Annotated in this window: 52 protein-coding genes and 1 pseudogene (1 of these 53 only partly in view); 10 read left to right on the forward strand and 43 right to left on the reverse strand. The window is 48.4% G+C overall.

Features of this window, described 5'->3' with window-relative positions; all coding sequences use genetic code 11:
• From G5B47_RS25775 to G5B47_RS22845, 14 genes are all read right to left on the reverse strand, one after another.
• Positions 1–1,327, reverse strand: partial view of a DNA/RNA non-specific endonuclease gene (locus G5B47_RS25775; RefSeq protein WP_235957310.1) — the 5' portion only. It extends 1,067 nt beyond the left edge of the window; 1,327 of the gene's 2,394 nt are visible here — the first part of the coding sequence; it begins with the start codon at positions 1,325–1,327; its stop codon lies beyond the left edge, outside the window.
• Positions 1,328–1,474: 147 nt separating this feature from the next.
• The gene (locus tag G5B47_RS22785; protein WP_165103271.1) at positions 1,475–1,627 is read right to left on the reverse strand and encodes a hypothetical protein; all 153 of its coding nucleotides are present in this window, start codon (positions 1,625–1,627) and stop codon (positions 1,475–1,477) included.
• A 157-nt stretch (positions 1,628–1,784) separates the two neighbouring features.
• Entirely contained in the window at positions 1,785–2,126 is a 342-nt protein-coding gene (locus G5B47_RS22790) for a hypothetical protein (protein ID WP_165103274.1), read from the reverse strand.
• Positions 2,078–2,251, reverse strand: coding sequence for a hypothetical protein (locus G5B47_RS22795; protein ID WP_165103277.1), 174 nt, complete (start codon positions 2,249–2,251; stop codon positions 2,078–2,080). The genes G5B47_RS22790 and G5B47_RS22795 overlap by 49 nt, the downstream gene beginning before the upstream one ends.
• Before the next feature lie 467 nt (positions 2,252–2,718).
• Positions 2,719–3,618, reverse strand: a complete 900-nt coding sequence (locus G5B47_RS22800) for a dihydrodipicolinate synthase family protein (protein WP_206107498.1) — start codon at positions 3,616–3,618, stop codon at positions 2,719–2,721.
• 17 nt (positions 3,619–3,635) lie between these two features.
• Entirely contained in the window at positions 3,636–4,838 is a 1,203-nt protein-coding gene (locus tag G5B47_RS22805; protein WP_165103280.1) for a pyridoxal phosphate-dependent aminotransferase, read from the reverse strand.
• A 26-nt stretch (positions 4,839–4,864) separates the two neighbouring features.
• Positions 4,865–6,040, reverse strand: coding sequence for a M20 family metallopeptidase (locus G5B47_RS22810; protein ID WP_165103283.1), 1,176 nt, complete (start codon positions 6,038–6,040; stop codon positions 4,865–4,867).
• Positions 6,037–6,822, reverse strand: coding sequence for an SDR family oxidoreductase (locus tag G5B47_RS22815; protein ID WP_165103286.1), 786 nt, complete (start codon positions 6,820–6,822; stop codon positions 6,037–6,039). The genes G5B47_RS22810 and G5B47_RS22815 overlap by 4 nt, the downstream gene beginning before the upstream one ends.
• On the reverse strand, positions 6,819–7,994 hold the full coding sequence (locus tag G5B47_RS22820; RefSeq protein WP_206107499.1) for a M24 family metallopeptidase: 1,176 nt from the start codon (positions 7,992–7,994) through the stop codon (positions 6,819–6,821). Before G5B47_RS22820 ends, G5B47_RS22815 begins: the two co-directional genes overlap by 4 nt.
• 33 nt (positions 7,995–8,027) lie before the next feature.
• Positions 8,028–8,831 (reverse strand): nitrilase-related carbon-nitrogen hydrolase, encoded by an 804-nt coding sequence (locus tag G5B47_RS22825; RefSeq protein ID WP_165103289.1) that lies wholly within the window; start codon positions 8,829–8,831, stop codon positions 8,028–8,030.
• 29 nt (positions 8,832–8,860) lie between these two features.
• On the reverse strand, positions 8,861–9,580 hold the full coding sequence (locus G5B47_RS22830) for an amino acid ABC transporter ATP-binding protein (protein ID WP_407945241.1): 720 nt from the start codon (positions 9,578–9,580) through the stop codon (positions 8,861–8,863).
• A gap of 26 nt (positions 9,581–9,606) precedes the next feature.
• Positions 9,607–10,323, reverse strand: a complete 717-nt coding sequence (locus G5B47_RS22835; protein WP_165103295.1) for an amino acid ABC transporter permease — start codon at positions 10,321–10,323, stop codon at positions 9,607–9,609.
• A 94-nt stretch (positions 10,324–10,417) separates the two neighbouring features.
• The gene (locus tag G5B47_RS22840; protein ID WP_235950241.1) at positions 10,418–11,293 is read right to left on the reverse strand and encodes an ABC transporter substrate-binding protein; all 876 of its coding nucleotides are present in this window, start codon (positions 11,291–11,293) and stop codon (positions 10,418–10,420) included.
• A 5-nt stretch (positions 11,294–11,298) separates the two neighbouring features.
• Positions 11,299–11,979 carry a GntR family transcriptional regulator gene (locus tag G5B47_RS22845; protein WP_165103301.1) on the reverse strand — a complete coding sequence of 227 codons (681 nt, stop codon included), beginning with the start codon at positions 11,977–11,979 and terminating at the stop codon, positions 11,299–11,301.
• Between the two features lie 355 nt (positions 11,980–12,334).
• On the opposite strand from G5B47_RS22845, the gene G5B47_RS22850 reads away from it, so the two are divergent.
• From G5B47_RS22850 to G5B47_RS22865, 4 genes are all read left to right on the forward strand, one after another.
• The gene (locus G5B47_RS22850; protein ID WP_165103304.1) at positions 12,335–13,468 is read left to right on the forward strand and encodes a mandelate racemase/muconate lactonizing enzyme family protein; all 1,134 of its coding nucleotides are present in this window, start codon (positions 12,335–12,337) and stop codon (positions 13,466–13,468) included.
• A 126-nt stretch (positions 13,469–13,594) separates the two neighbouring features.
• Positions 13,595–14,443 carry a hypothetical protein gene (locus G5B47_RS22855; protein WP_328804634.1) on the forward strand — a complete coding sequence of 283 codons (849 nt, stop codon included), beginning with the start codon at positions 13,595–13,597 and terminating at the stop codon, positions 14,441–14,443.
• A 13-nt stretch (positions 14,444–14,456) separates the two neighbouring features.
• Entirely contained in the window at positions 14,457–16,145 is a 1,689-nt protein-coding gene (locus tag G5B47_RS22860; RefSeq protein ID WP_165103307.1) for a vWA domain-containing protein, read from the forward strand.
• A gap of 23 nt (positions 16,146–16,168) precedes the next feature.
• The gene (locus tag G5B47_RS22865) at positions 16,169–17,308 is read left to right on the forward strand and encodes a toxic anion resistance protein (RefSeq protein ID WP_165103310.1); all 1,140 of its coding nucleotides are present in this window, start codon (positions 16,169–16,171) and stop codon (positions 17,306–17,308) included.
• A gap of 183 nt (positions 17,309–17,491) precedes the next feature.
• Here the strand turns inward: G5B47_RS22865 and G5B47_RS22870 are convergent, their stop codons facing one another.
• From G5B47_RS22870 to G5B47_RS22935, 14 genes are all read right to left on the reverse strand, one after another.
• Positions 17,492–17,968: a VOC family protein gene (locus G5B47_RS22870; protein ID WP_165103313.1), complete on the reverse strand. Its 477-nt coding sequence runs from the start codon at positions 17,966–17,968 to the stop codon at positions 17,492–17,494.
• Positions 17,969–18,108: 140 nt separating this feature from the next.
• Complete coding sequence (locus tag G5B47_RS22875; protein ID WP_165103316.1) at positions 18,109–18,834, reverse strand: ABC transporter permease; 726 nt, start codon at positions 18,832–18,834, stop codon at positions 18,109–18,111.
• Positions 18,831–19,544, reverse strand: a complete 714-nt coding sequence (locus tag G5B47_RS22880; protein WP_165103319.1) for a fluoroquinolone export ABC transporter permease subunit — start codon at positions 19,542–19,544, stop codon at positions 18,831–18,833. The genes G5B47_RS22875 and G5B47_RS22880 overlap by 4 nt, the downstream gene beginning before the upstream one ends.
• Complete coding sequence (locus G5B47_RS22885) at positions 19,541–20,395, reverse strand: ABC transporter ATP-binding protein (protein WP_165103322.1); 855 nt, start codon at positions 20,393–20,395, stop codon at positions 19,541–19,543. Before G5B47_RS22885 ends, G5B47_RS22880 begins: the two co-directional genes overlap by 4 nt.
• Before the next feature lie 27 nt (positions 20,396–20,422).
• Positions 20,423–21,781, reverse strand: a complete 1,359-nt coding sequence (locus G5B47_RS22890; protein WP_235957312.1) for a TrkH family potassium uptake protein — start codon at positions 21,779–21,781, stop codon at positions 20,423–20,425.
• Between the two features lie 20 nt (positions 21,782–21,801).
• Positions 21,802–22,170: a monovalent cation/H(+) antiporter subunit G gene (gene mnhG, locus G5B47_RS22895; RefSeq protein ID WP_165103479.1), complete on the reverse strand. Its 369-nt coding sequence runs from the start codon at positions 22,168–22,170 to the stop codon at positions 21,802–21,804.
• Complete coding sequence (locus G5B47_RS22900; protein WP_165103324.1) at positions 22,154–22,447, reverse strand: Na(+)/H(+) antiporter subunit F1; 294 nt, start codon at positions 22,445–22,447, stop codon at positions 22,154–22,156. The genes mnhG and G5B47_RS22900 overlap by 17 nt, the downstream gene beginning before the upstream one ends.
• Positions 22,447–22,923 carry a Na+/H+ antiporter subunit E gene (locus G5B47_RS22905; protein ID WP_165103327.1) on the reverse strand — a complete coding sequence of 159 codons (477 nt, stop codon included), beginning with the start codon at positions 22,921–22,923 and terminating at the stop codon, positions 22,447–22,449. The genes G5B47_RS22900 and G5B47_RS22905 overlap by 1 nt, the downstream gene beginning before the upstream one ends.
• 7 nt (positions 22,924–22,930) lie before the next feature.
• Positions 22,931–24,406: a Na+/H+ antiporter subunit D gene (locus tag G5B47_RS22910; RefSeq protein ID WP_165103330.1), complete on the reverse strand. Its 1,476-nt coding sequence runs from the start codon at positions 24,404–24,406 to the stop codon at positions 22,931–22,933.
• Positions 24,403–24,738 (reverse strand): Na(+)/H(+) antiporter subunit C, encoded by a 336-nt coding sequence (locus G5B47_RS22915; protein ID WP_165103333.1) that lies wholly within the window; start codon positions 24,736–24,738, stop codon positions 24,403–24,405. The genes G5B47_RS22910 and G5B47_RS22915 overlap by 4 nt, the downstream gene beginning before the upstream one ends.
• Before the next feature lies 1 nt (position 24,739).
• Entirely contained in the window at positions 24,740–27,592 is a 2,853-nt protein-coding gene (locus G5B47_RS22920; RefSeq protein ID WP_165103336.1) for a Na+/H+ antiporter subunit A, read from the reverse strand.
• Between the two features lie 47 nt (positions 27,593–27,639).
• Positions 27,640–28,278, reverse strand: coding sequence for a universal stress protein (locus G5B47_RS22925; protein ID WP_165103339.1), 639 nt, complete (start codon positions 28,276–28,278; stop codon positions 27,640–27,642).
• A 495-nt stretch (positions 28,279–28,773) separates the two neighbouring features.
• Positions 28,774–29,931 (reverse strand): acyltransferase, encoded by a 1,158-nt coding sequence (locus G5B47_RS22930; protein ID WP_165103341.1) that lies wholly within the window; start codon positions 29,929–29,931, stop codon positions 28,774–28,776.
• Positions 29,932–30,094: 163 nt separating this feature from the next.
• A complete protein-coding gene (locus tag G5B47_RS22935) occupies positions 30,095–31,972 on the reverse strand; it encodes a hypothetical protein (RefSeq protein ID WP_165103344.1) in 1,878 nt (625 codons plus the stop codon).
• A 144-nt stretch (positions 31,973–32,116) separates the two neighbouring features.
• Here G5B47_RS22935 and G5B47_RS22940 point away from each other — a divergent pair, with 144 nt between their 5' ends.
• The 3 genes from G5B47_RS22940 to G5B47_RS22950 all read left to right on the forward strand — a co-directional run bounded on the left by G5B47_RS22940 (position 32,117) and on the right by G5B47_RS22950 (position 36,134).
• Entirely contained in the window at positions 32,117–33,934 is a 1,818-nt protein-coding gene (locus G5B47_RS22940; RefSeq protein WP_165103347.1) for a LysM peptidoglycan-binding domain-containing protein, read from the forward strand.
• Between the two features lie 89 nt (positions 33,935–34,023).
• Entirely contained in the window at positions 34,024–34,923 is a 900-nt protein-coding gene (locus tag G5B47_RS22945; RefSeq protein ID WP_165103350.1) for a radical SAM protein, read from the forward strand.
• 23 nt (positions 34,924–34,946) lie between these two features.
• Entirely contained in the window at positions 34,947–36,134 is a 1,188-nt protein-coding gene (locus G5B47_RS22950; RefSeq protein WP_165103353.1) for a pyridoxal phosphate-dependent aminotransferase, read from the forward strand.
• A 65-nt stretch (positions 36,135–36,199) separates the two neighbouring features.
• Here the strand turns inward: G5B47_RS22950 and G5B47_RS22955 are convergent, their stop codons facing one another.
• A complete protein-coding gene (locus G5B47_RS22955) occupies positions 36,200–36,697 on the reverse strand; it encodes a hypothetical protein (protein ID WP_165103355.1) in 498 nt (165 codons plus the stop codon).
• Between the two features lie 109 nt (positions 36,698–36,806).
• On the opposite strand from G5B47_RS22955, the gene G5B47_RS22960 reads away from it, so the two are divergent.
• Positions 36,807–37,262, forward strand: coding sequence for an AraC family transcriptional regulator (locus G5B47_RS22960; protein ID WP_165103358.1), 456 nt, complete (start codon positions 36,807–36,809; stop codon positions 37,260–37,262).
• A 25-nt stretch (positions 37,263–37,287) separates the two neighbouring features.
• Here G5B47_RS22960 and G5B47_RS22965 read toward each other — a convergent pair whose 3' ends face one another.
• Both G5B47_RS22965 and G5B47_RS22970 read right to left on the reverse strand, forming a co-directional pair.
• The gene (locus tag G5B47_RS22965) at positions 37,288–38,127 is read right to left on the reverse strand and encodes a class I SAM-dependent methyltransferase (protein ID WP_165103361.1); all 840 of its coding nucleotides are present in this window, start codon (positions 38,125–38,127) and stop codon (positions 37,288–37,290) included.
• A gap of 524 nt (positions 38,128–38,651) precedes the next feature.
• On the reverse strand, positions 38,652–39,620 hold the full coding sequence (locus tag G5B47_RS22970; protein WP_165103364.1) for an AraC family transcriptional regulator: 969 nt from the start codon (positions 39,618–39,620) through the stop codon (positions 38,652–38,654).
• A 140-nt stretch (positions 39,621–39,760) separates the two neighbouring features.
• On the opposite strand from G5B47_RS22970, the gene G5B47_RS22975 reads away from it, so the two are divergent.
• Positions 39,761–41,194 (forward strand): MFS transporter, encoded by a 1,434-nt coding sequence (locus tag G5B47_RS22975; RefSeq protein ID WP_235957314.1) that lies wholly within the window; start codon positions 39,761–39,763, stop codon positions 41,192–41,194.
• A 64-nt stretch (positions 41,195–41,258) separates the two neighbouring features.
• On the opposite strand, the pseudogene G5B47_RS22980 reads toward G5B47_RS22975, so the two are convergent.
• From G5B47_RS22980 to G5B47_RS23020, 9 genes and pseudogenes are all read right to left on the reverse strand, one after another.
• A pseudogene (locus tag G5B47_RS22980) lies at positions 41,259–41,510 on the reverse strand (IS4 family transposase); the annotation flags it as partial.
• 107 nt (positions 41,511–41,617) lie between these two features.
• Positions 41,618–42,100, reverse strand: coding sequence for a hypothetical protein (locus G5B47_RS22985; RefSeq protein ID WP_165103367.1), 483 nt, complete (start codon positions 42,098–42,100; stop codon positions 41,618–41,620).
• Positions 42,101–42,123: 23 nt separating this feature from the next.
• A complete protein-coding gene (alr, locus tag G5B47_RS22990) occupies positions 42,124–43,278 on the reverse strand; it encodes an alanine racemase (RefSeq protein WP_165103370.1) in 1,155 nt (384 codons plus the stop codon).
• A 198-nt stretch (positions 43,279–43,476) separates the two neighbouring features.
• Positions 43,477–44,625 carry a sugar ABC transporter substrate-binding protein gene (locus G5B47_RS22995; RefSeq protein WP_165103373.1) on the reverse strand — a complete coding sequence of 383 codons (1,149 nt, stop codon included), beginning with the start codon at positions 44,623–44,625 and terminating at the stop codon, positions 43,477–43,479.
• Position 44,626: 1 nt separating this feature from the next.
• Entirely contained in the window at positions 44,627–45,634 is a 1,008-nt protein-coding gene (locus G5B47_RS23000; RefSeq protein ID WP_165103375.1) for an ABC transporter permease, read from the reverse strand.
• A gap of 17 nt (positions 45,635–45,651) precedes the next feature.
• Positions 45,652–47,163: a sugar ABC transporter ATP-binding protein gene (locus tag G5B47_RS23005; protein WP_165103378.1), complete on the reverse strand. Its 1,512-nt coding sequence runs from the start codon at positions 47,161–47,163 to the stop codon at positions 45,652–45,654.
• Between the two features lie 17 nt (positions 47,164–47,180).
• Complete coding sequence (locus G5B47_RS23010; protein WP_165103381.1) at positions 47,181–48,029, reverse strand: serine hydrolase; 849 nt, start codon at positions 48,027–48,029, stop codon at positions 47,181–47,183.
• A gap of 11 nt (positions 48,030–48,040) precedes the next feature.
• Entirely contained in the window at positions 48,041–49,534 is a 1,494-nt protein-coding gene (locus tag G5B47_RS23015) for a M81 family metallopeptidase (RefSeq protein ID WP_165103384.1), read from the reverse strand.
• 1 nt (position 49,535) lies between these two features.
• Positions 49,536–50,876: a helix-turn-helix domain-containing protein gene (locus G5B47_RS23020; protein ID WP_165103387.1), complete on the reverse strand. Its 1,341-nt coding sequence runs from the start codon at positions 50,874–50,876 to the stop codon at positions 49,536–49,538.
• 628 nt (positions 50,877–51,504) lie between these two features.
• Between G5B47_RS23020 and G5B47_RS23025 the strand changes: the two genes are divergently transcribed.
• Positions 51,505–51,984: a helix-turn-helix domain-containing protein gene (locus G5B47_RS23025; protein WP_165103390.1), complete on the forward strand. Its 480-nt coding sequence runs from the start codon at positions 51,505–51,507 to the stop codon at positions 51,982–51,984.
• A gap of 1,188 nt (positions 51,985–53,172) precedes the next feature.
• On the opposite strand, the gene G5B47_RS23030 is transcribed toward G5B47_RS23025, so the two are convergent.
• The 3 genes from G5B47_RS23030 to G5B47_RS23040 all read right to left on the reverse strand — a co-directional run bounded on the left by G5B47_RS23030 (position 53,173) and on the right by G5B47_RS23040 (position 55,285).
• Positions 53,173–53,373 (reverse strand): hypothetical protein, encoded by a 201-nt coding sequence (locus G5B47_RS23030; protein ID WP_165103393.1) that lies wholly within the window; start codon positions 53,371–53,373, stop codon positions 53,173–53,175.
• Positions 53,374–53,551: 178 nt separating this feature from the next.
• Positions 53,552–53,719 (reverse strand): hypothetical protein, encoded by a 168-nt coding sequence (locus G5B47_RS25410; RefSeq protein ID WP_206107500.1) that lies wholly within the window; start codon positions 53,717–53,719, stop codon positions 53,552–53,554.
• A 477-nt stretch (positions 53,720–54,196) separates the two neighbouring features.
• The gene (locus G5B47_RS23040) at positions 54,197–55,285 is read right to left on the reverse strand and encodes a hypothetical protein (protein WP_165103396.1); all 1,089 of its coding nucleotides are present in this window, start codon (positions 55,283–55,285) and stop codon (positions 54,197–54,199) included.
• Between the last annotated feature and the right edge of the window lie 250 nt (positions 55,286–55,535).

Below are 55,535 nucleotides of genomic sequence, written 5' to 3' on the forward strand. Positions count from 1 at the left end.
CTTCCCGCAGAGATGGCGGCACCAGGTCGAATGTTTCCGGATCGTAGCCCTGACTCCACACATAACGCAGGAAATCACTCTCCGATTGGCCGTCCGCATTCAGCGTAAGGCTTTTCTGTTTCCTGGCATACTGCATCACCAGCATTTGCAGCAGATCACTGTTGATCCGCTCCGCCGGCAGATCTCCGCTCAGCAGCGCCAGCGCCCGAGACACCGCCGTGCGGCGATCCACGGCCGCCTCCGGCTCGCGCGCGGCTCCGTATTGCAGCAGCGCAGACACCAGGTCCGGCGTGAACGTATCTTCGTCCATCTCTAGCGCATAGCCCTGTGCCTTTAGCGCTTTCCGCAGCCGCTTCACTTCCGTTTCCGGCAGCTTCCCGTACAGCGCAGCGATAGCTTCCAGCTCCTGCCGCTCCGCCACTGCCTGCCGCACCGATAACGCAATCGCTTCATAATGGGAATGCGCCCACTGGCGGTACGCGGCATTGGCCATCGCGGCCGTGAGCACCAACTGCAGTTCCTTCTCCTCCGGCAGCGGCGACCTATCCGCGGCCAGCGGATTGTACCGGCAGGCCGTAAGCGGAGGAGACGGGACATCGCCGGGGATCACCGCCGTCGCTTCAAGCACCGCTGCCGAAATCCCCTTCATCTCGAGCGAAGTCCGCAGCGTATCCGCATACCGCAGCGCTTCCTTCTCGTAAGCCGCGTTGCCGAAGGCCCGGTAGACCTCCGCTGCCGTCCGGCTGCGCGCCAGCTCTTTCAACTGCTCCCGAATCTCCCGCAGCTGCTTCCGGGCGGAAACACGTTCCATTTCCGTACCCTCCTGCAGTTTGCGGATCAGCGCGGCGATGATTTCGTCGGTCCATATCGGCTCCAATCCATAGACCAGCTCGGCATCGGCGCCGGCGGACAGCCCCTCTTTAAGCCGCTCCCCCGGGAAAAGAAACACCGGAAAGCGGGCAACCGGCCCGCCGAGACCGCTAAACGTCTTCCATTCCGGCGACCTCGGTAATAGCGACGCATCCACAAGCGCCTTAGCCCGGCGTTCCGACTCCCGGTAACGGCAAACTATCCACTCCAGATTTTGGGCATGCCGGCGCAAAATCCGGTCCCCTTGTTCCCCGGCGGCCATTACCTCACGCAAGTGGTCTTCCGCTTCCCGCACACTCTGGCGGACATACGGCTCCGTGTACTCGCTTCCGGTTTGCGCAAGCAGCCTGCCGGTGCTCCGGTTCATTTCGGACAACTTGCCCTCCAGGCTGCGGCGAATGCGCTGGATGCCAGCGGATAACGCCAGCAGGCGCTCAAGATCCACTTTTTGTATCATGCTTGTTCCCCTCTTTTTTTGTACAAGTCACCTCTCCTGTTGTCAACTCGTGATTGCGGCTCTTCCTTAATCTACTTGCTGCTTTTGAATATGAACGCCTAATCTCAGTTATTCAAATCGTCGTACATGGAACCTTTCACGGTCACTTCAATCTCGTCCAACAAGCAGTTCTTTGGCAAGTGGGGAAACGGACTCCATACCTACGGTGATATTGTAAATCTTATCCGGAATCCATGCCCGGGTCTGGGATTCGGAGCGCTGAAACTGCTCCTGATTGTCTGCTGCTTTCAATGAAAACATGGAATGATGGGAAAATCCCGTGTACTCCTTGGAAATGGTATCTATATAGATACCGTCTGACGGATTCATGAATAGGGCATGGACAAGGCCATGCTTGTTCCTAAATTCTTTTATCTGTCCGTTCTCGTTCAGTTCCTCGATAGTGTTGGCTCACTGCCTAAGGCAGCAATTTGGGTACCGTTCCTGGTGTCAACAGTACATGTTCGCGCTCCGGTAACGAGCTCTTTTTTTCCTTGCCGCCATTCATCTTGCTATAACTGTTGTCCTCCGCAGGTTTGCCCTTCTTCGGGAGCCTCCCCGACAGTTCCGGTAATATCTCCAGAGCCTTGACAAAAACCTCGGACGGCACTCTTATGTAGTCGCAAATCATGATTTTGAGATTGGGATATTTGGTGGTCAGATTCTCCCATTCTTTCATTTTAAAAAAATCTCTCGTTACGAGAATCACTCTTACCGTTGAACGCTGATTAGCGGCCAGTTGGGCCGCCAATCGATCCATATCCGTTTATCCTTCTCTCCGACCCCCGACAAGACCTCATCCGTTACCAGGATCGCGTCAACCGCCGGAGCAGTCTGATGAAGATAGCCCGGAGCGTCTTCGAACGCAAGCCCGGTGTCATTCAAGATGTCGGCCTGCTTCCCTAGATGCTGGCTTGTTATTGCGCCGAACCCATTCATTACCAATAAAAAAACATAAAGGAGAATAAATGGTATAATTTTCTCAAAATTCCAACGGTAGAATTATACAAAAGAACCACTGGATAGACAATGACTTCCACCATTCGTTCACTTTTACTGAATATTGAAAGAAGTCCTCGAAGTAACATATAAACGCTTTCAGATTATTGAAATTAAAGAGACTGCTTAAAACAATCAATTCAGGACAAAAAAGACAACAGCCGGACAGGTACAGGAATGAATTCCTGCCGCTCGCCCGGCTGTATTGCAAAACCTTTATTGGGTTTGATCGAAACACCAATTCCCATATTTCATGTGAAATCCCTTCAAGTGGCCAAATGTCCTCTACCGGTAAAATTCCTTAGACTCACATAAAGCTTGAGCGGCTTTCGGCGAGGTTCGCTTGCTGATGCTTATGCTATGATGCCGGTCTGCTGCAGGGTGCGTGCGATATCCGCTCTGGCCTCTTCCCCCAGCGTGCGGAAAGGCGCCCGGACTGGTCCCGAAGACAGCCCGATAAGTTCCATCGCGGCCTTGACCATCGCGGGCTGCCCGTATTTGCGGGCCAGATCGCGGATCGGCTGCCAGCGGTAATACCGCTCCAGGGCGCGGGCATTGTCTCCCTGCTGAAATTCGTTGTACAGCGCGACGAACTCGGAAGTCATGAAGTTGGCGTTCGTGGATGTACAGCCGGGCAAGCCGGAGGCAAGTCCGCCGAGGATGAGGCCGTCCGAGCCGCACATGACCGAGATGTCCTTGCCGGCGTAAGCGACGGTCCGCACCAGCGCATGCAGATCGGTAGCGCCCTGCTTGACTCCGGCGACGTTGTCCAGCTTGGCCAGCTTGGCGATCTCTTCCGGCGACAGATGGACGCCGATGCTCGCACTGTTGTAGATAAGAATCGGCAGTTCAGTCGATTCGTTCAGCAGCTCGAAGTGATACAGAATATCCTGCGGCCGGACCTCCGATACGTACGGAGGTGTCACCATTACGCCGTCGGCGCCGGCCTGCTTGGCCGCATCCGCCAGCTCGATGGCTTCGCCGGTGCCGCTGGCCGCCGTGCAGCACAGCAGCGGAACCCGGCCGGCCACCGCGTCGGCGGCGGCGGTGAACAGCTGCTTCCGCTCATCACTTGTCAGACTCGGGTACTCCGCGTATGTACCGCCGACGATAATGCCGTGAGCGCCCGAAGCGATGAAGTGATCGATATTCCGCCGCAGCGCGGCCGGATCGAAAGCCAGCGTATCCGTCATCGGAGTGATAGCGAGCACGTAAATCCCTTTAAGCTTATCTTTCAAGTCAGTTGTGGACATGTTGTGGACTTCCTCCTTTATTTGCTCCCAAGAATCGATTCCATCGCCGCGATTCCGTTATCCATCTCCTGACGGGAAACGGCGTAAGACAGGCGGATATGGTATGGACTGCCGAACCCGGTTCCCGGCATCACGGCTACCCCGGCCTTCGTCAACAGAATATCCGCCAGATCGTCGGCGGTTGAAATGGTCCGTCCCTTCAGGGTCTGGCCGCGCCAGGCGGATGCGTCAACCCATACATAGAAGGCGCCGTCCGGCACGCTGCACTCCAGTCCCTTGATCCGGCGAACCCCTTCGACCAGAATGCCGCGGCGCGCCGCGTATTCCTCGCGGATGTCCGCAAGATCGTCCTGCGGGCCGTCAATGGCGGCCAGCGCCGCCTGCTGGGCGATGGATGACGGGTTGCTTGTCGTATGGGACTGCAGGCGAAGCATCGCCTCGGTGACCGCGGCCGGAGCGGCGGAGTAACCGATGCGCCAGCCGGTCATCCCGTACGATTTGGACACCGCGTTGATCACGACGGTCCGCTCCCGCATGCCGGGAAACGACGCGATGCTCGTATATCCTTCCGGCTTGAACACAAACGCTGAATACACCTCGTCGCTGATGACCCAAAGATCCCTCTGCCTGCAGAACTCGGCCAGCCTGGACAGCTCCTCCGCGCTGTAAACCGCGCCGGAAGGGTTGTTCGGCTGGTTGAGAATCAGCAGACGGGTCGACTCGTTCACCAGAGGCGCAAGCGTCTCCGGCGTCACTTTATAGCCGGAGGAAGCACTGGTCTGAACGAAGACCGGCTTCGCGCCGGCGAATTTCACCTGCTCGGGGAACGACACCCAATACGGAACCGGAATCAGAACTTCATCTCCCGGCCGGCACAGCGTGCAAATCGCGTTGAACAGGGCATGCTTGCCGCCGACGGTGACTACAATGTCCCCGGGATCGTAGCTAAGCCCCATATCCCGTTTAAGCGCCCGGCAGATCGCTTCGCGCAGAGGCAGGATGCCGCTCGTGTCGGTATATCCTGTGAAATTGTCTTGTATCGCCTGAATCGCGGACGCCTTGGCCCGGTCAGGCGTTGGAAAATCCGGTTGCCCGAGTCCCAAGCGGTACACGGTTCGGCCTTCCCGCTGGTACCTTGCCACTGTGGACTCCAGCAACGCAGTCGGGGAAGGCTGAACACGCTCCACCCAATCCGCCAACTGAACATGTTGGTTCAACAACGTCCATCACCTCTTCTGTTTATCGGTTACGAGCCTGCGACTTCCATCGCAATGGAAGCGTAGACCCGTGCTGCATTTTCCAGTTCGGACACGGTTACCCACTCGTCGATTTTGTGAGCCACGCTGAAATCGCCCGGCCCGTAGATGACCGACGGAATTCCCCGTTTGACGAAGTGGGTCATGTCGCAATTGGCCGTAAGGCCCGTTAACTCGGGCTTACGTCCGTATACGCGTTCGATCGCCGCTGAAGCGAGCTTGACCATCGGATGATCGGGACGGGTCTCCGACGCCACCCCCGTTGTCGGAACAAGCCGGTCGATGCGAACCCGGCCGTCCAGCGCGGGAAGACCGGCGATGATCTGCTCGATCTCCCGCAGTGCGTCTTCTTCCGCCTCGCCGGGAATAAGCCGGCGGTCGATCAGCGCCTCACAGCGGTCCGGAATCATCGATTCCTTGATTCCGCCCTTAATGACCGTGACGGACAGGGTCGACTGTCCCGTCAACGGATGAAGCCGCTTCGTCAGCTCCTCCTCGGCGAAGTCTTCAAGCGCCACAAGCGTCCGCGCCATCAGGGACACGGCGTTGACGCCGAGGTGAGGCGTTGACGAATGGGCCGAGACCCCTTCGGCGACGAGCACGGGACGTATGCTGCCCCGATGCGCGATCGCCAGGCTGCCGTTCGTCGCTTCGCCGATTACGGCTAGGTCGCCGTGAAGATCGTCCGGCAGCCTGCGGGCTCCAAGGCTCGCGGCCTCTTCATCCACGACCGCTGCCAGCACGATGTCCCCCGGCAGCTTCGCGCCGGATGCGGCAATCGCTTCAACGGCGGCCATCATTGCGGCCAGAGGCCCCTTCGCATCCATAACGCCCCGGCCGTATACCCGGTCTCCCTTGCGAAGCATGGCGAACGGATCGGAGCTCCATCCGTCGCCGGCCGGAACGACATCCATATGCGTATTCAGAATAACCGTCTTCCCGCCGCCTGTGCCTTTCAGGCGGGCGATCACATTCGGCCGGCCCGGCTCGATCTCCTGAAGCTCAACCTCGCATCCCGCTTCCCGCATGACCTTGGCGACATATTCGGCCGCTTCTCCCTCCGTGCCGCTCGGGTTCACGCTCTGGAAGCGGATCAGATCGGCCAGAAGCTCCAGGGTCCGTTCGGGGCGGATGACCGGCTCCACTGTACGCAGGCCTTCGCTCATAGCGATTTCACCATCCCGCCGTCCACGAGCAGCGTCTGGCCCGTGACATAGCTTGCGCCGTCCGAGCACAGGAACGCCACCACGCGGGCAAATTCATCCGGCTGCCCGTAGCGCCCAAGCGGAATCTGCTTCTCGCTCTGCGCCTTGATCGCCTCCGGGTCAACCCCCGCCTTATCCGCCCGGATGCGGTCCAGGGAACGGACCCGGTCCGTGTCAATCCGGCCGGGAGCCACCGTATTGACCCGAATGCCATACGGGGCAAGCTCCTCCGCCAGCGTCTTGCCGAGGCCAGCCACGCCGGTCCGCATCACATTGGAAAGCGTCAGACCGGGGATCGGCTGCTTGACCGAGGATGAAGCCAAGTTGACGATCGCGCCGCCCTGCGCCTTCAGATGCGGAAGCGCGTAGGAGACGAGGCGGACTACACTCATCACGTTAAGCTCGTACGCGTACAGCCAGTCTTCCTCTTTCAGCGACTCGAAGTTCCCGGCTGGAGGACCGCCGGCGTTGGTAACCAGAACGTCCAGCCCGCCAAAAGCGGAGACCGTCTCTTCCACGCAGCGGGACAGGTTGGAAGCGGAGCAGACATCCGCCGCAAGCCCAAGCGCGGGCATTCCCGTTTCAGCGGTGATTTCCGCAGCCACGGATTTAGCCTCTTCGCCATTTCGGCTGAACAGCGCCACCTTCGCCCCGCCGCGTGCCAGCTCGAACGCCACGGCCCGGCCAAGGCCCTTGCTTGCCGCCGCTACGAGCGCGGTCTTTCCTGTGAATGATCCGCTCATGCTTGTCCCCCCTTCGCAATCGTCAGCTCCCGCGGTAGCTTGGTGAGCACTTCACAGCCGGTCTCCGTCACCAGGATCGTCTCGCTGAATCCGACGCCATAGCGGTTCGGAACGCGAAGGGCCGGCGGAATGTGGAAGACCATGCCCGGCAGCAGCACGCGATCATCGTCCCGCTGAAGGCTCATAATATGGCCTTCTCCCCAGTCCGGCGCAAAAGCAACGCCGATCGAGTAGCCGGTCCGTTTGCGGAACTGCTCGTACAGTCCGGCACGCTCAATCGTTCCCCGGCAGGCTTCGTCCACCTCTCCGGCGGTAACGCCCGGACGGATGACTTCGAGCGCGGCGTTCAAGGAAGCGATGCACACCTCGGTCACCCGCTTGATCTCATCGGTTGGCGTGCCGGTATAGGCTGCCCGCATCAGCGCGCCGTGGTACCGGTTGCGGGCCCCTGCCACTTCCAGCAGAAGGGTCTCCCCGTCGCCGATCACCTTGTGCCCCCATGCGGCATGCATGTTGCCCGAACGGTAGCCGGAGGAAATAAACGGCTCCATCCCCAAATATTCGCCCCCGGCCCTAATCATGGCGGAGAACATCGCCGCGGCGGCTTCGTCCTCATTCACTCCCGCCCGGATCGCGTCAATCCCTGCCTGCATCGAGCTGTCGGCCACGGCGCAGGCTTCGCGGATGTACGCAATTTCCGCCGGAGATTTGATGACCCGGAACGCTTCAACCGTCCCTTGGGCATCCATGAGACGGAAATCGCCAAGCATTTTCTCAAACTTCTGGTAGTTGCGGACAGGCAGGAACCAGGAGCCCGTCTCCAGGCCGATTGTACCGGGAGCGATGCCGATCTCTCTGACCGTATCTGCGGTCAAGGCAACCGGGTCGTTCGTGTCGTCATAGGTTCTGACCTGGCTTTCAGGCAGCCAGCTGTAGGTTTGAACGTTGGACAGCTCACCCCGCCGGAGCACAAGCACCGGATCGCCGAAAGCCGGCACGACCAGGCATTGGTACATATAATAGCCCGGGCTCTGATAGCCGGTCAGATAAAAAATATTTTCAGGGGTGTGAATCAGCATGCCGCTGAGCCCCTTGAGTTCAAGCTCGCGTTGTACATTTTGCAGGCGGGAATCAAATTCATCCCTGGAAAATACCAATGATGTGGCGCTCAATATCGTCTGCCCCTTTCCCTGAACTCATCGTTGTCAAGCCTGATAGCCGTAAGTGTCCATTCTTAAATCCTTTAAATACGGGTAAGAATAATTTCCGAATTCGTCGAGATCGATCTCAAGCACCTGCATGTCTTCGCGCTTGAGGTCCCCTTCGAGCACAATCTCGCCAAGAGGGTTTGCTATTTTATTGTTGCCGAACATATGCTGCTTGCCTATTGGGCCCGAGCCATTGACAGCAGCTACAAAACAAGTGTTCTCCAGCGCTCTCGACTGAAAATAAATATCCCATCTATACTTCAGTTCTACGGAAAAGGCTGAAGGAATTACGATCAACTCCGCCCCTTGCAGCGCAAGCGTCCGGGCCGCCTCGGGGAACCCGGCATCATAACAAATCAGAACGCCGAGTTTGCCGAAATCCATGTCAAAGACGGAATATTGATTGCCGGGTTTGAAATACTCCCTCTCATCTTCCCAAAGGTGAACCTTACTGTATGTTCCGGCGATGGCCCCGCTTCGGTCTATGATCACAGCGCTGTTGCGGGGAAAGTCCCCCTCACTTTGCTTCAAAGCCGTCGGGATCACCATGTTGATATTGTGAGTGCGGGCCGATTCCGCAAATGCCTGTACGGCAGACCCGTCCATACGCTGTGCCAGATCATAGTATCGGTCACCGATGATATCGGTATCGCAACCCGTGAGAAACAATTCCGGAAATACGATAAGATCCGCCCCTTGCCGGGCAGCTTCCCGAGCAAAATGCAATCCTTTATTCACGTTGGCGGGAACGTCCATCACGATGCTCTCAAACTGCACCAATGCAAGTTTAACTTTCCGCAAGATATCGCCTCCTATGGTTTTCCGAGGGATTAGTACTGCGTAATCTGGTTAAGGAACTGCGCCAGGCGGGGATGCTTGCCAGCTTCTTCCATCTTCGATGAAGGCAGGTCTTCGACAACCTTTCCATGGTCCATGAAGATGATGCGGTCGCCTACCCTGCGCGCGAATTCCATTTCATGCGTAACGATGACGACGGTCATGCCGTCTCTGGCGAGATCCGAGATCACATCCAGAACCTCAGCCGTCATCTCGGGATCAAGCGCCGAGGTAGGCTCGTCGAACAGCATCAGCTTCGGATTCATGGCAAGCGCCCGCGCAATGGCGATGCGCTGCTGCTGCCCCCCGGAAAGCTGTTCGGGATAATGCTCTGCCCGGTCTTTCAGACGTACCCGTTCCAGCAGTTGAACCGCACGCTTCCGAACCTCATGCTCCTTTTCCCCGCGCACCACTTTCGGGGCCAGCATAATATTCTGGATTGCGTTCAGGTGCTGGAACAGATCGAACGATTGAAAAACCATGCCGATCTCTGCCCGCGCGTGCCTCGATCCGCCCACATCCTGTCCGTTGTACAGGATCTGTCCGCCGTCGATGGGCTCAAGTCCCGCCATGCATCTCAGCAGCGTTGACTTGCCGGAACCGGAAGGTCCGATAATAACCACCCGCTCGCCCTCGCGGATATCGAGGGAGACCCCTTTCAGGATCGGATCACCATGGTATTGCTTGGACACCTGCTCGATTTGCAGCACAATGTTCGACCTCCTTTCCGTTTTTCAAGCTATAGGATTGACTTCCCGCGCTTCATCAGTGAGAACAGCCGGGGTTTGCGGGTTCGCGAACGGGTAATATCCATCCGCCGCTCCAGGTAAGATTGCACGAGCGTAAATATCGCCGTAAAGGCAAGGTAATAAATGACGGCCGCGATCAGCGTGTCCACATAATCAAAGTTGGCGCTGGCCGTCTGCTGAGCGGTCAGCAGCAGATCGGTATAGCCCACGACCGAGGCCATCGCCGAAGTCTTCAGCATGCCGATAAACTGGTTGGCCGTCGGCGGAACAATGACCCGAAAAGCCTGGGGAAGAACGACGTATCTCATCCGCTGCCAGCTGTTCATTCCGAGAGCGTTGGCCGCGCGATGCTGCCCTTTGCCCACCGATGCGAGGCCGGAACGCACGATTTCCGCCATGTAAGCCGCCTCGTTAAGCGCGAGTGCGACGAATGCCGACTGGAACCCGGTCAGCCTGATCCCGAACTGAGGCAGCGCGGTATACACAAAGATCAGCTGCACCAACACAGGAATCCCGCGAAAAATCCATATATACGAAGTTGCCAAGCCTTGCAGAAGCTTCCACTTTGACATTTTGGCAAGCGCAATGATGAATCCAAGAAGGACGGCGACAATCTGCGACACCAGCGTTAGCTTCATCGTATTCACGGCTCCATCCAGAAAAGCACGGGAACCGAGATACGCCCAAACGCCTTCCAAAAATTCCATTCTCAAACCTCCTTTTACAGCTTCCGTCAGATTCGGCAAGGTCAAAATTCCGTTTACGCGAATCTGACGGCTATGTTATCTGGGATGTCGGTTATTACTTGAAATAACTCATTTCAGCCGGCAGATGGTACTTTTCCATCAATTGTTTATAGGTACCGTTCTCAACGACTTTCTTCAGCGCTGCTTCGATTGCAGTCTTCGTTTCAGTGTCGCCCTTGCGAATGGCGATTCCGATCTTCGTATCCGCACCGAAGGAGCCGGCGATTTCGAATACGCCCGGTTTCTCTTCTTGCAAATAAGCGGCTCCCGGAGAAGAGTGAAGGAATGCGTCGGCACGGCCCTGCTCGGTTGCAAGAACGGCGTCGTTACCAGTCGGAAGCGCCAAAATTTTAATTTCTTTCTTTCCGGCTTGCTTCAGTTTTTCGTTATGCTCGCGAACGTTGATTTCCTCGACAGCTCCGCGTGTGACGGCGACCGTGAGATCGGACAGATCATCCAGGCTCTTGATGCCCTTCGGATTGCCGCTCTTCACGACGATCGAATCGGCAAGACCCATATAAGGGATGAAATCAACTTGTTCTTCCCGCTCAGGCTTGATATACATTGCGGAGTTGATGATATCAATCCGTTTGCCCTGCAAAGCCGGAATCAGGCCGTCGAAGTTCATGGACTGGATCTTCACCTCTACGCCCATTTCCTTTGCAATCGCTTGTCCCAGCTCAACATCGAAGCCGGTGAATTCATTGTTCACCATGTACTCGAATGGAGGAAACGTAGCGGCCGTGCCATAGGTCAGGAACCCTTTTTCAACCAAAAAAGATGGAGCTGCGGCTGCGGTTTCCTGCGGCTTGCTGCTTCCGGCCGGGGACGAAGCCTGCCCTCCGTTTGCGCTGTTTGTTCCGCATGCGCTCAATACAGCAGCTACCAATACCAACATTGCACAAACCAGCATCTTGGTGTTCTTCATCATCACGTTTACCTCTCCTCGCTGTTCTCGTTATTTTGCATGACACTTAGTACGACTTTCTGGGTCTTCCGATTGTGTTCAACCAGGAAACGGCTTGCTTCCTCCGCTTGCTTGCGGGTCATCAGCTCAACCAGATGGCGGTGCTCGTTAAGAGAACCGTCAACCATTCCGGGCTGAATTAAAAGAATACGGCGGTAACGCTCGCTCTGCTCCCATAGCCGTTCAATGATCGACATCAGTACCGGACGCTGTGCGAGACCGTAAATGAACATATGAAACTCTCGGTTGGCAGCCAGGATCGCTTCGGTATCGAGATTCTCGTGACCAGCGAGCTCCTCCTGTTTCTGAATCATGCCGTTAAGAAGAGTGACATCCTCCGGCGTAAGCTGCTCAGTCGCAAGCTGCACAGCCAATCCTTCCAGATTGCAGCGCACCAGATAAATATCTTCGAGATGCTGCGCCGACAACGGGGTAACCGTTACGCCCCTGTGCGAATGCAGCAGCACCAGATCCTGGGCCGCCAGCTTGTCCAAAGCGCTGCGAACCGGCATTTTGCTCACCCCGAGGCGGGCGGCGACGGCGTCTTGGTCGATTTTCTCACCAGGAGCCAATTCGCCGGATAACACCCACTGCTTGAGAACGGAGTATACATGCTCCGACGCGGTGACAAAGGTTGGAATTCTACTCAATCATTCAGCATCTCCTCTCCTAAAATCTCAAGATCAAAGATTTGATCAAATATCAACGATCAATGATGACCTGTGACATAGGTCACATTGTAAGGGGTGTTTCGACAAACTGTCAATAAAAATATCTCAAATTGTTAATATATCTATCATGACGTCGAAATATCTTCCATGGAGTCGAAAAAATAAAAGTTTTGTCGATTTTTTTGTTGCTAATCGCACTTTTGTGTGACTATAATTACTGTGATATTTGATCAAATATCAATTCTCTATCTAATCCCGCATCAAAATCTTCAAGTTGCGTTAGATTTAGTAACATCACTTTCTTCGCTACCGAATGAAAAACGAGGTGTCCGCTATGCTTATTTCCCAAATCGATGTGTTCAGATGCGACCTTCCGCTCTCTCCGCCGTTCACCCATTCCTCTTCCGGAACCGTTACTCACCTGAAAGAAATCTATCTGCGAATTACGGCTGATACGGGTGTCAGCGGCTGGAGTGAAGTTCGCGGCAACTGCGAATATGTTACCGGCGATACGCCCGAACGGGTGGCCGCCGTTCTCACGCATACACTGTGCCCTGCACTGCTCGGAAAGCCCGTGATGAACAGAAACAAGATTAACGCCCAGCTCGACAGGCTGATTAATGGCAACAGTGCGGCCCGCGCCGCCGTGGACATTGCCCTGCTTGATCTCATGGGTAAGGAGTTGAAAGTGTCTGTCGCCGAGCTTTTGGGAGGACGGATGCGTGACTCCATCCCGAGCGACGCCACCATCGCCTTCGGCACGCCGGACGAAGCTGAGGAGGAAGCAGCCCGGTATTTGCAGGCCGGCTTCCGGACTATTAAGGTGAGAGTCGGCCCGGACCGGGCCGGGGATCTGGAACGGGTTCGCCGTGCGAGAGCCGTTATTGACGCGTCCGGGTTTGACGGAGAAGTTCTACTGTGCGTTGATGCCAATCAGGGATGGACGCCCAAGCAAGCGTCCATTCGCTTGGGGGAATTAGAAGCGCTCGGAGTGGAATGGGTGGAGCAGCCCGTACCCGCTGACGATTTCTCCGGTCTGAATCAGGTCCGGCAGCAGACACGGGCCGCCGTTGTGGCCGATGAGAGCTGCCGGACCTGCGCGGATGTCGCCCGGATTGCCGCCGAAGGCGCGGCAGACATTGTCCACCTGAAGCTCGTCAAAGCGGGCTCTGTCGCCAATCTGCTGCGGATGATGGCGGTCGCCGAATCTTTCGGTCTCCCATACATGCTGGGGCAGATGGACGAGGGCCGGCTGGCTACCGCCGCTTTGCTGCAAATCGCCGCGGCTTCGCGAGCCAGCCACTTTGAAGTGTGGGGATTCCAGCGGGTCCGCCCCGAAGACGATCCTGCCAGCGCGCTTACGGTGTCGAACGGGGCTGTATCCGTTCCCGAAGGCTTCGGACTTGGGGTCACCGTCAATGAATCCCGCTTGACCAAGATCGCCAGCCTGTCCGCAAACGCAATATAAACGGCCTCTTGAATCGCGAATATACTATAGAAGCAAAACAGCAAGCCTCCGATCTTCCGGAAGCTTGCTGTTTTTTTATAACCATTTCCCCAATAAGCCAATACACTCTTAGGCAACAGGAAAATTATGCATCTATCCGAAGCTACGGGCGTATTCAATGATATACCTTTAACTGAAATCATAGCCCTAAATATTGGAAGTAAGGTATCCTATATAAAGGAGGTGCGTCTTTTGAACAGCTCAAGACTTATGAAGCTGCTGGGGCTTATTGCCGGAGTTGCAGTCCTGGATATTATAATTCTTTCTCCGGGTTTAGCAGGGGTGGAAATCGGAGGTGAAAGTACACTTGAGACAGCTTCGGGAGTAACCCTACTGGTTATTAGTCTCCTTGTGCTGCTGTACGGGAGTTATGCTTTACTGTTTAAACCTCCTGTTCTGACACCTGTGAAAAACATGAAAACGCATGAGGACTATATAACAGCGCTTAACCATTACAGAAATGCAAATGTGTTAAAGAAGGATATCGCTCTCGCCCTGGATCAGTTGGATCGGATAGAAAAGAAGAAAACCACCTTATTGGACGTCCTTGGCCAAAGATTTGATCCGGCGGAGCTAAGCTACAAGAAGTTCCACTCTGTCATTGATGAGGTCGGGCAGCTTTTTTACCTGAATATCAAGGGAATCCTGAATAAGCTTAGTGTATTCGATGCTTCAGAGCTCTCCGCTTTCACCAGCGAGCAGAAGCTCGCGCAGTTTTCCAATAAACTGGTTCAGGAAAAAACCGCTCTGCACAACGAGTACTTGACCTCCGTAACGGGATACCTTGGCGCAAATGAAGAAATTCTGCTGAAGCTAGACAAGCTGCTGCTGGAGATCTCCCAATTGGACAGCACGGATTATCAAAATATTGAGGATATGCCGTGCATGCAGGAAATGGATGCATTGATCAAACAGACGAAGTTCTATAAGCAATGAGAGGGAGATGAGCATGGCTAGAAAAGGTAAAGCGTTTGTGGTGTTGGGAGTTATCGCAGTGGCCGTTTTTGCACTTGTATATTTCGGGATCAGTTTAACCTCCAATTTAGGTAAAAGCCAGACACAGGTAACCTCGGAAGGCGCGGCCAAGCAGCTGGATAAACTGTACAAAAGCATTTCTGTAACTTCCGCGGAACCGATAAAAGGTCAGATCGATCTTGATCCTGCGTCTGTCGGCGACTCCTTGCCCGATATCTCCAAGTTCCCTATTTCGGTAACCAACACAACGGACAGTTTCGTAGAAATTTTCTCTTCCACAGAGAAGTCTGGAACCGGCGTAGACGGGTGGTTGAATGAAGTAGCGGCAGATTTTAATAAGTCCAACATCGTCGTAAATGGGAAGCCCGTTTCTGTCAAGATCCGCAATATTGCCTCGGGAACAGCCGCAGATTATATAAAGTCGGGCAAGTATGTGCCGGATGCCTTCACACCTTCCAATGAGCTGTGGGGAGAAATGGTCAAAGCGCAAGGCATCCCCATTCAGCTTGTATCAAAGCGTCTTACCGGGAATGTAGCCGGTATTGTAACAACCAAGAAAAAGTATGATGAGCTGGTGGATAAATACGGTTCCTTGAATATCAAGACGGTTACAGACGCTATTGCCAATAACGAGCTGGCTATGGGGTATACCGATCCTTTCGCCAGTTCCACCGGCCTCAACTTTCTGGTGACCGCCCTTCAGACTTTTGACAGCTCGGATTTACTAGGGGATAAAGCGGTTCAAGGGTTTGAGAAATTCCAGGCCAATGTCCCTTTCACCGCGTCTACAACTTTGCAAATGCGTGACGCGGCCAAGTCGGGAATGCTTGACGCTTTTGTCCTGGAGTACCAAACGTATGTCAATGCGCCGGATCTGAAGAGCGGCTACGTGTTCACTCCTTTTGGCGTAAGGCATGACAGTCCGCTGTATGCCTTGGGCAATTTACCTCAAGATAAGCTGGACATTATCAAGAAGTTTGCGGAGTTCGCCGAGCAGGATAAGTATCAGAGATTAGCTGCGGACAAAGGGTTCAATGGTCTGCCGGATTACCACTCCGAGCTTAACGCGGTTGACGGTACCCTCCTCTCCTCCGCCCAGAAGCTGTGGAAGGAAAAGAAGAACGGGAATAAGCCGATCGCAGCGGTATTTGTGGCCGATGTATCCGGAAGTATGGATGGCGAGCCTCTCAACCGATTAAGAGAGTCGTTATTAAAAGGTCAAAAGTACCTCGGCAGGGACAATAGCATTGGTTTAGTTTCTTACTCCAGTGAAGTTTCCATCAATCTTCCGATTGGGAAATACGACGCGAATCAGCAGTCTATGTTTGTGGGAGCCGTTAACAGCCTGCAGGCCGGCGGCGGTACAGCTACTTTTGACGGAATTGTGGTGGCCATGAAAATGCTTCAAGATGAGCTAACGGCTCACCCTGATGTTAAACCTGTAATCTTTGTCTTAAGCGATGGGGAAACGAATGAAGGGCATTCGCTCGATGAAATCAGAGGGTTAATTGAAACCTATAAAATTCCGGTATACACGATTGGCTATAATGCGAACATTCAGGCGCTGCAAAGCATTTCAAGTATCAACGAGGCGGCCAGCATCAACGCGGATACGGACGATGTTGTGTATAAAATCGGTAATTTGCTCAACGTGCAAATGTGATTTTTATTTTAGGAGGGGTTGCCATGTCATTTACAATGGAAGTCGTCAATCCGGAGAAGATCAAGTCAGCTATTGAAGAGCAGGTTAAACCGGTGCCCGAGGAAGTAGCCCAGCTAAAGAAGTTGGCGGTAAACAATGTCTCCACGATCCTGGAGCTGGATGTCGATTCATTGGAGAAGCGGAAAGAGATCCTGCAATCGATCGATCAATTCGGAATGAATACGATGCGGTCCTCGTCGGAGAAAAATGCTCTGTTGCAGGTGTCTGTGGGGAACCTGTCCAGAACGGGCGATGAAGGCGGCCAAGTCGCCAAGGGGCTGACCGAGCTTCAGCTTCAGTTGAAGGATTTGGACCCGAGTGTGGTGGATTTTGCCAAGAGCGGTTTTCTGGGTAAGTTCTTTAACCCGCTGCGCAGCTACTTTGCCAAGTATCAGAAGGCGGATGCCGTTATTTCGGACATTATTACCTCTTTGGATAAAGGCAAATCTGTATTAAAAAACGATAATACGACTTTGGAGTTCGAACAGCAGGCGCTGCGGGAGCTCACCAAGAAGCTGCAAAAGGAAATCCAGCTTGGCATGCTGATGGATGAAGAAATCGAATCTCAGATTGGGGCGGCAAAATCACGCAATGAGTCGGAAGATAAAATCCGGTTCATTACCGAAGAGGTGCTGTTTCCGCTGCGTCAGCGCGTGATGGATTTGCAGCAGATGCAGGTAGTTAATCAACAGGGGATCATGGCGATCGAAGTCGTCATCCGAAATAACAAAGAGCTGATCCGCGGGGTGGACAGAGCCCGAAATGTAACGATCTCCGCCCTCAAAATCTCGGTTACCGTAGCAAGTGCGCTCTACAATCAACGGATCGTCTTGAAAAAGATTGAGCTGCTAAATCAAACCACCAATGATCTGATAAGCGGCACCTCCAAAATGTTGAAAGATCAGGGCGCGGCGATCCATAAGCAGTCTCTGGAAACGAGTATTTCGGTAGACACGTTAAAACAGGCTTTCACTGACGTGCTGTCTGCTCTAGACTCGATCAGCACTTACAAGCAGGAGGCCCTCCCCAAAATGCGTGAAACCATTAATCAGTTCAGAGAGCTGGCGGATACCGGAGAGCAGCAAATACAGCGTCTGGAGAAAGGACAGAAGCTCGGCCTATAGCAGAAGTCCGAGTTGAAGACCCCGGCGCCGCTCGTCTAACGGGAGGTCTCCGCCTACTCAACGGGCTGAAGCCCCGAATAAAACAGCAAGCCTCCGAAAACCGGAAGCTTGCTTGTTTGTATTTTCTAGTCCCTGACAGCTTGCCAAACCGTCCATTATAGCGAAAATAGAGCGGTTACATTTTTAACGCAAACTTTCGCGCATCGCACCCAGCACCAGGGTATATCCATCAGGGTCTTTAATATATGCGTTCTTGAATTCCAAACCGCCGTGTGTGCCCGAAAAAGGCTCGACAGCAATATTGCCGCCATTTAGGCGCACCTCTTCGACCAAAGGCTCCAGCTCATCCCATTTCACATGGATAAAGGTGTCCCATCCGTAGTCGGGTCCTTCCCATTCGGTGGGATAATCCGGACGTTTCCGTGAGGCGGCGTTTGGCCGGACATCATCGGGAGAAACCGCCTGCTGCAGGATAACGATCATTCCGCCTCGTTCAGCATGCCCCCAGTCATCAACCTTGCATCCGAGAACATCACGGTAATATGCCTGTGACTTCGCCAGATCTGAAACCAAACGAACTTGAATCGTAAGTCCAAAACCCTCTTTCCGCCGAGCACTCTCGCTTCCCATTGGATTTGCCTCTGCCGTTTGTTCGTTCAAGATCCTTTTCTCCTTTCACATGACGCCTAAGATTGAGAACCCATTCTCATTATAGCCGGAATAACTGCTACACGACAGGAATCTTTTTCAGCAGCAGCACAATCCATAGGGAAACAATCAGCACGGCGGCTCCATTCTATTCAATCCGCCCTTTTAATAAATATTTTGACCATAACATACAGAAGCGCCAAATGAAATATAAGCCCCACGCCAAAATCCGCAATAGCAATAAGAGGGTTGCCTTCTTCTATAGCATAAAACGCTTCAGCCGGCCAATACGTAGGAATCCAAGCCCCCAGAAGCTGCCATGCGCCTGGTACAAAATAAGCTGCCGCAGGCCCTGCTATAAGTAATCCGCCTATCTTGGCTAAAGCCAACCCTTCTACCTTATTGGCAGCAAAAGCTGCAAGGAACAAGGTGAAGCAAGGCGCTTCAATGGCTAAGAGCACGATTACGAAGATCATTCCGAAATGAATTTCAGATCGTCCCGAGAATAGCAGATAGATGGATGAAAGTAATACACAGAGCAGGGATGGAAGAATTAACCGATATAGCATGTATCCTCTGCGCATTAAGGGCGTAACTGCGTAATAGGAAATGACATTTTCATCGCGTTCATCAAGCATTAGCAGCCCGGTCATCATGCCTGTCAGCATTGGAATGGTCGACGCTAAGAAAATTGCGGCAAAGCTGCTGTACTTATAGATATCAAACGAAAAGCTGCTCATTAGCCAAACTGCGACAATCGGGAATATATATCGCGAAACAACAAGAAGAGCCAGGGGAGCAAAGAATCCTGCCATTAGCACCGGGTCCAGACCGGCATGGCGAATATCATGGATAAGAAGCGACCGGTATTTATTCATTCCCCCGCCCCTCCCCTATCCAGGCTCATCAAAACATGGTGTTCACAGGACCGCTTTGCCCATACAAAGACTACAACATTCCAAATTAGCAGTATCCCTATGGAATACAAATAATCGGTAATCGATATAGCTGAAAATGCCCCATTCAGTAATCTTAACGTCCCTTCGGTCGGCAGCGCCAGAAAGAGCCCCGAGTTCCATATATTCAAATAACCAAGCAGCGGAAGCACAAACGGCAGCGCATAAGCCTGAGAAAGCAGAATGAAGCTGTTAATGGTTTGACAGCGAGCCACAACTCCAATGGACAGAAGCGTCATCAAGGATGATGTCAAGACGATCCCAACAGAGAATGCCAACGGAGATACCGGAATTCCGCTTGCTGCCACGTGTATACCCCAAGCTGCCGATAGAGACAACACAGATAACGAACCCGCTTTTGAAAGCAAATATTCCCTGACACGAATTGGAGTGACAAATAAAGGATCATGGATACCCTGATCCTTTTCCAGCAGCACAATCCCTCCTGCTAAAATAAGACCGAGTGCACTGGGGTCGCTAAATGTTAACAATACGATTACTTTCTCCCGATATCCATCAGGAATAAAATGCAGCAGCACCAAATAGAACGCGCAGACAACAATATAGACCCAATAGAAACCATGGCGCCATTGAAAGCGGATATCAAAGGCAAATACAGCCCTGAATCTCATGTCAGCTTCCTCCCGGTAACCTCAATAAATATTTGTTCCAGCGAGGCTTCCATGGAATGAATCGTTTCTATGGGATACTCCCGGATAAGCCGCAAAAATTGTTCATTCTCTCCAATCCTGTCCAGAGGATATTCCACATGACTTCTCCCGTTCAGATGGCGATACTCTAACCGGACTCGCTTGTTTCCTTTTAGAAGCTTAAGTTCACGAGGAGAATCAATCAGCTTGATCTGACCGTCTACAATAAAAGCCACCCGGTCGCAGAGCTCCTCCGCGGCTTGCATGTTATGCGTGGTTATGATTACCGTCTTCCCATTCGCTTTCTTTTCCAGGATGAGGTCCTTCATCCTCTTGGCATTAACGGGATCAAGCCCGGAAGTCGGTTCATCCAGAAAGAGGATACCGGGATCATTCAGGAGTGCCCGGCAGAAATTCAACCTCATCTTCATTCCCTTCGACAGTTGGGAAACCTTCATATTGGCGGCATCCGCCAGATCAACCTGCTTCAAAAGATACATCGGTTCCTCTGTTCGTCCCGCATAGAGTGACCGAAAAAGCTTCAGGTTTTCCATTACGGTAAACTTCGAATAGAAATTCGGAAATTCGAAGGCTACTCCAATTTGCTCAAAATAGTCCGGACCCGTATTCTTTATTTCTGTGCCCATTACCTTAACGCTGCCCAGATATTTTTTTAAGATTCCGATTAATATCTTTTGCGTTGTGCTCTTGCCCGCTCCTGAAGGACCTAGAAATCCAAACACCTCTCCTTGCGGTATCTTGAAGTTAAGTCCGGAAAGAGCAGGCTCCTGCTGGCCGGGATAGGTATAATAAAGGTCCTCCACCTGAATCATGATATCTCCCCCTTGGGATGAAAATCCTTAACCAATTAGCAGTTTCTCTTCCGGATAACGATATTTTTGCTTCTTATTCCGCTGTGCGAGCGCAAAGGCCAAGGTTAATGGGCCGAGTCTGCCAATAAACATAGTGATAATAATGACCAATTTACCCAAGGGTGAAAGTTCAGGGGTTAATCCCATGGACATCCCTACCGTTCCAAATGCAGATGTTGCTTCAAATAGCAGCACTAAAAAGTCTTTATGCAGTCGATATTCTGTAATCGTTAAGAGAAATGCAGCTGCAATTACTACTCCCACAGAAATAGTCATAACTGCCAGTGCTCTGAATATCATTTTTTGAGATATGCGTTTTTTTAAAAGCTGCACATCTTCGTTCCCCTTCACTGTTGCCATAATGCTTAGTACCAGTACAGCGAAAGTACTTGTTTTGATGCCTCCGCCTGTCGACCCGGAGGATGCCCCGATAAACATTAAAAAAATCATGAAAAACTGGGAAGCAGGCATCATACTGGCAACATCAATCGAATTGAATCCAGCCGTCCGAGTAACTACACCCTGAAAATAGCCGGCCCAGAGTCGTTCGGTCCACGATAGCCCGCCAAACGTTCTTGTATTAAAGAGTTCAATTACGAATATTACAAGAAAGCCAACTAAACAAAGGAGTCCGGATGTAATTACAACTACTTTTGAATGAAAGGCAAGGTCTCTCCACCGTCTCTTTCGGTAAAGATCCAGAATCACAGTAAACCCGATGCCCCCGATGATAAAAAGAGAAGAGATTACCAGGTTAATTGATGGATCTCCAACATAGCGGCTCAAACTATCGGGCCACAACGCGAATCCCGCATTATTAAATGCTGAAACAGCATGAAATATCCCGTAGTAGATCGCCCTTGTCGGCCCTAGTTCATCTGCCCATCGAATGGTTAACAATACGGCTCCAAGAGTCTCAACAATAAAAGCAATGAGGAAGATGCTAAGTGATAAACGGACAACCCCTTGCGTTGTAACTGAGTTCGCAGATTCTTGGATGAGCAGGCGCTCTTTTAATCCAATCCTCCTCCCCATCACAACGGCGATTAGCACACCAAATGTCATAAATCCCAATCCGCCAATTTGAATTAAACATAGAATCACGATTTGTCCGAAGGGAGAGAAGGCCGTACCCGTATCGAGAACAACCAGTCCAGTTACGCATACGGCTGAAGTCGAGGTAAACCATGCATTCAACCAACCCACACTATTCCCCGTTGAAGATGATATCGGCAAAGCAAGTAATAAAGCACCTAATAATATTGGAATAGCAAAACCCAGCAGTATAATCCTTGAGGAAGTCAAGCTGAGTTTACCTGTTACCATCGACAAACCTTTTAAAAACATATTCAGGGCTCCTGTGGCATTTATTTTTGATTTCCAGAATCCATTTCTCGTTCCAATACCGGCTTCATATCATCCTGAATACTGTTCTCCCATAGCTTAACACCCGAACGGTAGGCGGCTCTCCCGTTTAAATGTCCTGCTACCGGTGATGTGATGAAGACAAACACAATGGCGGTAAGCAGCTTGAAGCTGACAACCTCCACATAGAACATCATGTAAAGAAAGGCCCCTGCCAGAACACAAAGCACGCCGAGGGTCGCACTCTTGGTTGCCGCGTGCGAGCGTAAATATACATCCGGCAGACGGACCAATCCAAACGCGCTGATCCCGCAGAACAGAGCGCCAAACAGTACCAGAACGGCAAAAAGCCATTCACCGGCCATGTTCATCATCTCCGCGTTCAATCACAACACCTCTTTCGATATATCTGGCCAAAGCCGTTGTTCCTATAAATGTCAGAATGCCTATGACAAGAATAATCTCGATAAAATCCTGTGTTCTCAGCAGCATGCCGATTACCGCAATCATAGCCAGAAGGTTAATGCCAATCGTGTCTAATGCGGCAATCCGGTCGGGACGGGTAGGACCTTTGATCAAGCGGTATGTGCAGGCTAATACGGCTAATGAGAGAATGACCAGCGCAGCCGTCAGAATGGCTGAAACCATTACCGCGTCACCTCCCTGATCGCTTGTTCAAATGTGCCTCTAATTTGCTCGGAGAGCAGGTCCGCGTCCTCTATATCCATTGCATGAATATAGAGAGTCTGCCCGCTCCCGGATACTTCGAGGGTTAGCGTTCCCGGTGTCAGACAAATCAGGCATGAGAGAAGGGTAATCTCCCAATCCGATGTAAGGCTGGTCTGATAGGCAAAGATTCCCGGACGAATGGCCAGCTTCGGACGAAGAATATGCCTCATGACCGTAAAGCCGGATACGGTTAACTCCCGCATGAACAGCAGAAGCAATTTCAGAATGGCCCACACCCGCTTGAGGTAGAAGGGTTCGAACCAAAACCTCCGCAGCAGCAGCAGTACGGCAGCGCCCAGCAGCAATCCCATCGTGAAACGGGAGCCGGACCAATCATTATTAAGCAGCATCCACAGGAAGGCAATCATCAGGTTGAGTACAAATTGCAAGGCCATCTTCAATCTACTCCTTCATTACGGCTTCGATATAAAGCGCGGGATGGACCAGCACGTCGCCGGCCTTCGACACATAGGAATAGACCCATTCCGCCTGAGTGCCCATCACGATGACCAGTACGAGCAGTGCCGCCGAGACGGCGGCTGCGCCCTTCAGATTAACCCTTGAACGCTCTCCCTCGGGCTCGTCTCCCCAAAAAGCCAGTCTGAATATTTTGATTAACGAGTACAAGACCAGAAAGCTGGACCCAAGACCGATCAGAGATAGTGTGAGCATGCCGGCATCAAGCCCGCCGCGGATAAGCAGAACTTTACCAGCAAAGCCGCTGAAGGGCGGAATCCCCACAATCGCCAGCGTCAGTACAAAGAACATCCAGCCGATCAGGGGGTAACGCTTGATCAGGCCCCCCATGTCTTTCAACCGGCCCGTTCCCCCTATTGTGATTATCATCCCTCCGAGTATAAACAATAATCCCTTGGACAGCATATCGTGAAGCAGATAGAAGACCGCTCCGTTCAGCGCATCCCCGTTAGCCGCTGCAAGGCCGAAAGCCACAAAGCCCACACTGATAATCACGTTGTAGTTAAGAATACGCGGAATATCGTTATAAGCGACCGCTCCCAGTCCGCCCAGAATCATGGCAGCCGCTGCCATCCAGGCAATCCACGTATGCGTTACTCCCGGATCTTGAATAAATATCAGGGTAAACGTCCGAAGAACCGCATAAAGCCCCACTTTGGTTAAAAGCGCCCCGAACAGCGATCTTACGGCCGACGGCGGCGCACTGTATGATCCCGGCAGCCAGAAGAACAGGAACAAGCCGGCTTTTAAAGAGAATACAATCAGGAATAGAACAGCAATCACACCCAGTACACCGCCTTGTCCCGCCTCGGCAACACGCTGTGACAAATGAGCCATATTGAGTGTGCCGGTTGCAGCGTACAGGTAAGCCACAGCCGCTACGAAGAGTGTGGACGAAACGATATTAATCAGCAGATATTTTAGCGACTCCCGAAGCTGAAGCTTCGTTCCGCCAAGGGAAATCAAGGCATACGACGATATTAGCAAGACCTCAAAAAAGACAAACAGATTAAAAATATCCCCTGTAAGAAAAGAGCCGTATACGCCAACAAGCAGAAAATGGAAGAGGACGTAGTAATAAGCCTTCTCCCTCTCGGCCTCAATGCTGCCGAAGGAATAGAGAAGAATCCCGAAGCTTGTCACCGCCGCAGTCAGCACAAGCAGAGCGGCAAACATATCCCCCACAAAAACAATGCCGTACGGCGGCGCCCAGCCTCCCAAATGCAGGGTTTGAATTCCGTTCGCATGAACGCGGGAAACCAGAACGATTGCAACCGCGATATTGAACAGGGCGCTTACTGTACTGATGATACGCTGAAGCAGAATCTTCTCCTTCAGGATAATCAATAAAACAGCGGTGCATAGAGGGATTAAAATCGGAAATACCAACAGGTTGCTCATGATTCATCCCCCTTCATACTGTCCATATCATCCGTTCCCAGCGTTTGGTGCGCCCGGTAAGCAAGGACGAGGAAAAAGGCGGTAACTCCAAAGCTGATTACGATTGAGGTTAGAATCAGCGCCTGCGGCAAGGGATCCACATAGGCTTCCGCTTTATCGCCCAGCACTGGCGCTGCGCCTGTCTTAAGTCCGGCCATCGTCATGAGAAGCAGATGGACGCCATGGGTAAGCAAGGAAGTACCCAATATCATCCGTAGAAGACTCTTTGACAGAATCAGATATACTCCAGTCATAAATAAAATCCCGATCGCCACGGCCATCATCCATTCCATTTCACTCATCCCCCCCTATTGTTAAAATAATGCTCATCGTTACTCCGACTACAGCCAAAAAAACGCCAAGATCAAACAGTACGGCTGTAGCCAGCTCGGTATCGCCCATAATCGGCAAATGGAAATGGCCAAAGGAGTGGCTAAGAAAAGGGGCTCCGAAAACGAACGAGCCCGCTGCGGTAAGAACGGCAATCGACAGTCCCGCCGCCGTTAACATCCGGTAGTTCACCGGAAGCGCCCTGCGTACCGTTTCCATCCCGAAGGCGACCGCAAGCAGAATAAGTGCGGCAGAAGCCATAAGCGCGGCAATAAAGCCTCCTCCGGGATGATTGTGTCCGGCAAAGAACAGATAGGTAGAAAAGGTGATAACGATGATCACGATGACCTTGGACATCGTCTGCAGGATCACATCATTGCTCCTGAAAGGATAAGCCGCTCTTCCAAGGGTGGCTCTGACTCCGGCCGAATTTCCGGGTTCCATTCGAAGATTGATCAGGCCATAGATCCCGAGGGATGCAATGCCCAGCACCATGATTTCGAATAAGGTATCGAAGCCCCGGAAGTCAACCAGTATAACGTTGACCACATTCTTGCCTCCTGCCAAGGTATAGCTTTCTTTAAGAAAAAACTCCGAGATAGGAGCAAACGGACTGCTTCCCATAGCTGCCAGCGCGATAAGGGTCATGGTAATGCCGACGCCGGCGGCAATGACGAGATTCGGCAATTTAAAGCTTATCGGCCTCTTCCCCTTGCTTAGCTTCGGAAGATGCCTGAAGCAAAGCAGGAACAGAATGACGGAAACACTCTCTACAATCATCTGCGTTAAAGCAAGATCCGGCGCGCGGAAGATGACGAACAGCAGCGTCACCATGTAGCCGGCCGCGCCGGTGAACAGGATCGCATTTATACGCGATTTGGCAAAAGGTACGGCCACTGCCGCCAGAACCATAACAGCAATGACGGCCATTTCATAGAAAGACAGCGGAGCATAATGGTTCATGCCAAGCGTTATGCCCTTCGCTCCGAGCATAACACTCCCCAAAGCAACGATGAAAAAGCTGAAGATATAAAGCAGATAATGCCGGACTGAGCCGGTCATATACAGATCTGTGAAGCGGCGGGACCCGCCCTCCAGCAATCGAAGTGAACCGTCATACATACGGTTCAGCAAATTCCGCGCGTTCCATTCACGGTCCAGTATCCGTAGTTGACTGTAACCTCTGAACAGCAGCGTGCCTGCGGCAATCACGCCCAGCGTCATGAAGACCTCAGGGGTCCAGCCGTGCCAGAGATGGATAGAGACGCTAAACGTTTCCTCTGGCGCCAGTAATCCGTTATGGACGGCGGCCATGGCCGGTTCGATTAACGAATAAGACAGCAGTCCTGGAAAGAAGCCGAATACCACAGCCAATGAAACCAGAACCACTGGGGAAACCAGCAGGCCAAGCGGCGCTTCATGCGGTATTTTATCCAATTGGTCTTCCTTAAGCTTTCCGGTAAATGTCTTAAAGACCAGGATCATGCTGTAAACAAAGGTGAACACGCTCGCGATCCAGGCTACCGCTGGAAACAGGATCATCCACGAGTGTCCATCCAGAACATCGAACTCCCGAATATTCAGTACGGCTGTAAAGAACATTTCTTTGCTTAAGAAGCCGCTAAGGGGAGGCAGTCCCGCCATGGAGAACGCCCCGATCACCGCTACGGAGAACGTGATTGGCATCAGGGACATTAATCCGCCAAGCCTGCGCAGATCTCTTGTATTCGTTTCATGATCGACAATGCCTACAACCATAAACAGAGATCCTTTAAACACGGCATGATTGATCAGATGGAAAATAGCCGCCGCGGTCGCCGGAGCATAAAACAGCGGTTCCTCCGCGCCGGAAGCCAGCGAAGCGGCTGAGCCGAGTCCAAGCAGGCACATAATCAGTCCGAGCTGGCTGACGGTTGAATAGGCAAGCATGGCCTTCAGATCGGTTTGTTTAATCGCTTTGAATGATCCGTATAAGAGCGTGATTAGACCCGTGAGCGAGACCAGCCACAACCACAGATTCTGACCGGCGAAAATGGGACTAAGCCGCGCAACCAGATACAGCCCCGCCTTCACCATCGTGGCCGAATGAAGATAGGCACTGACCGGAGTCGGCGCCTCCATGGCATCGGGCAGCCAGATGTGAAACGGGAATTGCGCCGATTTCGTGAAGGCTCCCAGCAAAATCAGCAGCATCGCCGGAATAATAAGCGGCTCCTGGGCCAGCATTTGTACCTGGCCGGTCATCTCGCGAATACTGTATGTTCCGCTCATCACATAGAGCAGATTGAACCCGGCGAACATCGCCAGCCCGCCAAAGACGGTAATAAGCATCGACTTCAGGGCGCCGTAACGGGATCTTTCCCGGCGGTGCCAGAAAGCGATCAGCAGAAAAGACGTAATGCTGGTTAACTCCCAAAATCCGTAGAGGACCATTAAATTATCAGACAAAACCACTCCCAGCATAGCTCCCATAAACATGAGCAGATTGATGTAAAAGCGGGCGATCGCTTCCGTTTTGTTCAGATAATAGATGGAATACAAGATCACCAGAGTACCCATACCGGTAATCAGCAAGGCAAACAAAAGACTGAGGCCATCCAGATATAACGAAATATCGATACCCAGTGAAGGCATCCAGTGTATGCTCTCCCGCGTATAGTTTCCTTCCTGTACGCCAGGAATTCCCGTTAGAAAATACAGGAACAGCGCAGCCGGAATCGGCAGAACCACCCAACCCGGATGAATGCGCGTTAGACGCTTGACAAGCGGAATCAAGGCAGCCAGCAAAAATGGAATCAAAATGGCAGCATGCAGCACAGACGAGCACTCCCCCTATACAGACATTATTTTTTATGAATCTTGAACTAATGCGGCTTTATCCATTCACCCTGTACAATCCTCAAGTACTGCGGCTCGCCATCCGTCACCGTTTTGAACAGCCCGTTATTAAATTCCGTGTGCAGTTCCCGGAAAAATATCCCCTTGATCGTTTCGCTTCCCTCTTCCTGTTCACTAAGCACATAGCTCTCCCCCTGCTTCACCAGAAAAGCCGCAATCCCCTTCTCATGGGTTTCCTCCAGCATATCGGGATAGCGCTGGACGGCTACAATATGAAGATCAATCGCACCAAGCTGCTCAATCAAATCGTTAATAAAGCTGCCTTGGGTAATCTCCTCCCACAGGGTCCGGCCGGACTGTCCAATAACGATTTGTGTGATTCCCCTCTCCCGGGCGGTTTCCGCAATGACATCCGCCGTCTTTCTTCCAAGGCATTTACGGATCAGAAATTCTCCGCCAGCCTCTTTGGTCAGCTTCTCCCATGCCGAGAGATACCGCTCCCTATCCGCGTTGTACTCATAATCCCTTGATGAGTCCACATTAAGTACGGTTAAAGGAGCTCCGAGCAGAAGGGACAATCGGCTTCCTCTTTGAATTAAACGCTGGCCGTGCGGTCCGTAATGGACACACACCATGATACTTTCATTGTTCGGTTCCACAGTCATTTTCTACGCCTCCTGCTTCAGTTTTCCCGAAAAAACGCAAAAAGAGCCCGCAATTGGCAGGCTCCTCCTAGTTAACGAATATACAATTAATATAAATTATATCGATCGCAGAGGGGATTGTAAAGAGATTCTCACCGAAAATACCGGTATGCCCGAACATCTTACAGGGAATCCTTCGTATAAAGGAGTGATTTCCATGTTCATACGCAAGGTTATGATATGTTCTGGCCTCTTTATCCTCTTGCTTGCGCTGGGATGGAGGCTTGAACAAGGCATAAATGCATTAAAGATTCAGGGCCTTCCGCCAAACACTGCACATGAAAGCTATAGATTCCGCTCCGCAACTGACGCTGTACCTGCTCCTGTCAGCATGCCCTTTCTTCCGCGTGAATATGTACGGATCGTACGTAAAACGGCTGTATATCCTCATCCGCTTTCCGAGTAAACTGCCCGAACAGGCTCATGACTCCCCTGTCCATGCTTCCCTCACCTGTTTCACAGCTGGAATAACAGCTTCACGACAGGAATCTTTTTCAGCAGCAGCACAACTCCAAGGGAAAGGATCAAGACAGCGGCTCCGTATATGAGGTTGGCCAGCAAATTCGTACTAAAGGGCAGCAGTTTATAGTAAGGAAGCGTGAACCAGCCGACAATGACATGAATGAAATAAATCCCCAGCGTATTCGAGCCGATGACCTCCATTCCCTTAGACAGCCGGGGAGATTTGCCCTGTTGGTAGCGGGAGGACAGGATAAAAAGACCTGCGGTAACGATAAGGGTCATTAGGGTATCGTACCCGTCAAAAACCGTATCGAATACATCCCCGTTCGACTGGCTCATGATTAGCCCGTATCCAAGCAGCGCAATCAGAGCGGTCAGAATGATCCCCGTTAACACCGGACTGCCGGGTCTGCGGAATCGGTTCTTTAGCAGCTTGGCCTGCAGCCAGCCGCCTAAGATGAAGTAGACAATCGAAAAGGCATAGAAGCCGCTAAATACATTAAAATTATTGAAAAAGTTATAGTTCTTCTCCAAATAGTTGACCTTCATTACCCATTCCGCCGTATTGGCGAGATTGCTGAGAAAGACGTTCCCGAACGTGAGCAGAAAGGCCGCGCCGAAGAAAAAGTACAGCGGCCCTTTTTCTTTTTTATCGTAGACTTCTTTAATCAAGGGGAACAGGATATACAGACAGACCAGCGTCTGGAGAAACCACAGATGGTTGATTCTATACTGCTTCCATTCGAGCAGGGCTTTGACGAACTGAACCGCCGTGTAGCTGTCGCCTTTAATCGGGATCAGCACCGCCAGGGTAAGAATACCCCAAACCACTGTCAGGATGCAGATCATGATGATTCTGTATACATGCTTGCGGAGACTATAGCTTCGGTTCAGCATCAGCGCACCGTTTACCATGAAGAACAGCGGCACTCCGGCGCTGGCCATGCCTAAGATTCCATAATTTAAATAGGTAAAAAAGGAAGGATGGTTCAGAATATCGATAGGAAGATTGTTAAAATGATAAAAGCAAACCAGATAGATGGCCATTGTCTTGATCAAATCCAAATAAACGAATCGCTCCCTGGGCCTGATTTGGGAGATGCCTTCCAGTTGGGCCGTTTGAACAGGCTTGAAAGAGGCTCCTGTCCCCATCCGCTCCTCACCTCGGCTTCCGCAAATTTACAGCCTGTCCGTTTTCGGCAGGCCGCCTGCCTCCATTTTATCAATGGGGCCTTTCTGCGGCATTCTCCTTTAATATGCTTTTGAATAACTCTATGTAGGGATGCGGGGAAAGGAACAGTATGTTAAGGAGCAATCATTTAAAAATAGTGACGGATACCAGTCTGCCATTTCCCTTGGATTCCTTATAGATAATCGGCACCGTCCCGGTCGGAAACGGCACCTCGAATCGGTAGGCGCCAGTTTTCTCGTCGCTTTTCTCCGGTAGTTCCCTGCTCTCATAGCTCCCCTGAACGCCGGCCTTCGTCATAAACTCCAGCGTTCTCTGCACACTGGCACCCTCGTATTGGCTCCGCAAATACTCAGTCCAACCCTGCTCATCCCAATCAGGCACTTTCACGTGTACTCCGGCCTTCCTCATCGTCTCTAAAATTTTGACGACCATGCTCCCGTCTCCTTCCTGCATAGCTACTGCGAGCGGCAGGTATGCCCGGTTAAGGGTCGCCAAGAAACTGTATTTGTTTTTGGCGCTGAGCAGCTCAAAGACATCCTCTTTCCGTTGTTCCCTAGTGAACCAGTAAGCATGAACATCCATCGGATTGATCTGACTTGTACTTGGGATCATATACCGCCCGTCATCCGAAATACGGAATGCCTGTGTTGATCCGAAACGCGTCGGGTATTGCAGTACAAATATATTGCTGCCGTTCCGGCTTACCATCATTTGGACGGACAGCGGCTCAAAAGGACGCGCCCCTCCTGGAAGGATTGACACGGAGCCATTCAAGCTGGAGTAGTAAAAGCTGCCGTCCTCCGCTTTCTCCCGGACAAGCCGGTACATCAGCCGGCTCTTGTGCGTGAAAGGCTCCACGCTAATGTTAGTCGTGGTTCCGTTTACGCTCCTGATTTCCTCATTTACCAGCCAAGTAATGTCGGCTATACCTCGTAATTCCCTCGGGGTACGCCCACCGGACAGGTCTGGAAGCCGCATAGCAATGCGAAACTCCCCTGTCTGCCATGCGTAAGCCGTATAACTCTGCTCCGACGCATAGAAGACATCGGAGAAATTCGTATTGTAAGAGATGCCGGCAAGCCGCTTTTTACCTCCAAAATCAAATGCACGGAGGTGCTGGCCGGAAGTCGATAGAACACCGGCCGTGACCAGCACCGGTACGAGCAGAACGGTAATATAGGCTGATAATCGGCCAGTTCCGGCCTCCCCGAAGGGCAAATGCGGAGTCTTTTCCCCGTCCTCCCGCAGCTTTCCTTCCAGCCTTTCCATAAGCTCGGCGATCAGAAAGGTTCCGACCACTGCATAAGCGAGCAATGGTATCGCATATCCCATAGGCTGGGGGAGAGACCGCAGCAGACTGAAGATCAGCGTACACAGCATGGCGGTCAGAGCAAGTGGCAGCAGCGTCCTGAAATAACGCCGGAACAGGCCCGGTGCCTCGGCAAAGGCTTCACTGAGAGAGAGGTCCTGAAGGACGATCAGATAGGGCGTGAGCGCATAGAACAGCAAAGCAACGATTAAGATGATTCCGAACGGAAAAAATACCGAACCCAGGAAAAAGGTCACCGCACCCAAGACGATCTGAAATACCGACCATCCCAGCATATCCTTGAAATACCGGCGTCCGCACTGGATCAGCGGGACCATCCTTTGGCTCTGGACCCATCCTTTTATCCCTCCAAGGTACATGCCCCGAAGAAAGCTTTGAACTACCATTACCGCAGCCGACACCAAAATTGAGGCTATCCCCCATACCGGCTTCCCGGCTTGAAGCTGCGTGTAGGGAATCTTCAGATCTGAGAGCGACGGCATATACAATGGAATGGTCGCGTTAAGCCCGATCGTCTGCGCAGCAGAACCTGACGCCGTTACCTGCATCGGAGAGAATGGAAATACAGAAAACCCGACATAAATACCAAGTCCAACTATAGCCGTAATAAATACTTCAAACACTAAAACCAAAACAATCAATCGTATGTACGCCAATCGTATGTATGCCAAGCCGCCACCTCCACAAATCCTTCATTTTACAAAAAGAATCCATTTTATAATTTCGACTAATTTGTGGAAGTTTCCTGCCTCTTCTGCATCATTCATCTACTGAATACACTGGGTAACAAGAGGTTTAAGGAGGAGGTCGTCCCCGTGCAGACATTCTATACCGTAAGACCCGGCGAATCCGTGTCGGTGATCGCCAAGAGATGGGAAATCCCTGTCGCTGCGCTCATCGCAGCAAACAACCTTCCGTCTCCCGATATCATCACCCCCGGTCAGCAGTTGTCGGTTCCGTCCGGTGTGACAACCGTTCAGGTGAAACCTGGAGACTCTGTCTACTCCCTTGCGCAAGCGTACGGCGTGCCTATGGCCGCTATTATTGAAGCCAACCGGCTGAGTCCGCCATACACGATCTATATTGATCAAATACTCATCATCCCGCCGGGTGTCCCCTATTATGTGGTCCAGCCCGGGGATACCTTATATGAGTTGTCCGGCAGATACAACGTCACGACGGGACGCGTCCGCAGACCCGATCTGATCCGCCAAGCGAACCGGCTGCCTTCCGACTTGATCATCGCGGGCATGCGCCTCATCATTCCTTACGCTCCTCCGGGCCAAGCCGGAAGGCTGGCCTTTGTTTCGAACGCTGGCGGCGCCTACGATCTCTGGCTGTACGATCCGCGGAGCGGCCGAACGACAGCGGTTGGAGGTCAGCAGGCGGATGCCCATTCCGTGCCCTATTGGTCGCCGGACAATCGCCGGATTGCTTTTATCGGGAAGCAAGGAGTTCTCTTCATCCTCGACGTGCTGCAGGGAACCTTGACGCAGATCGATCAGCTGGAGCCCTATACCACCCTCTCCTGGTCCCCGGACAGCGCGCAGATCGCCTACACGAAGCAGAACCGGATCGTGCTCTATGAGCTGGCTACCTTCTTCGGCCGAACGCTGCCCGTAACCGGCGCTAAGCATGTGCAGTGGTTTCCCTCCGGCGATAAGCTGTTATTTGCGGCCCCGGATAACACCGGAACAGATCAGCTTTATGAGATTCGTACCGACGGTACCGGCCAGCGCCAAATTACGCATGATCAGAACAGCCCCAAGAATGAGGTCGAGCTCTCGCCAAGCGGCTTCCATGCCCTTTTCACCTCTCCCGGCGCAAGCATTTCCATTATATATGTTGCAGAAATCAGTACAGGGAATATATCCGAGCTGACGGGCGGGCCCCTGGCGAAAAATTATTTCCCGGCCTGGGCTCCAAACAGTGATGTTATCGCGTACAGCGCGACCGATTTCGCCGAACGCAAAGGCTACTTCTCGGCCATCCGGACCGAACGTCCGCAAGGCGGGGGCCAGCAAATTCCGGCCGTCTCCGACTGCTTTGCGACTCCTGTCACCTGGTCACCAGATAGTGAAGCCATTGCCTACTTGTCCGGCTGCCGGGGAACGGGGCTCTCCAGCGAGATTTGGATCGTCGATATCCGCCATCCCGCACCTATCCGTGTTGTTTCCGGTACAGGAGCCATCACCTCCGTACAATGGTCCTACGCAGCAATTCCAGCAGATAACTACGCCCAGTTCCGCAGCGATGTGTACCGTGTCAGCTTCCCCTACCCCGCCACTTGGCGAGCGGTGAGCGATACCCGGTATGAGGGTGCAGACGGATTCTTCCAGATATCCGCCCTGGCCAGCGATCTGCCCTTCGACGAGCTGTGCCGTTCCGAAGCGTATCATCCGCTAATGCCGTACGGCTCTTCGCCGCGGATTGTCTCGGGACGCGTGCAGGGTCAGGAAGCCTGCTACATCTTCCCTTCCCCGGACCAAGCACCTGAACTTCGGCAGCAATCCGCGTTCATCGCTGTATATCCGCAGCCTGTTGTGATTAACGGCAGCACCTATCCGTACTTCATCCTCTGGGCGGATCAAGCTCATCTTCAAGCGATCGTGAACGGACTCCGTTTTCTTTGAGATACGCACTTTAAAGTACGTACTACCTCAAACAGCCGTATAATTGTAAACTTATAGAAATCAGTGCTATGTATAAAGGAGAAGAGAAAATGAAATATACCGGCCCCGTTTACCGTCCGCCTTTTGAAGCGTATTCGCTATTACTGCAAGTCACTGTCGGATGCAGCCATAATGAGTGCAGCTTCTGCACCATGTATAGCGATGTGCCTTTTCATATCGAAACGATGGAACAAATTGAGCATGATTTATGGGAAGCCAAACGAATGTATCCCGAAGTAAACCGTATATTTTTAGTCAATGCCGACCCTTTTGCCCTGAGTGCAGAACGGCTTAAATCGATTGCGGTTAAAATCAATGAAATCCTGCCTCAAGTTCAGACTATAGCGATGTATGCCTCTGTTAATAACATAAAAAATAAAACCGATGAAGAGCTTAAAGAATTAAGAGCCTTAAAGATTAATGACCTCAATATTGGCCTGGAATCCGGTATGCCCGAGGTTGTGGAACATTTTAATAAAGGATTTACGGTGGATGAAGCGAAAGTTCAGTTAAAGCGTTTAACCGAGGCCGGAATAGACTTTAGTGTAAATATTATCATCGGAGGAGCCGGCAGCGAAAAAACACGTGAAAACGCAAAAGCAAACAGCAAACTGCTAAATGAAGTTAAGCCAAAGCTGATTTTTATTGCCACTTTACATGTGGATCCCGGCAGCCCGCTTGATGAAGAAGTAAAAGAAGGGCTTTTTATAGAAAATACCTTGCGCCAAAATATTGAAGAGGAAATCGAAATGTTAAGCGGATTGAACCTGGACCATACCTTTTTCTTCGGTCTCCATACCTCCAATGTAATACCCGTTCGCGGAATGCTGCCAGACAAGAAAGATGAGATGATTGCGGCACTAAAAGAAGGCTTAAACTCCATTGGGGGCGAATATTTAGACGGTCACCTGCAAAAAGGTGCGGAAGGAGCGGTTTCAATCGCCAGATAATGGGTGGAGGAAGGAGATCAGGAATGAAAGAATTATCGTCAAAGATCGCAAGCATCGAACCGGCTAAAATCAGAAAAATGTATGATATGGCCCAAGGGTTAGACAATGTAATTAGTTTTGTAATAGGCGAACCTGAATTTGATACTCCACAGCATATTATAGACGCCGCCAAAAAAGCCATGGATCACGGCCATACGCATTACACACCCAATTCCGGTATTCTTCCTCTACGTGAAGCGGTAAGCGCGCATTTTCAAGATTTTGATAAAATCAGTTACAATCCGCTTGATGAGATAATGATTACCGTTGGGGGGATGCAGGGGCTTTACCTGTCCCTTCTGGTCCTTACGAACCCCGGAGATGAGGTCATCGTCAGTGACCCGTGCTATACCAATTATTATGGAATGATCGAAATGAATCATGCCGTTCCGGTGACGGTTCCGGTGTACGAAGAAGAAGGGTTCAACTTTACGGAGCAAGGTTTAAGAGCAGCGATAACCCCAAAATCCAAAGCCATCCTGCTGAATACGCCATCGAATCCAACGGGAGCCGTGGCTGACCGGGAGACGATAGAAATGATCGCACGGATAGCCGCCGAGCATGATTTATATGTGATTTTTGACGAGGTGTACAAGCATCTTATCTATGATGATGAAGACTTTTTCAATATAGCCCGCATTCCCGGCATGAAAGAACGAACGATTATTATAGATTCCGTATCCAAATCCTATGCTATGACCGGGTGGAGAGTCGGATTCTGTCTAGGCCCGGAGCCTGTCATCTCGCAAATGCAAAAAATCCAGGAATTTATGCTGTCCTGCGTGAACACTCCGGCACAATATGCAGCGATCGAAGCCCTGACGGGACCCCAAGACGCTCTTACCTACATGAATGAGCAATATAAACAGCGCAGAAAAATTATGGTCGACCGGATCAACAGCATCGATACCTTGTCCTGCTTAATGCCGAAGGGCGCATTTTACGTATTCATGAATATTAAAGAAACGGGCCTGACTTCAGACGAATTTGCAATCGGGCTCCTCAAGGATCAGCATGTCGTTGTGTCTCCCGGGGATTGTTTTGGAGCTATGGGCGAAGGTTATGTGAGACTGTCGTATGCTACCTCCGTGGAAAATATTAATGAAGGATTCGATCGAATCGAGAAGTTCGTGAAAAAAATAAGCGAGCGAAGAGCAGTTAATCACCGTTAGCCCAATAACGTTATGCAAGATCAGGAGATATTCAATTTCCTGGTCTTTTATTTTCTTCAATACTATCAGGTTGCACTAATAGCCGCATCGCGGTGCCTTTTTTGAATTTCATGCATTCCCATAATCACCGCAACAAGCTCGTAAGTATCCAAATGATCGCTCTGATTGTTCAGAACAAAAGCACCTGAGGAAAACCAGCCGTTCACCTGCTTGAAATGGGCTACAATCTTCGATTCATCGGACACCTCATATTCCTTGGAAAATGCCGGGGATGTGATATCGTAGCTTCCTCGCCCATCGGTTTCGTAGGTGAATTTCTTAGTGAACATTGAAAATCTGTTCCGCAAAACACCGAACTGTCCCCCGCCACCGTCCGTAATCTCCCATTTGCCTGAAAAAAACGGAAAGTGTCCCTTATACAGCAACTGTCCATTTGGCCCATACACATCAATCGCCGAGCCAAAAGCGCTTTTCAAATCGATCTGACCGATACTTTCTCCCTGCTCGTTAAGAATTTCCGTAACACCCGCACTAAACAAATTATCTCTAAAATAAAGCTCCATCGAACCATCGCCTCCTGGAAATAATTTTAAAAAAATGAATGAATTTATTTTTATATCATGATAGCATTCCAAATGTATTGAATATGATTAGAGAAAGGAAGAAGAAACCATGAACATTAAAGTCGAGACTCTTCCAGCATATCGAATTGCCTATGTGCGGCAAGTTGGTCCCTATGGTCCTGCCAATATTCAAGCCATGGAAAAATTAAAAAAATGGGCGAAGGAGAAAAGCCTGCTCAATGAATCAGCAATAATTCTCGGAATTCCCCAAGATAACCCTGAAACCACGCCTCCGGAGCATTGCAGATATGACGCGTGCATCGTTATTTCAAAGGATGTCCGAGTGGATGATTCCATTTGCGAAGGCGAACTTTCCGAGGAGAAATATGTTATTTTTAAAGTCAAACATACGGCGGAAGATATTCAAAAAGCATGGACGGAAATTTTTCCAGCTCTACAACACAGCGGATATCAAATGGACAACAAACCGATTTTGGAAAGATACACGGGTGACATGGTTAACCATCATTATTGCGAAATCTGTGTTCCTGTAAAACCGTTATAGCCATTGGAGGAACAGTAAAAACATTTCACTTCTTTCTTGCCAACACACAAAGCGTATCGTTATCTTCAGTAAAAGGATCGCCGGAGAAGTTATTATAAAACTCCAGGTCAACAAATCCATACTTCAGTAAAATGGAGGATATCTCATCCCTCGTGTACGTTTTATCCCAGATGTTATATGCTTCAACACGGCTGGTTTCATCAACAATGATATATTGACTTAAATGGACGCCCGAGTCTTCATACCAATAACTTGAATTTAAACCTAAGTGGGGACCGGGCCTCCAGAATCCTCCGTTTGCCATACTCCATGTTTTGGTTTCTTTATGGTCCATGTACTTTTGCGGGCGGAATATATCAAAAATAAATGCTCCTCCAGGTTTTAAAGCTGCATAGATCTTCGTAAGTAACGTGTCCCTGCTCGATTCGTCGATAACGCCAAAATCACAGTAAATCATTAAGATGATGTCATATGAATTGGAATAGTCATACAAAATATAGTCTTCGTTTACATAAGAAATCGCAAAGTTCCCCATCGCTGCTTGTTGCTTGGCGTATTCAATAGACGATTTTGAAAAATCAATGCCCGTTACAGAATACCCTAATTTCGCCAATCGCTGCGCATATAGCCCAGGCCCGCAACCCAAATCAAGAATGTCTTTGGCATGATCCTGCCGGCATAAGTAATGATCTATCCATTGAACGGTTGAATCGATGACTTCGGGTCTCCGGCTTGCTGCATCCGACACCGGATCTAAATGTGACGCCAGCAGTTGGCGGGATATATAATCGTCCGTCCACATTTGAGAGGTCCCCTCTTGAAAAATGCTCGGCTTTTCGCTTGCTTGAAGCAGTCTGGTTATCAATTTCTATGCATCTCCTTGTTCCCATCATAAATAACTCGATAAAATCTCCATCAAAAAGTAAACCCATTCAAATGATCCCTCGAGTCAACACAGATTCAATTCCCATCTTGATGTATCATTCGATTGGCATCAATCCATCCAGTACGCTTTTTGTTCCCCCAAAGGTATTTTATAAACAAATGGAACATTTGAGGAATGCTGGATATCACACCATGACTTTCAAAGATTTAATCAATTGGAATTTAACACCTCATTACAACTTGTGGACGAAGTTTGGGGCGCTAAACAAAAGATGGAGAAGAGATTGGAGCACCCAGTAATCGCTTGTGCCTATCCATCTGGTAAATTCAATCAGAAAGTATTACAGGTGGTTAAGCGTGCCGGATTTGAATTTGCCGTAACAACATAGCCTGGGTTCGCCGTAAAAAAACAGGGTTTTTTAACCCTCCACCGCGTTCGAATACCCGGAGGCCAGCCAATGGCGGCTTTTATTCGAGAATTTCCTTAATGCTGACCGACACCACTTAACTATCCTCAAATCCTCCGGCATATGAAGTTTTTCGCAACGATTTCATATCTTGGAGAGGAGGTAGACCAAAGATCCTTCGATACTCCCGATTGAACTGTGACGGACTTTCATAGCCTACTGCCAAAGCGGCTGTCGTTGCCCCCATGGGACCACTCAGCATGAGGCGCCTCGCTTCCAAAAGGCGAAGCTGCTTCTGGTACTGCAAGGGCCCCATTGTCGTGACGGCTTTGAATTTATGATGCAGCCCAGAGATACTCATGTTGCAGGATTTGGCGAGTTCCTCAATGGTGAAAGAGCGTGCGTAGTTCTCTTTGATCCAATGAATGGCTTTTCCGACTCCGTCCGCTCTTTGATCAAAGAGCGCCTTTTGCAAAAATAAGTGCCCAAAATCTCCTGACAGCAAGTTAAAAATCATTTCCCTTTTGATCAACTCGGACAGAAATCGAACATCTTTAGGCTTATCAACAAGCTTCAGCAACCGGAAAAATATGTCCAGCAGCGCGGCATCTGATTTTCCGATGAAGGCACCGGCACTCCGATTTTTCTCCTTTGAATCCGTACTGATTTCCGCCTCCACGATCACAGAAGCTATTTCTTGAGTCGTAAAGTCGACACGTAAACCGATATACGGCGATTCTTCCGTAGCGTCGATGACTTGGGCGGCAGCCGGCATATCGATGAGTGACGCCAAATAATCGCCCGCCGAGTAATGAAAGATATCTTGACCAAGGTAAAGCTTCTTAGTCCCTTGAAGGATCAGGCAAAAAGAGGGCGTCAACACACCCAGACTTTTCGGCGTTTCACGACTGCTCCTGACAATCGTAAGAAACGGAACTATCGTTGGCGTCCGTCCCTCCGCCAAGGTAATCCGATCCGCCATAGCAATGATCTGTTCCAATGCTTTCTTATGAATAGAAACACTCTTTCCAAAGTTAGCTTGGTTATCCACTCTTTGTTCCGGCATGAATTCCATCCCCCCTTCTTTTTCAAACTACATCATTTTGCAGCTTTAGGCAAGTTTTATGCAGTAACGGTCTACTTCCCTCCTCCAATTCCATCCATAATATTATTCAGGAACACAAAACAACTGAAAAGGAAAGGAACATGTTTATGCATCAGTCAAAAAGGATGATTTTAACCATTATTATTGCATGTCAACTGATTATTGTGCTTGATGCCTCCATTATGATAACGGCAATCCCTCAAATCGGCCGTTCGCTGCATATGACGGCGACCAGCTTGACCTGGGTCCAAAATGGCTACATTTTGCCGTTCGGCGGTTTCTTGTTGCTTGGTGCCCGGGCAGGTGACCTTCTGGGGCGCAGAAGAATACTTGGTATAGGCATTGGATTATTTTCGCTATCCTCCATGCTGGCTGGTTTGGCGCCGACAGCCGAATTTTTACTGGTTTCCCGTGCATTTCAAGGCTTTGCGGCTGCATTAGCAACGCCTGCTGGGCTAGCATTACTGTCAGCGAGCTTTGTCGAGGCCAAGGAACGTTCCAGAGCAATTGCGATCTACAGCGCGGTTTCGGCTGGAGGCGGCAGTATCGGTCTCCTACTTGGTGGATTTTTCACCGATTTTATATCTTGGCGTGTCGGGATGTTTATCAATGTACCCATTGGGATTGCTTTGCTGTATTTGGTACAGAGGTATATCCAGAAAACAGGTACGAGAACCGGACGTTTTGATTTTTGGGGTGCGATTGTCTCCGTCATCGGCATGACTGCGTTGGTATACGGCTTTGTTCAAGCCGCCGAGCACGGTTGGGGGAAACCCGAAACATGGATTTTGCTTGCAGCCGGGATTATTTTGTTAGCGGCATTCGTTCTTATTGAAGCCCGGGCGACGGAGCCGATCATCCCTCTCCGATTGTTTGCGAACCGCCAGCGGTCCGGGGCTTATCTTGGAAGGTTCCTCATCGTGTGCGGGAATTTTTCACTCTTCTTCTTTATCCCTCAGTATTTGCAAAACGTGCTCGGTTTCAGCTCACTGGAAGCAGGTTTAGCCTTCCTGCCATTTACAGGCGCCCAGTTCGGGATGATGTATTTGATGCCCGGGTTAGTGCACCGTTTTGGAAATAGGAAAGTCCTGATGGCCGGTTTGCTATTAGCCATCATGGGTACCCTCTGGATAAGCCGGATCGTTGGCGTACAAGCCCAGTTTTTTCCGCAAATGTTCATCCTCTTGGCGATCATGGGCATTGGCGCCGGCATGGTTTTCCAACCGCTTACCGCCTTGGGGCTCTCAGGTGTGGATCCTCAAGATACCGGTGCAGCTTCGGGTCTCATTAATGTCGCGCATCAAAGCGGTTCCTCGTTGGGACTGGCTATTCTCATATCCGTATTTGATGCAGCTATCCGTACGGATCAACCTTCAAAGATGCATTTCGCTCATGCTATATCGAGCTCCATATTGGGATCAGTGTTATTTATAACGGCTGCTTTTATTGTAACGCTGATCTGCTTTCTTCCGGCAAGCCAACCCACGCGAGAACAAGCATTAACTGATTCATGCCAGGGGAACGGAGCCAGTTGAGAGACGTCAATTGCGTGCAATCGTGATAAAACAAAAGGGGGCAACACAAATAGGGCTACCAAGATCCGCTGTGATTGAGAAACCGATGGACAGTATCTTTGCCAGGAAAGGCTTCACCTTTGGCACTTTCGAGTAAGCGAAACCAGTTCTTCTGGTGAAAGAGCAGAACAAAGACGAGCATGAACAGGTAGGAACAGGTATAGCCGAAAGCCCTTTGGAAGCCTGATTTCCTCAGGTGCTTCAGTACACCTAACTCTTGAAAGGCAGGTCTCATTTCAGGTGGGAGTTGATCTAAGGATGATGTTTGCTTTATCATAGGGAGGACACCTCTTCTGTGGTTTAGTGGATCTCGACAATCTCACTTTACCAAACGAAGCGGTGTTTTTCTATGTTGGCAAGACCCTTACTTAAACCGACTCTAACTCAAGCCTGTACTAGGACCGAGTTGGTTTTCGCTCTGCGAAAGTTGAGTTTATAAAAATAGCGAGACCAAAATGATGCATCACCATCTTGACTAAATCCTTCTGATAATTCCAGCCACTCTTCCGTATTATCGTCAACAACACTTAAAGCAGCTTGTTTAAACACATACTCAAGCCAAACTCTTGCTACTTGATCAATGTCCTCAGCCATTTGTAGCCATTTTTGCACATCATCTATTAATTCATCTTGACTCTCTTTTCTTCTTGAGTTAAGAAAAAAATATAATTCATCGTTATCTGGGTCCAAACGCTCTATAACTCTGAAGATTGAATCAAATCTTTGGAACGGTTGAACACCATTAGGCAAATTAGAATGATGCTCCCAGAGCTTCAATATAGACTCAAAACATAATTTCGTCTGCCTTACACTCAGACCATTAATCATATCTTCATCCTTAACAACCTTACCAAAGTATCCTTTCATAATTAACTATCCTCGATTTCACCTTACCCATTTTGCACTAAATAGTCGCTAAGATAAATTCGAGGAACTCGTTTTCCAATAAGACAAACTACTTCGTAATTAATTGTTCCCACGAGTTCTGCAAGCTCATCTACTGTAGGTAATTCTTTTCTGTCCCCAATTAAAGTCACTTCCTCTCCAGGCTTGCACCCTTCTATATCGGTAACATCAATCATGGTTTGATCCATACAAATACGCCCAATAATTGGAGCATATTTCCCTCTCACTTCAGTCCTCCCGCGATTTGATAATGAGCGAGAAAGTCCGTCAGCATATCCTATAGGTAAAGTGGCAATCATGCTCACTCTTTCAGAAACAAAAGTACTACCATAACTGACAGCTTGTGCTTTCTGTATACATTTTAAAGAAGCAATCCTGGTTTTTAGACTAATAACTTGACGAAGTTCGTACTCCTCCCTCATTGTTGGATCCGGATATAAACCATACATAGCTATACCGACTCGCACCATATTGAGATGCATACCCGGATATCGAATCGTAGCAGCCGAGTTACAGCAATGTTTTATCGGAATATCGTATCCATCCCGCTGAATAAAATCCAAAACCTCCAAAAAACGAAAAAATTGTTCTTCCGTGTAACTTGATTGCAGACTGTCCGCATCAGCGAAATGTGTAAATATACCCTCAAGTTCTATATAAGGGTCTGCATCCGCAAAACGGACTATCTCCATCACCTCTCTCTCAGTAGTCACCCCGATTCTTCCCATTCCCGTGTCAACCTTTAAATGAATTCGCACTATTTTGTTAAGTTCTTTAGCTTGAAAGCTAATCTCTTGTAAAACGTCCAATGTATACACGGTCAAGGTCACATCATGAATCAACGCTACACGGACTGATCGTACTGGCGTATATCCCAATACTAAAATAGGAGCTGCTATACCAGCTTGGTTTAGTTGCAAGGCTTCATCTACAATAGCGACCCCTAAATACTGAGCTCCCGCTTGCAGCGCAGTACGTGCGATTTCAGCAGCTCCATGGCCATAACCATCCGCTTTTACCACGGCCATTAGATTAGTAGAAGGTTGTAACCGTTTTTGTAGACTTTTAATGTTATGAACAATGGAATTCAAATTTACTTCTACCCATGTATCACGATAACCAGCATTTTCCCACAACATATTCCCTCCTATTTCCCCATGTACCCGAGTATATAAACTTCCTGCCCTACGCTCCTATCACAAAAAAATACGTATTTAACAGGCACAGTAAAGAGAAAAAGAGGCTACCGGCATTTTAAGGTAGCCTCAATTCGTTTTAACTTTGTGATACGAGCTCCTCTTTTACCTTCATTGTTTTATCGCTACACCGCCTGTTTATCATTCAAGTCCTTGAATATTTCCGAACAACTGTAATATCCCAGTATCCTTGAGATACATATTATCTTCCACTAGAGGAGGAAGTTTTTCGGCAACAGCACCGTTCGGATAATAGTCATTAACATTTTCTTTGGTGAGCATCACTTGTGGAGCAGGAGTTAGTGCCGGAGGCTCAGTTCCATTTACAATCGCAACTCCCATAGCAATGAGGTATTGCCCCCAATCACTCATAAATATGCTTCCTTCTGCAACCCATTGAGGGTTCTCACGAAGTTGCTTGAGCGCTTCTTCACTACCTCCGAGTCCTGCTACAAGAGTATTTTCTGTTCGCCCACTCTCTTCAATAGCTCTCCATGCACCAAGTGTAGAATCATCATTTACGGAGAAAACAAGCAATTTACGGTTTTGATCAACAGTTTGCAGCACGTTTTTGACGGATGTATAGGTATCTTCCAACGTAGATTTTCCGTCCACCTGAATTAAGGATTCGCCAATTGTAGTGGTAGTCGGCACAATGGATTCGGGTGCAACTCCTTCCAATCCCAACGTCTCAGCAGCACTGACATAAAAATAACGAACACTATCATTCACTTCTGTTCCGGCAGTCGCGCTTTGTGCTATGATGATCGTCGTTTCTTCAGCTTTCCATCCTTTTTCCAATGCAGCCTGAGCGAGTTCTTTACCTGCATCAATTCCGAGTTGCTTGTTACTAAGATTGAACCAGTGGCTACCTGGAACAGGCACATTTACACCGATCGAAGGAATTCCTGATTTTTCAAAAACCGCCTGAAGTGCGTTGCCCACACCTTCTACACCATTATATTCAATAATCAAGTCCGGCTTATCTTGCACCATCAGCTGCGCATTTTTCAAAGCTGTAGCACCATCGAAATTGTTGTTATACACTTTTAATTCCACACCCGCCTTTTCAGCAGCTGCTTTCATCCCCTTCCCAAGTTCGACAAATAGAGGACCAGATTCTGTGACGTTCGCAAAGGTGAAGAACATTTCTTGATTCTCAGTGTTTGGGGATGCATTATCAGTGGCAGATGCGTTAGAATCATTAGCAGTGCTATTGTTTCCGCAAGCTGTTAAAGCCGCACTGAGTACAGTCACCAAGAGTAATCTCATAATCTGGCTCTTTTTCATTTTATTTTCCCCTTTTATTCTGTATTTTATTGATCCAAGCTGCTCTAATGTTATTGAAGTTTACAGCTAACAACAATACAATCCCCGTCACAATTTCTTGATAAAAAGTTTGCACCTGCATAATTGCCATACCGTTTGATAACGTTCCAAGAATCAAAACGCCAACAATAGTTCCGATAACTCCACCTTGTCCGCCTGTTAGTGAACCTCCTCCAAGGATAACCGCCGTAATTGAATCTAAATTATACGTGGAACCCATCGTTCCCGAACCTGCCATCAATTGACTGGCCAGAACAATACCAGCAAAGGCAGCTAGAACACCACAAATGATATACACGATGACTGTGGTCAGATCTACGCGTATGCCAGCAAGCCGGCTGGCTTCCTTATTCCCCCCCATTGCGTATAGTGATCTGCCAAATTTCGTATACTTTAGCGTATAAAATCCCAAGACTGCAAGAACTGCCAAAATCCAAACATGATTCGGCACACCTGCATTGCGCCCCGCCAGTACGGCGGCGTCTAAATCTTCAAGAATTGTTGTCAAACCGCCAGTAATTACTTTTGCTAAACCGGCTGTAATAGATAAGGTCGCAAGCGTTGTAATTAGCGGGTTGATTTTAAATCTGGTAATAAAAACACCATTAATGAAACCGACTAAACCGCCGATCAGAATTACAAGTAAAATGCTCGTATACGGATCTATCCCACTGTTTGAAAATACAACAAACATGACTGCTCCAAGCGGCACAATGCCTCCGACCGAAAGATCAAAACCTCCTGTGATCAAAGCAAAGGTTTGTCCAATAGCAACGATACCAAGTACAGAAGCATTATCCAAAATATTGAGGGCGTTTGACGTCGAGAAGAAGTTTTCGGTCGAAGCACTGAAGAACAAAGTAATTGCCATGTAAAAAACAAACAATCCTATCGCTTCAAACGCTATATTCCCTTTTATCTTTTTCTTTTTGTCGGGAGATTCTAATCCAGCTGTATCCGAAAGTTTCATTATCGCTACTCTCCTCTCTAAGCGCCTCCAGACGCAAGCCGAAGTGCCTCTTGTTGGGTTTTTGTCTCACCACTTAGTTCTCCCATTACTTGTCCATCCCTCATTATCATCAGTCGGTCGCATAAAATAATGGCCTCTTCGATATCCGAGGTTACAACTAAGGTTGCGGTCCCTTCATTTGCAATGGCGCGCAGTTCCCTGTGAATCTCTAAGCGTGCTCCTATATCAACGCCTCTTGTTGGCTCTTGCAGCACGAGCAGCTTTGGTGCTAAGGCAAGGCGACTTGAAAGCAGGACTTTTTGCTGGTTCCCTCCACTCAGTTCTCCAACAGATTGCCATAATCCCTGGTACTTTAAGTTGAAGCGAGCGGATAGATTCTGAGTAAGCTTTCGTTCTTTACGAAAATCCAGCATCCTCAACCGATTTAACATTTTTCTCAACACAAGCAGTGTCGTATTAGTTTGAACAGATAAATTAAGGACGAGACCTTGCTTTTTTCGGTCAGGGGGTACATAAGCAATTCCTGCATTTTGCGCCTCTCGCGGAGATTTGAATAACAATCTGGTGTTACCCTCAAATACTAGCTCGCCAGAAATATCTGTGTTTAATCCAACAACCCCCTCTGCAATGGTCTCTGCTCCGCACCCCCTAACCCCAAATAAACCAACGATTTCACCTTCATGAACACTCAGATTTAAATTGCTGATTGTGGGTATTCCGTTGTTAGACCAATTGCAAAGTTCCACAACGCATTTACGCCCTCTGTTAGATCTGGATGCAATAGAATCAAGATTTTCTTTTTTATGACCAAGCATATGGTAAATTAAAGTTTCATGATCGCTTCCCCTAGTTGGTTCCGATGCAACATGACGGCCATTACGAAAAACATCGACACGATCGCTAAACTGGAATACTTCATCCATTCGATGCGAAACATAGATAATTCCGACATCTTCTTCCCGAGCCAGACGCCCTACCATTCGAAATAAATTTTTGCTTTCATTATCTGTAAGTGATGCTGTTGGTTCGTCCAGCAAAATGATTCGAGCACGTTTACTCAATGCCTTTAATATCTCTACTAACTGCTTATCCGCAAGCTTAAGTTGGGACATTTTCTTTTCAACATCAATTTGAATACCGAAGTGTTGTGCTTGTTCCATGGTTTGACGCACCATTTCGCGATGCGAAACGCGCCCGTTCTTTTTAGGCCATCGGCCTAACATTACATTTTCGGCTACTGTTAATTCCGGTACATAAGCAAGCTCCTGTGGAATAAATGCAATACCATGTTTTAAGGCATTCCGAGGCGGATACAGCGAGACCATTTCACCATCGACATAAATCTCCCCCTCCGTCGGTTCTACAACACCGGCAACAATTTTAGAAAATGTAGATTTGCCCGCGCCATTCTGACCAATGACCGCTACGGTTTCCCCACGTTCTAAAGTAAACGTTACGTCGGAAAGAACAGTAGTAGATCCATACACCTTTGATATGTTGCGAATTTCTAATAATGGCATTGGACTCATCACTCCCTCCTATTCCTTCAGGTATGATCTTTTTCTATGGAGTCATACAGTATTCTGCCGATCTTCCCGATTAGCATGGAAGCCTCATTTTCCATATGAAAGGAAAGATCGGCACAATTATCACTTAAAACAGCATAAGCATAATGTTTACCTACTAGTTCAATCAGTCCAACATCGCATCGCACGCCGGGAAAAAAACCTGTTTTATTCATTATTTTCACACCCTGCTCCATGTTGAGGTCAGTAGCATATGGATTGTGATCTAAGTACCGGGGAAATAGATCTAAATAATGCTGTTTGCTAAGAATATTAAGTGTTGCTCGCGTATAATCCTCATCGAAGATATATCCACAAGCCAACTTCTCAAGATATATTATGAAGTCGTCTGCAGTCGACACGCCGAGGCGTCTAATATCGTCCCCAATTTCCATAAAGTTAATCCGGTTGCGCAGCTCAGAATTTTGTAGACCCTGATTTTTTATGTGTTTATTTACCGCCTCAATTCCTCCTATCAGGTCGATCATCATATTGGTTGCTGTATTATCACTGAACACAATCATCAATGTGGCGATATCACATATTGTCAATTCTATACCAGGAAGCAAATCTTTAAGCACCCCCGAACCACCGACCTGAACCTCTGACTTCACCGTAATTCGATCCGACAGTTTACACATGCCCTGCTGAGCCTGTTCCATCATAGCACCAAGTATATACAGCTTAATTGTGCTTGCAGTTGGGCGAACCGTACCACTCTCCAAACAATAATCAGTTTGATTGTGAATATCTTTAAAACGGACAGAAATATTGCCGCTAAATTTCTCAACCAAGGCTTCAATAGCTGCGTTACTCTCTCTTGTTAACATCCCTCTGCCTCCTATTTTATAGGCTGGATTAACGAAACTTCATCTTGAACCTCGAGTGGTACTATAGGTCGGCGTATTTTTGAATAGGTGAAAGTATGGAATTGATTTGTACTAAGGCCAGGCGAATCAACTGTGATAATGTGTGCAGCAAGATTGGCAAAACTCGCACGAAAATGATGACTGGATTTTATCCCAATGATTCGATATTCCCGGACATCGATGCCATGCAACAAAAAAATTTGCTCATCGAAAACTTGTGCACTTACCGAACAGACGATAACATCAATCTGACCGACCAAAAGTCTAACTGATCGACCAACACTACGCTTTAACCCCTGCCACATCGGTGAAGATTGGATAAAGCGGCCATCTGTTAAAGATTTAACAGATGCTTGCACTCGGAGTGATTCCCCATGAAAATCATCTGTTTTCCCACCCAACAGCACATCAATCGTACTGCCTACACCGTTACGATGAGCAACTTCAACAACTTCCGGATCATTGATCACTCCAAAACAAGAAAATGGGATGTTAGCTTTAATCATGGCACTCAGTAAATATGTGCCGTCGCCTGGTGTTCCTGCGCCCGGATTATCAGAAGTTTCATTAATAACGACAGGAAAAACATCGCTTTCTAAAGCCTGTTCGATTCCTCTCTCTGGAAAAGGGAGTTCCGGAAAAAACTCGTGCTGAAGCTGTAAAATACGTTCGCTGGCTGCTTCTAAAGTTTGGTTTGCTAAAAGCTCATTTGGGTTCTCAGTTGTACATATAACAGAAACACCCGCTGCATAAATATCTGCATATGGAAAACCATGAACAAATGACACATCCAGAATGCCTAATGTATTTCCCAATGCTTCGCAATACTCATTGATCATCCTAGCCGGATTAACATAAGTCGTCGATGTTGGAATAAGTAGCGGCAATTTTTTCATATATGTGACAGGCTGGATTTCGCCTTGTATGATACGGTATACTGTTCGCATAGCTTCGAACCCGATGTCATAAGAATCAGTATGTGGATATTGTTTTACAGAGAGCATCACGCTGGCTTCTTCGACCATCAGAGAGGTGATATTTGCATGGAGATCCAGCGTTACGATAATCGGAGTCTCATAGCCAATCTCTTGCCGGATGCTATACAATAAGTCTCCTTCCAAATCTTCAATATCTTCAACTACGCCAGCACCATGAAGCGCAAGACAAATGGCATCGTATGCTTCTGCCGATTTAATTGTTGAAATAACAAGTTTTTTTATGGTAACGTATGCCTCTGAGGTAACTTTTCCTGAAGGAAACGCCATTGCATTTATCGTAGGAATCAATTCGATTCCATTTAATTCTGCTCCTGCGATCATACCACCTAAATAATCTCGAACACCGGTATGATGGCGGATAACTTCCCTCCCGATCTCCCACTCGCCAAGGTAGAACTTCTCCAGATCTGCCGTTACACTGGAGAAAGTATTGGTTTCGTGTGAGATTTGACCCACAATGACTTTCATCTTAGTTCCCCCTAAAAAGGTCTGTTTGCAACTGCATAATTTCTTCATTGAAGCTATATACTCTTCTAGGCTTCCCCCTCTTCCACAAGGCTTCCTGCCCAACAATCTTGATATGTTGTGCTTGTTCTAAATTGCGTATCAACCGCTGAGCACTTTTTACCGTTATTCCTATCAAAGGCGCGATCTCATTCGCAGTAAATTGACCCTTTAATTCCTTAACAGCCTGAAGTAATTTGTCCAAGACAATTTTGTTGATACCCAGCTCAGACGATAGGCGATCCAATCCCTCGTCCGTATTCCGCATTGATTGTTCCTCCAACTCAAAGCTTCCTAGCGGGCCTAAAAGCTGATGCTCCTCATTAACGACAAAACAGGTGTTACTAATAACTTCTTTTGACTTAGTCAAAGCTGCACGCGCGGCTTCTGCAGCTAGATTAGTTGTAAGACCGAACCCTACTCCCATGCTCAAATACAGGCCCTCAGGAAGCTTAAGGGATTGAAAGAAGTCAGGCGCGTTTTTCATATCTGATGTTGATCGATAGATAAAACTGCGAGTTGTAAAGAATAAAAATTCACCTGGTGCCGTTCGAACATATTGTCCATCGATTGTTTTCACAAATTTAAACACTGCTTGTTCTACTTTCAAATTTAGTTCTTGCTCATCCAATACGCTTTTGGTAGATCTCCATTCTTCTAATCCACCTATTGAAATTGAACCGACTGCTAGATAGTTATTCTTGCTTTGTATATTTTCACAAATGAGTTGAGCACGTACAAACGTTTCACGAATAGAGGCATGTAAAGGTTTAATTCTGACTGCTGGAATACCTAATTCAATAAGTTCCTTGTAGCAGTGACCCATACTTGTAATGGCAATGTGAATACGGCCTGAGCGGAAAAGATTCGTGTGATAATCAATAAGCCCTTCCAGTTTGCTGGAGTCATCAAATTCAAGAATGTATTCAGGCGGATCCATTCCGATTTCCTTGTATGTTTCAATGATTAATTCTTTATCAACTGTATCAATGCTAGTAAGAGCATTATTCATTAACCGTTGTGTTTCAATTATGGCCTTCAAAACGCCGGATCCATTATATGGAATATACACTGCAGGCATTATCTCTAGTTCCGGCATTTCTTTAACCTTGTAATATGGGATCACGCCAGCAAAAAACAATAAATCCACTTCATTTCGCATACGCTGCACAATATCGGTAATTTCTTCTTCTTCTTCATAAATGCACGCCAGGAATAAAAGATTTGGGAAAGAATTTTCAAATTTAAAACATTCGACAACTAAATCTTCTGGCCCAATAATCGCCACTCTAGATTTAAAACTCATATAGCCCTCCCATAAAGGAACACGTTCCTTAATGATCCTTATTTTATTTTAATTATTTTATCGTGTCAATAACGCATGTAATGTTTCATGACACAATAGACGTTTTTTTATTTCAAAAAAACGAATGGATAAGTGTTCTCTTTTAAAAGCGACACCATATGTAACTTTAATGACGTAAGCAGTGCTTGATAACGAACGTAGAAAGCTAAACCCTACAAAAAGCACCCAACAACTTACGAGCGTTGTTGGGTGCTCTTCCAACCCCGAACTCTCGTTACAACCCCATGGGATGGAACATCATGAATGGTTAACCAAGGCTTATATTCCTCAAAATGCCTCCTACCACGCCCTTCCTTAATCCACCTTTCAATCGTTGCTGCTGTAGTGCGCCGACGTCTTTTCGACATGAACAATTCCTCCATTGATAAATAGATTTATTATTTACAATACCAGTAAATAAAACGAATTATAATTGACTTTGATGATAGACGATAATTAATTGACTTGTCAACACCATTTAGTCAATTAATTTACAACTTCAAAGTATTATGTTACCATTAAGTAAAGTGTTCACTTTACTGTTCAGTTTTGTATTCAGGTAAGCAGCAGATTATGGGTAGGGGGATATATGTTAATATTAGGAGAAAGAATTAAAACCTCGCGTATATCTAGAGGGTGGACTCAAGAAGAACTCGCCGGGAAAATCGACACAACGAAACACGTTATTTCTAATTGGGAACGCAACAAAGGTAATCCAGACCCAGAGCAAATTACCGCATTAGCTAATGCCTTTGAGGTTTCGGCCGACTACTTGCTTGGGTTAAGCAATTTTCCCGAACCACATTTTCGGGACCCATTTGGGCAAATCTCCTTGATGCCTGCAATTGACTATTCTTTTGTGAAAGGATCGACATGGGATCTCCTTAAATTGTTAAGCTCTGGTATTTCACTGACTGTAGAGGGTAATGAAATTGCCCTTAAAGATAAGAAACTGATCGCCACCATCATTGAAGCCATTCTTACCAGAAGCAACGAAGATGCTTGCGGGGTTATAGAAGAACCGCTTATTTCTCTGACCAATACGGATCAGGATTCTCAGCTGTTTTAAGGTGCTGCCAGCTCATCACCAATCTTCTGTTAGATCCAGTACCCTTTTGCATATATCACATTGCATCTCGATGATTAGCCCAAGTCCAGTAGGAACGAAGGTATAAGCGAATTTAGCACCTGTACTGTCAACGGGTTTGCATGAATCCCGATCTTGTATTTTCTAAAGCATCTCTTCTGTAATCTTAAAAATCATCGTTCCATCTCCATTCTCAAGTTTCATTTTCACCTCTTGATGGCCATCGTAGAAATGGTGCTCTTCGATAGAACCATTGCAAAAAGGAGCTAACGACTAGGGGGAGACATGATATTTCGAACCTCCCTCTAGTTAGAGATGCCTTCCAGTTGTTCAACTCTACTCTCTAAACGCTTCATATAGATCAACATCGCGTCAAGAGTACATGGAGTCACAAACCCGGGCACGCAGTTCCTCTCGATTTTAATCCTACTAGTGAACTTCTTGCTCCTACTTGGCTCTACCGGTCCCCATCAATGTTTTCTGTACCTCAAGATTTTCTCCAGACAGATTATCCAAATCTCTAATGTCTTCTGCAGCATCATAAGTTTGTAGTAATGATCCGGATTGTTTTTGAACGGGTAATTATAGTACTTTTTTTCTCTTTCGATGCTCAGCCTGTATACATTGATAATTTGTTCGACATCTTCAATTAACTCTTCCATCTTCCCACCTTTGCTTATCTTGGTTTATGATAAACGCATCGTTATTTTGCATTTTTCTTAATGCTTTAAGTTTCTAAATGCTCTGAAAGTAAAGCTGAAGTTTAACGTCTGAAGGTCTCTTGCTATCATCTATTCGATTACACTTTTCCAAGTCGCCATTACTTGCGACTATATAAATTGCTGACAATTCCTTGTTGAAAATATATACAATCCTTACCCGCCACTCTTTCTCAAACGCAGCCTTTTCGAACCACCGATTTCTAATTGCTCTTGAGCATGTAAATCTAGCTCCCTTGAAAATAATGCCTCGCGTGGTCACTCTCGCACATCCATTTCTCAGCAAGTGTTTATTCATTCCCATAGAACAACTCCTTCATAGATTCTTCTATCACAATTATATCTCTTATAAAATATTTTATTCATTTATCATTTTTTAGATATTTGTTGGCAGACCCTCCTCACTAATTTTAAAATATATATCTTTGATGCAAACGGCGCAGACAACTTCCTAAAGCTCATCATCATCCTTCATGAATCCATCTATCTTTCTGCCCATTAAGTAAATCACTAACATTAACGTACCGATACCAATCGCCTCAATTGCTGTTATCCAATTACGAATACTAATCATCCCTGCACCAAAACCAAGTAACATAACAATAGTGACTTTTATCAAAATATCCTCAAGCTTACCTGCCCCTTGCTTCATTAAAAGCCACACTCCCGCTTCGTTTTGTTTGATCAGTTACTGGCCTTACCCACTCCATATCAGTGTTTCCAACAGCAATGCCGGCTAACTATTCACATTGATTTATCGAGATATGTTCAAAAAAAATAAAAGCCCCAGCCGTAAGAATTCCTTGGCTGAAGCCCTTGGTCATTAAACATTACAACACTAACTGAAGTTCCTTCCATTCCTCATCTGCAACATAGCGATACGACTGCGGGGCTACGAAATGCTCAAAAACCTCATCAGGTTGAACAGGGTTCTGATATTCCCGATATTCCTTAATTTGAATCGCATATCCGGTTTCTCTATCTGAAAAATACTGCATGAAGAAGTCTTCAGAAATTCCCGATTGTTTGTGAGTCCGATTCCATAGTGCTTGAGGAGTATCCGATAAAATATGATCAAAAGTAAATTCTCCGTCCTCTTACCAGAGGATACACTTTCATCCTAGTTACATAGATCTTGTGAATGCTGTTCGTGTATGAGACATCCTCCAGGATGTTGACGTTCTCATCTCTTAAGATAGAGTCTGGGAACATGACGAAATGATATTGAGGATAGATCGAAAAGATGTATTTGTTATTCTCTTTTATCGAAATCAAAGGATAATCCGTTAATACTTCGCCCGTAAATGTGGTCAGAGATTTTACAAACACCAACTCCGTCATTTGCCCTGCCCGTTAACGTATCAAAGGCTACCATGAAGATCCGCGGCAGCCTTGTTGTTGGAAGTATGAAAGTAAAGTTTTCCGTTGTGTAATGGATATACCTATCCTCAGCAAGATGGCACTAATGCTATTTTTTATTCAATTGGATTTTCTCCAAAGACCTCTTCAATCAGGTTCCCTTTAAAGGCATCAAGAATCAAATTAGGGTCATTGAAAAAGTGTAAAATCATTTGTCCCCAATCTATTACACTGATTTCACCTTCAACAAGCCATTGTTTAATATGTAAATTCGCGTGAGCATTTATTTGCTGCTTTACCCTTATTTTATAGTTATCGTTATTATAAAAATTGAACGATCCATCGACGTGAACAAATGTATTTGTCTGAGGGTTAAAGATGGAATGCAAATATCGTGTTCTAAACAATTCCTGTTCTTCATTCCCTTGAATATCCCATAACTCCTCAACCTCAATCCAGTGTTCAGAATCCTTTCGATGAGAGATCCTAAATTGAATTTTCTTCATAGTTTCCGGATTATAAACACAAAAGAATTCGCTGTTTCCGGGGTGAAGGGGGAATTGAATTTCATCGAGATTAATTTCTCTTCCTTGGTACACCTCAGAAAATTCACGCATGAATGGTTTATAATGTTCTTTTGCAAGACTAATTGTTTGGTCTAACCGTAAGGAAACAGAATTCTTATTTTTCATTTGTTCAGTGAGAAGATGTATAAGGTACGGCGGTGTTTTTGCATCTCTTCTCGCTCTATAAAGTGGGTTATAATAATAAAAATTATTTCCAAAAAAGACTCCCTGGTGATTAGCAGAGCTTTTATCATCAAGTAGCACAATGCCGTATTTAGGATCTGCAGCTTCCGGAAGGGCTTCAAGTGGAATAGTAAAGATGTCATATATATCGAGTTCTTTATCTAACAAACTTAATATAACTAGATCGGTAGGTATCTTGGTTTCAACCAGCAAATAAGCAAGGTAGGGCTCGATATCCCATAGATATTTTGCAAAATCTTCTCTGGCTATGTCGTGCAGCTCCATTGACTGCTGAATTTCATCTAAAGCTGGATTAATGATATCCTTATAGCCGGTAGCTTTAAGAAAATCCTCCTTCTGGGGCACTTCATAATAAGCCATGCCCATCGAGAGCATGAAATATATCGCTTTTTTAATTACAACTTTTTGTTTTATATAATCAAGAAAATCTTTCATTTCAATTATCCTTTATATCATTAATAAGCACCATTCTTTCATCACTTTAATTAAAAGAGGAGTTATCTGTCAATAAAAGTCCCCGAGGGCTGTAACTTGCCTTTGTTCATGTTCAAGTTGATCGGCGAAAGAAAGTACTGATGCGAATTACAGTTTTCGCCAAACTTTCTCGTTAATAAAACAATACTATACTGCCAAATAGCTTAATCTCGAAGGTTAGACTTTAACTATATTCTTCGGACAGTCCTAC

The sequence above is a fragment of the Paenibacillus apii genome (assembly GCF_011043685.1).
Classification (GTDB): Bacteria; Bacillota; Bacilli; order Paenibacillales; family Paenibacillaceae; genus Paenibacillus_AQ; species Paenibacillus_AQ sabinae.

Coding starts and splice junctions, on each gene's coding strand:
- G5B47_RS22785 (WP_165103271.1), bottom strand. CDS start 1,627: ATGTTTTCATTGAAAGCAGCAGACAATCAGGAGCAGTTTCAGCGCTCC.
- G5B47_RS22790 (WP_165103274.1), bottom strand. CDS start 2,126: ATGGATCGATTGGCGGCCCAACTGGCCGCTAATCAGCGTTCAACGGTA.
- G5B47_RS22800 (WP_206107498.1), bottom strand. CDS start 3,618: ATGTCCACAACTGACTTGAAAGATAAGCTTAAAGGGATTTACGTGCTC.
- G5B47_RS22810 (WP_165103283.1), bottom strand. CDS start 6,040: ATGAGCGAAGGCCTGCGTACAGTGGAGCCGGTCATCCGCCCCGAACGG.
- G5B47_RS22815 (WP_165103286.1), bottom strand. CDS start 6,822: ATGAGCGGATCATTCACAGGAAAGACCGCGCTCGTAGCGGCGGCAAGC.
- G5B47_RS22835 (WP_165103295.1), bottom strand. CDS start 10,323: ATGGAATTTTTGGAAGGCGTTTGGGCGTATCTCGGTTCCCGTGCTTTT.
- G5B47_RS22840 (WP_235950241.1), bottom strand. CDS start 11,293: ATGATGAAGAACACCAAGATGCTGGTTTGTGCAATGTTGGTATTGGTA.
- G5B47_RS22850 (WP_165103304.1), top strand. CDS start 12,335: ATGCTTATTTCCCAAATCGATGTGTTCAGATGCGACCTTCCGCTCTCT.
- G5B47_RS22855 (WP_328804634.1), top strand. CDS start 13,595: ATGCATCTATCCGAAGCTACGGGCGTATTCAATGATATACCTTTAACT.
- G5B47_RS22860 (WP_165103307.1), top strand. CDS start 14,457: ATGGCTAGAAAAGGTAAAGCGTTTGTGGTGTTGGGAGTTATCGCAGTG.
- G5B47_RS22865 (WP_165103310.1), top strand. CDS start 16,169: ATGTCATTTACAATGGAAGTCGTCAATCCGGAGAAGATCAAGTCAGCT.
- G5B47_RS22875 (WP_165103316.1), bottom strand. CDS start 18,834: ATGAATAAATACCGGTCGCTTCTTATCCATGATATTCGCCATGCCGGT.
- G5B47_RS22880 (WP_165103319.1), bottom strand. CDS start 19,544: ATGAGATTCAGGGCTGTATTTGCCTTTGATATCCGCTTTCAATGGCGC.
- G5B47_RS22885 (WP_165103322.1), bottom strand. CDS start 20,395: ATGATTCAGGTGGAGGACCTTTATTATACCTATCCCGGCCAGCAGGAG.
- G5B47_RS22890 (WP_235957312.1), bottom strand. CDS start 21,781: ATGTTTTTAAAAGGTTTGTCGATGGTAACAGGTAAACTCAGCTTGACT.
- mnhG (WP_165103479.1), bottom strand. CDS start 22,170: ATGAACATGGCCGGTGAATGGCTTTTTGCCGTTCTGGTACTGTTTGGC.
- G5B47_RS22900 (WP_165103324.1), bottom strand. CDS start 22,447: ATGGTTTCAGCCATTCTGACGGCTGCGCTGGTCATTCTCTCATTAGCC.
- G5B47_RS22905 (WP_165103327.1), bottom strand. CDS start 22,923: ATGGCCTTGCAATTTGTACTCAACCTGATGATTGCCTTCCTGTGGATG.
- G5B47_RS22910 (WP_165103330.1), bottom strand. CDS start 24,406: ATGAGCAACCTGTTGGTATTTCCGATTTTAATCCCTCTATGCACCGCT.
- G5B47_RS22915 (WP_165103333.1), bottom strand. CDS start 24,738: ATGGAATGGATGATGGCCGTGGCGATCGGGATTTTATTTATGACTGGA.
- G5B47_RS22925 (WP_165103339.1), bottom strand. CDS start 28,278: ATGACTGTGGAACCGAACAATGAAAGTATCATGGTGTGTGTCCATTAC.
- G5B47_RS22930 (WP_165103341.1), bottom strand. CDS start 29,931: ATGGGGACAGGAGCCTCTTTCAAGCCTGTTCAAACGGCCCAACTGGAA.
- G5B47_RS22945 (WP_165103350.1), top strand. CDS start 34,024: ATGAAATATACCGGCCCCGTTTACCGTCCGCCTTTTGAAGCGTATTCG.
- G5B47_RS22950 (WP_165103353.1), top strand. CDS start 34,947: ATGAAAGAATTATCGTCAAAGATCGCAAGCATCGAACCGGCTAAAATC.
- G5B47_RS22955 (WP_165103355.1), bottom strand. CDS start 36,697: ATGGAGCTTTATTTTAGAGATAATTTGTTTAGTGCGGGTGTTACGGAA.
- G5B47_RS22960 (WP_165103358.1), top strand. CDS start 36,807: ATGAACATTAAAGTCGAGACTCTTCCAGCATATCGAATTGCCTATGTG.
- G5B47_RS22970 (WP_165103364.1), bottom strand. CDS start 39,620: ATGCCGGAACAAAGAGTGGATAACCAAGCTAACTTTGGAAAGAGTGTT.
- G5B47_RS22975 (WP_235957314.1), top strand. CDS start 39,761: ATGTTTATGCATCAGTCAAAAAGGATGATTTTAACCATTATTATTGCA.
- G5B47_RS22985 (WP_165103367.1), bottom strand. CDS start 42,100: ATGAAAGGATACTTTGGTAAGGTTGTTAAGGATGAAGATATGATTAAT.
- alr (WP_165103370.1), bottom strand. CDS start 43,278: ATGTTGTGGGAAAATGCTGGTTATCGTGATACATGGGTAGAAGTAAAT.
- G5B47_RS22995 (WP_165103373.1), bottom strand. CDS start 44,625: ATGAAAAAGAGCCAGATTATGAGATTACTCTTGGTGACTGTACTCAGT.
- G5B47_RS23000 (WP_165103375.1), bottom strand. CDS start 45,634: ATGAAACTTTCGGATACAGCTGGATTAGAATCTCCCGACAAAAAGAAA.
- G5B47_RS23005 (WP_165103378.1), bottom strand. CDS start 47,163: ATGAGTCCAATGCCATTATTAGAAATTCGCAACATATCAAAGGTGTAT.
- G5B47_RS23010 (WP_165103381.1), bottom strand. CDS start 48,029: ATGTTAACAAGAGAGAGTAACGCAGCTATTGAAGCCTTGGTTGAGAAA.
- G5B47_RS23015 (WP_165103384.1), bottom strand. CDS start 49,534: ATGAAAGTCATTGTGGGTCAAATCTCACACGAAACCAATACTTTCTCC.
- G5B47_RS23020 (WP_165103387.1), bottom strand. CDS start 50,876: ATGAGTTTTAAATCTAGAGTGGCGATTATTGGGCCAGAAGATTTAGTT.
- G5B47_RS23025 (WP_165103390.1), top strand. CDS start 51,505: ATGTTAATATTAGGAGAAAGAATTAAAACCTCGCGTATATCTAGAGGG.
- G5B47_RS23030 (WP_165103393.1), bottom strand. CDS start 53,373: ATGAAGCAAGGGGCAGGTAAGCTTGAGGATATTTTGATAAAAGTCACT.
- G5B47_RS25410 (WP_206107500.1), bottom strand. CDS start 53,719: ATGCAGTATTTTTCAGATAGAGAAACCGGATATGCGATTCAAATTAAG.
- G5B47_RS23040 (WP_165103396.1), bottom strand. CDS start 55,285: ATGAAAGATTTTCTTGATTATATAAAACAAAAAGTTGTAATTAAAAAA.